Consider the following 42,647-nt stretch of genomic DNA (forward strand, 5'->3'; position numbering starts at 1 on the left):
CTCAACGCCTTCGATCTCGCCTTCGAAGGACGACTCACCGCAGCCCGTAACTGACCTTCAACAACATCGAGTTACACCGTTTTCTTGACACTCCCGGCGTCGGAGAGTCCTTCCTTACCAGCAGGAGCGGAGGAGCAGCGTCGGCGGCACCGCCATCTGCCTATCGCATGCAGTGCGCTAACGGCCATGAACACAACTGCAGGCAGGGCTAAATATGCCCAATGGCCGCCAAGCAGCAATGCGCCACTGAGCAGCACCAGGCCGATGCTCTCCGCCACCACCAGAGTGCCGGATGCGCCGTGGGAGTCATGGGTCTCCGTGCGGCCGGGCAGCAACAGGCCGATGCCCCGCCATAACCCAAGACATCCCATGAGAGACAGATCCAGCCCGTCACCGCTGCGAGCCAGTCAGGCATTTCTTCTCCTCCGCTCGCGCCGTGCTGTCGAGACGGGAGGACTGTAACGCGGGCGAACTGGACTGCATGTCGCCCGTCTGGCTCGAGCCGTGAGGCATTTCTTGAGCCGTGATCCGGTTCGTGGCCGCCTTACTCTCCTGCCGCGATCCGCTCGACACCGCACGTCGCGGCCGCTGCGCGCCGGCTGGTGTCCGCTCGTGCCGAGTTGAGTGCGTTGATGTGGCAGGTGATTCATGGGAGAGAATGAATTTGTGATCGTCCGGCCAGCTTTAGTGAACGACGCCGAGGCGCTCGCCGCGGTTCATGTCCGTACTTGGCGGGTGGCTTATCGAGGGAAGATGCGACAGGACTACCTCGACCAGCTCGATCCTTCCCCTCGGGTCCAGGGTTGGAGGCAGTGGATCCAGCAGGATCCGGCCACTGCGGGCATCCTCCTGCTGGAACACGCGGCCGACGGTGTGGTGGGCTTCATTACCGTCTCGCCGAGCCGAGACTCCGACACGGATCCGGAGGCCGTGGGCGAGGTCAAGGCTGTCTACCTTCTGCCGGAATACTGGGGCCGAGGGGCCGGCAGGCTGCTGATGGAGGCCGGCTTGCACAGGCTGAAGGCGGCCGGCTTCGAGGAAGTCGTACTGTGGGTGCTCGAGAGCAATTGGCGTGCTCGGCGGTTCTATGAAGCCGGCGGTTGGCGCGCCGATGGGTCAACGAAGACGGATGAGTCACGGGGATTCCCGTTGGCTGAGGTCCGCTACCGCTACAACAACGCCGAACCAGTGACCGAGCATCCGGCACGCTGATCTGCCGCCGATCGTGCGCTGCGCAGCATCACAGCTCTCGGAGTTGGTCGACGCGCTCGTGCCGATGAGCGGATGAGCGGATGAGAAAACTGGAAGCGTGATCTACCAAGCTGAGGTGCTTGGACTCGTATGATCTTGAGATGGAAAGCTCGTCTCAGGCATGGGCGCCCGGCGAGGTGACGGTGGATTTTGGGGCCGGTCCTGTCAGGCTTCCGCGTGGGCTCCGAGTCCTCAGCTTTCACGGTCCAAACATGGCCATACCGGCGGGGGCAGCCGTCGACTGGTCTCCATTGGACAGCCTGCCGAATGTGATAACCGTGGAGTGGTCGGGGTCCGATCGCGGTGTTGTAGCCGCTGCAGCCGCTCGAGGGGTGCGGTACCTGTATTGGTCGGAGGCGGACGGAGAGGTCGACCTGTCCGGTACCGCGGTCACTCACGTCAGGCTCGGCGGCGCTGGCCTGCGGCGGATCCTGTTACCTGCGTCGATCCAGCGGCTCCAACTCAATGATCCGCCGCTGCCGGAATTGCGGGTAGAGGCACCCGACGACGGCCGCGGCCTGCAACTGCAGCTGTTCTGGCGGACGGCCAACCGGGAGCAGATCCGTATCCCCGCCGGCCTGAGCCGGATCACTTCCTTGTGGCTTTGGCCTGACCGCGAGGTCACCTTGTCGGTACTGGCCGGTCTCGCCGACCTGCAGTCGTTGACGATCACGTTCGAGAACGCACCTGGCACCTTGACCGATCTGCCCGACCTGCGGTTGTTGCCCGCGTTGCGCAGCCTGCAGTTCAACTCCGCGTATGACTGGGATCCCGACGCCCTACCGGACCTACCCGCCCTCCAGGAAATCGTCCTGCACGGTGTCCGCCGGAGCACCACCGCAGCGGTGAAGAACAGGCTCAAAGGCAGCGGAGTGAAGGTCACCACCCGTGCCACCAAGACCGACACCTGGCTGGCGGCCCATATGTTCAACCCGTTTCGCGACTGGATCGAGGATTCCAAGGCATTCGGAACCGCCGCCTGCAAGGCTTACACCAAAGCACGAACCGCCGTCGACGCAACATCAGCCGGGTCGGAACGATCCCGAGCCCTGGAATCCGCCCTCCGAGGCCTGGTCGCCGACCTCAACGTCATCGACGCCCGTTACGGCCTTATCGACACGATCAACCGTGAACATGCCGCCGAGGTCTACCTGGCTTTAGCCCGTCACGCCGACATCGATACCACCATGGCCGCGCGATGGCTCGACGAAGACCGCGAATGGTGATGTACCAGCATCACCAGTGCCGGCCAAAGACAAGCTCAGCCAAGGGCATCACGCACATCCTCATTTGCCGCTAAGAAGGCGCGTTTGGCCTGGTCTCTGTCCGCGCCCGGAGGATCGGCCGGCACCCCCTGTAGCTGCCGTCGATGACGCAGCGAGCTGCTCCGCCGTGGCGCCGGGTGAGAGGTCCGAGGTTAAAGTACAGGCTTAACGGGGAGCGTTGTGCGGTACTCCGGCGTGTCCACCGTTGAGGTCGATCACGGTCTGCCGATGCTGATCAGTCCACGTAAAACCGGATGGATCCATGCTGACCCGGGCTGGCCCATCCCAGCGCAGCGTCTTGCACGCCCGTACCAGGTCATCACCGTGGTAGGCGGCATCGAACGGTTCGCTGCGAATGATCAGTTCGCCAGCAGCGGTGACGACCTCAACATGGACGTGGCCGAGCCCGTCGTCAGAGATGCTGGCCACGGCGCGAGCCCGGTGTCGTCGATCCGGCGCCGACTTCCACGGGCCTTCCGACCAGTAGCGGAGTCCCCTCGCCTCGACGTGGTGCAACGCGCCGGTGAGCACGACCGGATCCCAGCTAAGCGCCTGGGCCAGCTCCAGGACCCCGTGGTGCACGATGCGAAGGCTCAACTGGCGCGCTCGGTCGGTGGGCAGCTTAGCGAAACCGACCGGCACTGCGACCCATCCATTCTCCTGAGAGCCGAGAAACCGGGCGCTGACTTCCACCATGTCCGGGAGCGGGGCGTCCAGCGCCGGCCGCGGACGGGGCGACGCGTCCGGGTCGGCGTTCAGTCGCATTATGGACGCCCTTGCGACCAGCGCCAGGCCCGGCAGTGCCTGGCTGTACGCCTCGCAGATGCCGCGACTGACCCGGGAGAAGGCGTCCACGTCGGGGTCGTCGTCCCAGGGCCGCTCCGCAAAGCCGCTGTCCGGCCACACATGTACCTGGCGGAACTTCGGCATGCACGCACTCTAAGCGGCAACCCGCCCGGCTTGACGCCGTAATCCTGACCCCTGGCCGCGACTTACTCTCCTGCCGCGGGGCGGGCGTCTCCAGGTTCGCTGTCGGTGACACGATGCTCCAGTGGGAGTCTTGGACTCGACCGCGAACGCGGCGGAGCTCATCGAACTGGCCCGAGCGACGCTTCCACTGGCGGCGGCAGAGGCTTGGATCGGGCTGTTGAGGCCCGCGGTCGGGCTGCGGCGGGCTGACGCGGGTGAATCGACCGTCGGCCAGTTGGGTGGCACACCGGCGTTGCCGATCGGCGTGGAGTGGCCGCGCTCACGAGCGGGACAGCCGTTGGGCTTCATCGCGAGCATCGATCTGGGCCGGATCCCGGTCAGCGCCCTTGATGTCCCGCTGCCTGCCGACGGCACGCTGCTGTTGTTCTACCGCGATCCCTCAGAAGATCCGTATGAGGCATTCTGGATCGGAGATCCGGAGCCAGACGAGCAACCACCGGCGGGACATGTCGTCTTCGTGCCGGCGGGAACGGAGACGACCCCGCGCACCGAACCGGGTGCGACGGTCTATCCCGAGGTCCCCCTCGCCGGCGACCTGATCGCGACCGGGCCTCGCCGTGGACATCCAGCGCTGGACCAAGCGGTCGATGGCCTGCCGGAGCAGGATCGAAAATTCGTCACGCAGACGACACCTCGGGTCGAGTTCTGGGACGAACTCAGCCGCCGAAGCAGGATTCCCGGGCACCGTCTCGGCGGCTACGCCCATGCCTGGCAGGAGCCCGTCGAACTCGAGGCTACGTGGATGCGCTTGGGGAAGGCCCTGCCGAACTCCGATCCGGCGTTGCAGAGCGAGGCTCAGCACTGGACCTTATTGGTGCAGATCGACTCCGACAACGAGGCCGAGATGATGTGGTTCGGCAGCCTGTACTGGGCAATGCGGCGCGACGACATCGCCGCCACCCGCTTCGATGCCGCCACATTCATCTTCCAAGTCTCCTGAACTCCGCCTGCCTCGCCAGCCGGAGAGAGAACGAACTCTTCTAATAGGTTCCGTCAGCCTGTAGGTGCAGGATGGCTCCAGTAGCGGCCGGCGGGTCAGCACTCCCACTCTTCGGACCCTGTTGAGGTCTTGCGGCAGACCGTGCGCCCGCTGGTCGTGAGGAGATGAGACAGCTGATGAGATGACGTGCCCCACGGTCGTGGTGAGCACTTGACTATTAGATCGCTGGCGTCTCCTCCACGCTGCTACCAGGCAGTTTCCGGAGTCGGAGGTGCGAGATGATCTGGATAGGTGACGACTGGGCCGAAGACCACCACGACATCGAGATCCTCGATGAGGACGGCCGACGGCTGGCCCGGGCGAGGCTGCCCGAAGGGCTGGAGGGCATCACCCGGCTGCACACGTTGGTCGCCGAGCACATGCCGGATTCGTGGTCCGATCTGGACCCGGTGCAGGCGTCCGGCCGGGTGGGCATCGGGATCGAGACCGATCGCGGCACCTGGGTGCAGGCCCTGCTCGCCGCCGGTTACCAGGTCTATGCGATCAACCCGATGTCGTCGGCCCGGTACCGGGAACGGCATTCCACCTCGGGCGCGAAGTCCGACGCTGGTGACGCCCACGTGCTTGCTGAAATCGTGCGCCTGGACCACGACCATCACCGGCAGGTCGCCGGCGACAGCCCGGCTGCCGAAGCGGTGAAATTGCTGGCCAGAGCTCATCAGAGTCTGGTCTGGGACCGCACCCGTCAGGTCCTGCGACTGCGGTCGGTGTTGCGGGAGTTCTTCCCCGCCGCCCTGCAGGCCTTCGACGATCTGGCCGCCGGCGACGCCCTCGAACTGCTGGACCGGGCGCCGGACCCAAACCAGGCCGCCCGCCTTGCACGGTTGACCGTCGTCGCCGTGCTGCGCCGGGCCGGCCGTCGTAACCTCGACGGCCGAGCCACCACGATCCAGCAGATCTTCAAGACACAGCAGCTGCGCCAGCCGCGGCCGGCGCAGACGGCCTATGCCGCGATCGTGTCCAGCCAGGTCCAGCTGATCAACGTCTTGAACATCGAGATCAACGAGTTGGGCCGGGTGATGGCCGACCATTCTGGCCGGCACCGGGACGCTGAGCGCTACTTGAGCCTGCCCGGTCTCGGAGTCGTGCTCGGCGCCCGGATCCTCGGCGAGTTCGGCGACGACCCGGACCGCTACGCCGATGCGAAAGCGCGCCGCAACTATGCCGGTACCTCGCCGATCACCCGCGCTTCCGGGCGCCGTCGGGTGGTACTGGCCCGCAACCGGCGCCTCGCCGACGCCGTGCATCAGTGGGCGTTCTGCGCGATGCGCGGCTCACCCGGCGCCCGCGCCTACTACCAGGCACTACGCTCACGCGGCATCGGTCACCAAGCCGCTCTGCGCCAGCTCGGCAACCGCCTCGTCGGCATCCTGCACGGCTGCCTCAAGGCCAAGACCGCCTACGACGAAGCCACCGCCTGGGCCCATTTACAGCTCACCGCTTGACATCGAAAAACATGGGATGTCTGCCGCGAGTCGCGCTCGATTCCATTCGGTGTGCCGCCGAGCGTTCAGTGACTGTGCCGGCCTTTATGTGGACCGAGGCTAGGCTAGTCACGTGCTCAGTGCCCACCAGCCGAGCGGCACGTCGTCGATGATGTAGGCCATTCGGCCGTATGCGATCTGGGTGCCGGCGACTGTGTCAGGTGGGACGAGGAACATCAGTTCACCGGATGTCTCGTCGCCGGGGCCCAGGGTGACACTGGTCATCGACCGGTAGTCGTTGGACCTCACGGAGCCGAACACTGCGCCGTCCGCAGCGACGAAGGCGAAGTCGTGTGGGCCCGCGTCGATCTGACCCCGGACACCGACTGCCTTGATCTTCACGAACAGTCGCACCGAATTGGCGTCCCTGCCGGGCTGATGCCGTACGCCGTGCACTGTGTAGGCGACCGCCAGATCAAGGCCGGCGTAGGAGTAGGGCTCAACGGTCAGCGGCTCGCCGAACGCTGCGCCGGGCACGCCGTCAAGGGACACGGTCTCGTCGGCATCGACGGTCGGCTCCGCGTCGCGGATTTGGATCGGCGGCGCCTCGGCCGGGTCGCCGGGCGTGGCGGGCAGGCTCAGCACTGAGTAGGTGAGGCCACGCAGCATGCCGACCTCAATCGGCAGGCCGGTGACGTACTCCGCGAGGGCCAGCGCCCTCAGTTGTGCCTGTTCGTCGTAGTCGGGTTCGTCGGCCATGTCGAAACCGAGCCGTTCGAGCTCGGCAAGCAGCGCGTCCGGGTCGCAGCCCTCTCGCCAGCCAGCTGACCCAGGGTCGAACGACACCCGTACGTCGCCGTCTTGCACCCAGAGGAACGCTGGGTCGCTGTGCTCAGTCTCGTAGACCACTGCGACGCTGGTGCCCTGCGACAGTGGTCTGTTGGTGTCCTCGAACAGCGCTCGGCAACCTGCGACCTCAACGATCACTGCACCGCCGGGTAGATCAGCGACGAGCGCGGACGCGCGTCCGTCGCCGACTGCGGCCCGGTAACGCTTTTCGTGTTCCAAGCCGGTGATCCGGACGATCTCGGTGCCACCGAGCCGTTGAGCAACCTCGCTGGCGCTCAGGTCACGGACGAAGGTCAGGCAGTAGTCGAGCCCGAGCTCTTCTTCCCGCAGATCGAACCGGTCAAGATCCATAACCGCAGCGTACCGAGACGCTGCAGCCCTCGCGACACATCCGCATCTGGCCGCGGATCGTGCGCGGCATGCACCAAAGCGTCAAGCTTGGTAGGCGTCGCGCCGACGTAGTGGCCACTTCTGATGAGCGACCGGTCGACCGGGCAGGGGTGCCGGAAGTGGCGGTGATCGACTTTAGGATTGCGGCGTGCACACCACACCGCTCGGGCCGATCGACGTACCGCGTGAGTTTCCAGCCGTCGTACCGTATGCGCGGACGACGGTTCGGTTGCATCCCCGCGCCGGCGCCCCGACGTCCGACCAGAGTTCGATCGGCGGGCCGCTGCTCTGGCCGGCCGACGAGCCGTGGCCGACGTGCGACGGCCCGAGCGCCGATGATCATTATCGCGACGGCCCCGGTGAACCCGAGGCACCCCTCGTGCCCGTGGCTCAGTTGCTGGTCGAGGACGTACCCGAGCTGCCGTTTCCGGACGGGATGGATGTGCTGCAGGTGTTGTGGTGCCCATTCGATCACGAACCTTTCGACGTACCACGTCCGCAGCTGCGGTGGCGCCGGCGCGCCGACATCGGAGCGAGCCGGTCGCAGATGCCTGTGCCGGACGTGGAATCCGACCCGCGGCGGGTGCCAAAACCGTGTGTGATCGACCCTGAGCGCGTGATCGAGTACCCGGCCCATGACCTGCCGCGCTCGGTGTGGTTGCAGATCGGCGAGGCGGTACAGCGCGTCAAACGGGCCACCGGCTGGGACTATGAGGCAGATCTGGCGGTCGCGCCCGGAATCAAGGTCGGTGGCTATCCGGGCTGGACACAGGCGCCACAATGGCCCCAGTGCACATGCGGCATCACGATGGAGCATGTGCTGACCGTCGCCAGCTGGGAGTTCGACCGCCGCGACGCACAACGCTGGATTCCGGCTGAAGACCGCCCGGCCATGGCCGACTGGGGCTGGGAGACTCCCGACGATCATCCGTGGCGAGACTTGCAGAGCCCCACAGGCCTGATGCTCGGGGATGCCGGCGGGATTTACTTGTTCGTTTGCACTACGTGCCCGACCCGACCCATTGACTACCGATTCGACTGCGGATAGCACCATCACCTGCACGGGAACGAAGGCGGCTCACTCAGGCAGTCTTCCAACGGTTAGGTCGGTGGCCGCGATGCGGTTTAGCGGCCACCAACCTCACTGTTTCGGGAACGAATCAGCGATGTACTCTTCTGGCACCCCTCTGTGTCAAGAGGCTGTGAGAAGTGGTGTTCTATCGTGGTTGTCGGCGGGTCCGGGAAGTGACTTCTCCGAAGTGTCGATCTTGGGGTTTGGGTCGGCCGCGCTGGATTGCAGAGTCGCCCCCACATGTCCTCCCGGGCCCGTCCTGATGGCTGTGGCGTCGGCGACCATCCGGCGGTAGACGATGTCGGACAGGCGGCGTTTCAGCGCTCGCATCGCTTCCATCGCGGTCTTGCCGTCGGCGAGTCTGCGCCGGTAGTAGCGGCGCCCTTCGGTGTCACGGCGGAGTTGGACGACGGCCATGATGTGCAGGACCCGGTTGATGCGCCGGTTGCCGGCCCGCGACAGGGGGTGGCGGTTCTGGTCACCGGAGGACGCGTCGATGGGTGCGGTGCCGTTCCAGGACGCGAAGTGGCCACGGCTGGCGAAGCGGCTGATGTCACCGATGTCGCCGAGCAGACGGGCGGATCCGGACGGGCCGATCCCGGTGAGCTCCTGCAACGTGCTGCCGGTTGTCTTCACCAGCTCGGTCAGCTCGGCGTCCGCGATCTTGATTTTCTTGTCGAGGACGGCGAGTTCGTGGATCAACTCGGAGGCCAGCCAGCGGCGGGTCTTGCCCACCACATCGCGTGGGCGCACGGTGTTGAGCAGGGCGCGGGCCTGCTGTGTGCTCAGGAACTTCTTCGCTCCACCGGGCACCAGCTCGAGCAGCAGGTGGTGCAGACGGCTGACGGTCTCGGTGCGGGTCCGGCCGAGCAGTTCCCGGCGGTCGACGAGCAGCCGCAGTGCCACGGTGGTGTCGTCGAGGGTGACCCGCCGCAGGTTGTCGGTGCGCAGCGCGGCGACGGCGACGCTGTGGGCGTCGACCGGGTCGGTCTTGCGGCCCTGGCCGGTGGCGAACACCCGGGCCCGGGCGGACAGCTTCGCGGGCACGTCGAGGACGGTCTCGCCGTCGGCGACCAGGCGCTGGGCGACGTGCCGGCCGATGCCGCTGCAGCCCTCGACCGCCCAGACACGGTCGGTGTGCTGGCGGCCGGCGGCGAGCATCGCCTGGTAGCCGTCGCGGTCAGTGCCGAACCGGCCCTTGCCGACCGGCTTCTCCCGCTGGTTCATGATCTCGATGGTCGCGGACCGTTTGTGCGGGTCCACGCCGATGACGACTCGGGCCATGTCGTTTCCTTCCCGGTTCCGACGGATGCGTCGGCGGGAGGGCAACGCTACTTCGAGCTGGGCAGTCCCCTCTAATAGCTCTCGAACGGTCCGCCGCAGCACGGGACGCCTAACACGTTTCCGGTGTTCCGACGCCTCTGGTAAGACGGGTGCCGCAGTGGGCGGCGGGCCGCTCTCGGTGCCTTGCCTCGATCACCTAAGTCCCCTCCGGACGTCCAGTCCTCGCTCAAGACCGGGAGGGGCAAGGCACCCAGCAAAGTCCCGTTGACGGACAGACCGGATGCTGGCCGCCGAGCGAATCGGTCTATCTATTGTCGCGGTTCGAGCCCGCCAGCACGACGCAACCCCTCAATGATCAGGAGCCACCGAGCTCTGCACGAAGACCGGGGACGCGCTGGTCGCTGGGATCGCGACACGGCTAATCGGAGGGTAGGCCATGAGCCTCGCTATTAGGGCGCCGCGCGTTCCCGCCATGGGCACTGAAATGGGCCAACGCCAGTCTCGGGACACGGGAGGGAACTTTGGGAAAGGTGTTCTGCGGCATCGATTGGGCTGAACGGCACCACGACGTCGCGCTGGTCGACGAGCACGGCAAACTCATCGCGAAAAGGCGGATCCACGAGACACTGGAAGGCTGGCAGCAGCTGCTCGATCTGCTGGCCGCCGCCGGCGACAGCGCGGATGCCCCGATCCCGGTGGCGATCGAGACACCTCGTGGACTGCTGGTCGCGGCGATGCGAGCCACCGGCCGGCCGGTCTACGCCATCAACCCGATGGCGGTAGCTCGCTACCGCGACCGGCACACCGTCGCACGCAGCAAGTCCGACCACGCCGACGCGGTCGTGCTCGCCAATGTCCTTCGCACCGACGCCCACGTCCACCGCGCCTTGCCCGCCGACGCCGACCTCGCCCGCGCCATCGCGGTGCTCGCCCGCGCGCACCAGGACGCCACCTGGCGGCGCACCAAGGCCTCCAACGAGCTGCGCTCGCTGCTGCGCGAGTACTACCCAGCGTTCCTCGACGCCTTCACCAACCGCAAGGACTTCCTGGCCAGCACGGACGCCCACGCCGTCTTGGCGATCGCGCCGACCCCAGCAACGGCCGCCAAGCTGACCAAGACGGGAATCGCGGCTGCTCTGCGCCGCAGCGGCCGCAAACGCCGCATCGACAACCTCACCACCGAGCTTCACGCCGCGCTGCGAGTGCAACATCTGCGGCAGCAGCCCGTCGTCGAGGACGCCATGGGCACCGCTGCACTCGCGCTACTGGCCGCACTCGACACCGCCTGCACCAACGTCGACCAACTCGGTGAAGCCTGCGCCGCAGCATTCGCCCAGCACCCGGACTACGAGATCATCACCAGCTTCCCCGGACTCGGTGACCTCACCGGCGCCCGCGTGCTGGCCGAACTTGGCGACGACCGAAGCCGCTTCATCGACGCTCGTTCGGTCAAGGCATACGCCGGCTCGGCGCCGGTCACCCGAGCCTCCGGCCGCAGCATCTCGATCACCCATCGCCGCATCAAGAACGACCGGCTCGCCGCAGCCGGCTTTGTCTGGGCGTTCATCGCCACCAACAACTCGCCCGGCGCCCGAGCACACTACGACCGCCGCCGCCAAGACCACGGAGACCGCCACGCCGCCGCGCTGCGGAACCTGTTCAACCGGTTCCTCGGCTGCCTCCACCAGTGCCTGACCAGCGGCCAGACCTACAACGAAGCCAAGGCATTCCCTAACCCCATCGAGGCTGCTGCTTGACCTCTAAAGAGATCGGAGGTCTTGAGCCTCTCCGCGCCGCGGTGACCGGCAGACCGCACGCCAAAAGAGAGTCACACCAAACCGCGGTGGACAGCCGCAGACAGAGCGTTCCGCCGGTCACCTCGACCATGCCTGGCCGGGCAGCGGTCGTGCCACCAGTAGATAAGTAGCCGCCGACCGTGCGCGACTGCAATGCAGGCTGTCACTCCGGTGAGCTCCCGACTTAGCCCAGAGGCCGAGCACGCAACGACCCTGGGCGATCACTCTGTCCGTTCGCCGACTGTCCACCCAAGGGAAGCCAGCTCCGCCATGATCCTTGGTCGGCGGTAGGTCCAAAACACGGTGGCATCGTCCTGGTCGCTTACCTCGAATCTGAGGCCACGGCCGAGGACCGGAATCCAGTCGAACAGCGTGATGGAGATGATGTTCGCATGCGTAACCACGAGTGACTCGAGCAGAACGGAGGAGATCGTCAGCTGGTCCTTGGTCACACAAAGCTTGGCGGATGGCCAGGTGGCACTCACGGAGGGACGGGCAGAGCTGGACGACCAAGGCGTCCTGAGCCGACGCTCAAAAATCCATATGCCGCCTCGTGTGCTGAACCCTTCACCATCCATCCTCCGATCATGTACATCGTCGGCAAGGGGCCGGTGTGGGTATCCCGTCGCGCAAGCCCTCGCTTGGCCGAGCCGCGTCTGGCTGATCCGGGTGAAGCGCCCTATGGGCCACGTCGAGTGCGCTCATCTGCCGCAAGTCGCTCTCTACCCGTAGCGAGGATCTTCACATCGACTGTGGTCAGGGCTTGAGCCCGTGGTTGGCGACGAACTCAAGGAAGTCCTGGGCGACGAGCTCATCGTCGCCGGCGTCGTGGAAGTGGAACCAGACCTGCTCGCTGCAACGGCCGTCGATGACCGGGAAGCCCCAGTGGTCGCCGGTGCCGACTGGGGCAACTGCGACGAAGCTGCGGTCGGGAAACTCCCAATCGTTGAGGGTACGGAGGTCGTCAGTTCCCGCGGGCACAGGCGCGACCGGAAACAACTCCACAGAGCCGAAGACGCCTCCGCCGTAGCGCATCATGAACGCCTTGTACTTGTCCGGGAGAGCTACCGCCATTCCCCGCTCAACGCTCCTGATCTCGTCCGCAGTCACGGTGTGGCCTTCGACGAGGGCAAAGCCGTACATGGCTTGCTCCGCGACCGACTTTCGAAGTAGTGGTTCCGCCAGCGCCTCGAACTCCGCAAGATCCATGCGCGGATCTTAGGCATCGCGTGGCACGCCGCCGACTTACTCAACTGCCGCTGACCGTGCCTGCTACGCGGGACGGCGTGGATCGCGCGCAAGCATCGGAGATGCGATTCCGAGGTCCAGCGGGTTGATAACCGCGTCGACGTGAGTGAGCACCGGTTAGCGACCGGGCGTCAGGGCCCGAGGACCATCCGGGCAGGATCGCGGAGCCCAGCAGGTTCTCCGAAGATTTCCACCGGGCCCGTTCACCATGTCCATGGTGACGGTGCCGCCGTCGGCGTGAGCCACGACCCCAACCGACGCGTCGTATGCCGACACGGATAGTGAGAGTTCAGGCCTGGGATCATCTTCCCGCATTGCATGCCGTTGACGCTTCGATCCGCAGATGGTCGAGTGCAGTGCCGGGGCCCGACGGCCGCGAGGGTCTCGGTTGTGGGATGGCCGTTGAACACGGATGTAGGCATCGACCGTCGGACAGGATTCCGACCGGACCCATGGGTGCAGCGCCTTGTCCCGTCCGAGCGAATGAGACTAGACATCCCTTGGCCGTCCGGAGCCGAACTCCGTAGACGATGTCGTGCGCCGGTGACTCTCCGACGTACTTGGCCCACCGGACATCGGCCTCGGGATAGCCGAGGCGGAGCAGTGCGTCTCGGACCAGGGCTATATCCGACGTGGTGTTGGATGGCGGTACTGAACACGACGTGCGGTCCGGGCAAATTGCTGCTGTCACCCCACTGTTGATGGCCTCCGCCTCGGCTCTGGCCGGCAGCGTGGCCGAGAACTGACTGCGGTCCGGATCGTGAGCGGTCAGGTATTCACAGCTCTTCGCATCCTGACTCAGGATCGCCTCGTTCAAGGCGCGAGCGTCGACCGGCCCACCGTCGACGAAGATGCCCCGCAAGGTCACTGGGGTACAACTCGACGGATCAGGTGGAGCTTCGCTGGATGCGCTTACGGGTGCCGGGTGAGAATCCGGAAGCCACAACAAGGCCATGGCTACTACACCAGCGATCGCCAGCAGGGTTACTGCGGCGGAGAGACCGAACCTGCGAGACTGGCTGGCCTCATCGCCGAAGACGAACACACAGCCACGCTAGCCAGTTCGGGGTGCAGCAGCGGTTGCCGGCAGGTAGCGAGCCATGGCCTGCAAAGGCTCACTCCGCGATGTGCGGTGGGGATCTATTTCCAACAGGTTTGTACCCATCGCACTGGGGGACGAAGACCCGCCACTGCGCGATCGAAACGCCCCCTTCTGTCGCCGCTTCCTGAAGAGTGACCCCGTAGGGATCCCGAGAAGCCACAGAGGGTCATTTTTCAGAAAGCGCTGACACCTTCTGCCGCGATCCGCTCGACACCGCGCGTCACGGCGGCCCGAGGCACCGCCATCTCCCATCACGATCATCCCATATGCGAAGATCTCCTCTGGAAAAGCTGGAGGCCAGCAAAGCCATGAGCACCTGGGACGTCGAGCCGTTCGACAACGACGACGCCGCGGACTTCGCCATCGAACTGGAAAACGCTTCGGCAGAAGCATGTATCGAATTGGTCGGCAGCGTTCTGGAACGTGTCGCCAAGGCAACCGATGAAGATCCGCTGTTCTCGGACGCCCAACGAGCCGTCGCCGCCGCAGCTCTGATCGCCGCACAATGCCCAGGCGGCGTTGGCGTCCCATCAACCTACGGGCCAGGCCCGACCACGCCAATGCCGCAATTCCCGCCGTATCTCCATGATCTCGCGGTCGAGACCTTGGACCGTGTGATTAAGGCGCCATCGTGGCTACCCGAGTACTGGAAGGAGGTCTCCCAGGCGCCGGCATGGCGGCGGAGCATCTCCGACTTGCGCAGAATCCTTGACCCGCCGCAAAGGGAATCGCTCTTCGACCTCTGACCGACGTCCTCACATGCCGCGATTCGATTGGTGTGGATCAGAACAACGCGATCTGCCCCGGCAGTGGTTCGTCGGGCCGGGGCGGAGGTGCCACAGCTGCTGGAGGTTCTGGAGCCTCTGGATGCGCTGCTTCCTCGGCTTTCTCGAGCCAGGCCAGCATCGGGCGCAGTCGCATGCCCTGCTCGGTGAGTGGTCGATAGCGGAAGTCTGCGGCAGCCGCTTGCAGTGATCGTAGGAGCGCATCATCGACTGGAGGCAGTCCGAGGGCGCTGCGCAGGCGGTCGCGGTTCGCGTCGAGTTCCGGGTGGTCTTCGCGGATCTCAGCATCGGTGCAACCAAGGAAGTTGTGTAAGTCCCGCCCGTCGTTCTGATCTACAGCAATCGTGGTGGCGTCGTGCAGGCTGGAGGTTCCGACGACGAGGGCCAGTGCATCCCGGAGATTTCTCGCGATGAGGCCGCCCTCGCATTCCGAGCCGACATAGAGCACCGGCCGCGGATCTCCTGCACCGACCAGGAGAAAGCATCCGCCGGTACCGTCGCCGGCGATCGCTTCCAACGGCTCCCCGCTCGTCAGTGTCACTGACCCGATCGGTCCGTCGGCGGCTCGTGCCACCTCGAATTCGAACCAGGTAAGCAAGTCGGCGATCCACGGAGTGCCGTGGATCATGTCGAGCAGCCTTCGGTCCGTCACGCCATCTTGATACCAGACCTCGGCCGAGTAAGCCGCTGGTCAACGGACTCTCATGCCGCCGAGAAGGCGCGACTCGGGCTACGCGTGCCGCGACCGTGTCAGGAGCGCCGTTGTGCTGGTGACCTTTTCGCTTCGTGGGTGAGAGCGGGTGCCGCAGTTGGTGTAGCACCCGGCCGTCGAGATCGTATGGGTCGGCCGCACGTGACCGAGCTGCCGCTGACCGCCCACACCGCCGTCTCCACCGGCGACAGCCCGCCCCCGCCCCACCCACCACCCCATCCACGAGGCCCTGATCGGGCCTGCTCATGGTTGCCCAGGTGGTCCGGGAAGCACGGACGATGTCAGGCTTGGGCCTATCCGGCGAGGCCTACCTTGACGGCCAGATCGGCGGCTTGGCGGCGTAGGGCGGGAGGGCCGGTCAGCAGGTCGTAGGCGATCTGACGGGCGTAGGTGTTGAAGCGGATGGTCTCTGGTGCGGTGTGGTAGGCCCGGTTGAGTAGCCCGATGGTGGCCTCGTGCTGGTGGCCGAGGTGGTGGCCGCGGGCTACTTCGATCAGGTGCCGTGCGCGGCGTGGCCGGGAGGGGATGGCGTTGGCCTGCTCGGTGGTTGCCATCCGTACCGCCCGGTCACCTTTGTGTAGCTCGACCTCAAGGGTGACAGCGTGGGCGATCATCACGGGTCTCGAGAAGCTGGTGACGCGTTGGTAGTAGCCGGTGGGTAGGTTGCGCACCACCCGGTCGGCTTCGTCCCAGGCTCGCCATGCGGGGCCGGAGCGTCCGGAGCGTGCGGCGGTGAACGCCGCGGCGGCGTGCAACGCCCCGTACATGGCGAGCAGGTCGGTGTCGGCGTCCGGCAGGTGCGGTCCCAGTGCGGTGATGACCTGTTGGTTGATGCTCTGGGCGGTGTCCCAGTCGCCGGCGTCGCGGTGTACCTCGATAGCGAACCAGGCAGCCTGGGCCAGGGCGATGGGGTCGCCGGATTCCTGGGCGGCGAGCATGGCCCGGTCGACGACGCGCCACAGCAGGTCCGCGGCGTTCTGGTAGGCCAGGAACATCTGTGTCAGGCCGAGGACGTCGGCGAGCTGTGCATGCGCGGCGTTGCGGTCGGAGCCCTGGTAAGCGCGGATGGCCAGCTGGGTGTCTCGGATCAGGTCGGGCAGCAGCCGGCCGATCACGGTGCGGTGATCCGGGGATGCGTGCCGGACCCGCCACGCCACGTCGATGCGCGCTGCGATGTGCTCCAGTGAGGTGGGTGGCTCGTCGCGGGAGATTGGCCACTGGTTGAGCGCTTCCCGGACGGCAGGCAGGGCGGGGTGCGTGGTGCTGGTGGAGAGGACTATCTGTTCCTCCGCGGTGATCAGGGATTGCACTGGCACCTGCAGTACCCGGGCGATCTGGGCGAGGGTCGTGAGGCGGGGCGGCTGGATACGGCCGGTCTCGACGCTCTTGACCCAGTCGGGTGACTTGCCGACCAGTCCGGCGAGCACTGTGCGGGTCATGCCGGCCCGCTGGCGTAGCAGCTTGATGCGCTGCCCGGTCGTCATCGTGGGGAGCTCTTCGTGTCCCTGCACCGCGTGTACCTCCTGTCCGAGGCGTCATCGATCACCGTACGCGCGGGCGCTGCCTGTCGACACCCGTCCGTGCCGCGCCAATGTGTGTAGCGCCGTGACGGCAGGGCTGCCACACGAGGGGGGAGGATTCCTCCCCCTGAGTGCCCGCGCGGGTGCATACCGTTGCACCGCGTTACCAGCCGAGAGGCGCACAGCGACCGGTGGGCGTCGACCCGAGGCGTGCCGGTATCAGGGCGACGGCGGCCGGGAAGCTCCCCCGTGCTTCCGGCCGCCGTCAACTAAGGGGGATGGATGAGCGCGGTCGTGGTACCCATGATCACCCCGGGGATGACGTTGGCCGTCGAGCCGGGCGACTACTGCTACGGCACCGGGGTGGCGCTGCTGATCGTGCAGAGCATCACCGTTGACCAGCGGCTCCTGTCGTCGTTGGAGTGGGTCCGCCTCGACTGCGTGCGCTTGCGGCCCGAGGATGGCGCCGTCCTGGGCCCGTTCTCACCGCTGGTCCGGACGAAGGCGTTGCCGGCCGCCGTGCGACCTACCGGATGGCTGCCGTCGATCGGCAGTCGGCCCCACCGGGAGCACCACAGTGGGTGACCGGGTCTACCCGCCGCAGCCATGGATCCACGAGGCGGCCTGCCGGGACGCGCCGCCAGGACTGCCGGTCATCAAGGCACGGCAGCTTCCCACCATCTACCCGTACGCCCGCCCACACCTGCTTCGGCCGGAACACGGTCACCTTCAACCGCGACTGCGTGGCCGAGAGCGTCGACTACGAGGCGCACCCCTATGTGCGGTCCACGATTCAGCCCGCAGATGCGACCGGGCCGTTGTGCAGCACCTGCCGCGGAAGTCACCCGGAATCCGTCATCGAGGCCGGCAGAAGGCCCTCCGGTCCGGCAGTGGACGAGGCGACGTAGCGGCCACGGGGCTGGGCCCGGACGTCACCACACCGACTCGCTGCTGCGCGCCGGATCGCACTGTGCGCTGCACCTATCTGTCGCCGTGCCGTTGCGAGGCACGGTGTCGTTTCTCCAGGGGAGGAAGCACTTTGTCCAGGAAAACCGTGCGTCACCGGCTCGCCGTCACCGCGGCGGCCGTACTCGGCGCGGCCGCCTGTCTGGTCGCCAGTCCCGCACAGGCTGCATCCGGGTACCTGTACGTGGGGCCGTCGCCCTCCTACGGGTTCTACAACCAGAACGACTCCTCGAATCTGCTGCGAGTGCTGGCCAACCCGACCGGCGCCGTGCCCAGCGGCAAGTGCGTGGACATGTGGTACGACTGGAACCGCGAAGAGGTCGGCTCCGATCACTACGACGCGCGGATGGCGCGCTCCTGCCGACCGGCCTACAACCGCGACAGCGGCAACACGTACGAGTCCACGAACGTGGCCGGCCGTAACAAGCTGTTCAGCTGCTACGGCAACAACAACGCGACCACCAGCGGCACCTGCAACGTGACCGCCGGCGCGCCCTCCACGGTCAACCCCAGCATCCCGAACCCCTGCACACGGGCCTGGTGGCTGACCTCCACCGGCTCGTACCAGTACAACGCGGGCGGCTCGTCCACCTCCTGCACCTCCTGACCTGCACCTACTCGCAAGGGAGATCCCCGTCCGATGATCAACCGTCGCCATCGCATCGCCGGCGCGGCCGCTGTCGCCCTCACCGCGCTGACCGGCTGCGCGCAGGCCACCATGCCCGCGGCCGCACCCGCCGGCGTCGACGCCCCGACCGTGCTGGCCACCGTGCTCGACCGGGTGTACGGCACGCCGCAGCAGCGCCAGGCCGGTGAGGAACGGATGTGGCTCACCAGCCAGTCCGCGATCGCCGCCTGCGCGCTGACCAAGGGAGTCGTGTACGGCGTCACCCCGTATCAGCCGATGCTGCCCCCGACCGAACCCGCTCCCGGAGACCTGCTCGGCTTCGCACCCCAGCGCGACGACTTCGGGGTGGCCGCCCGCATCGAGATGCTGGCCAAACGCGGCGAGACACCGAACCCGGGCCTGCCCGCCGACGCGGCCGCCCAGGCCCGCTGGTTCACCGCCGTCGAGTCCTGCCAGGGCGCTGCCACCGCCGGGGAAGCACTGCGCGTCCCGGCCGGGCAGGAGAAGCTGGAGACCGATTTGGTGGACGTGCTCGCACAGGTCCAGCAGCGGGTGGCACCCGACCTGCCCGGCCAGTACGCCAGCTGCATGGCGAAAGCCGGGATCGACGCCGCAGACCTGTCCGAGGCGTACCTGAAAGTCGAGCAGAAGTTCCCGCCGGTGTCGTTCGAACGCCCGTCGGACCCAACCACGCTCCCGCAGTGGCCGGATGCCGTCGCATTCGAGAAGAAGGTCGCCGCCGCGGACTGGGCCTGCCGGGAACCGCAGGTCACCAAGGCCATTGAGGCCGCAGCCGCCGACCTGCAGCAGTTCACCGCCGACCAAGCCTCACAGCTCAGCCAAGTAGCCGCCAGCTGGGCCGCGATGCCCGGGCTCGCGCAAAACCTGCGCGCGACCGTCAAAACAACCGCGAAGTAGATCCCCGCTAGCGGCTGGCCTCACCTCGACGGTGGGGTCAGCCGCGCATCACAGCTCGCCTCTCTACTTCGAGATCGCCTACGACCGCTCAATAGCACTGGAAGATGAAAGCGGGCGCTTCGAACCGGCCCCGCGGTGGGGATTCTGGACTCGGCCGTGAACGTGGCGGAACTCGTTGAAGTGGCGCGCGCAACGCTTCCGTCGGCGGCGGCGGAAGCGTGGATTGGGCTGTTGCGGCCGGCGGTCGGGCTGCGGCGTGCCGTAACGGGTGAGCTCGCTGTCGGACAATTGGGTGGGGCGCCGGCGCTGCCGGTCGGCATGGAGTGGCCGCGAACGCGGGCGGGAAGGCCGTTGGGTTTCATCGCGAGTATCGATCTGGCCCGGGTGCCGATCCGCGATTTGGATGTGCCGTTGCCTACCGACGGCACGCTGCTGTTGTTCTACCGTGATCCGTCCGAGGATCCTTACGAGGTGTTCGGGATCAGTGATCCGGAGCCAGAAGATCAGCCACCGACGGGATACGTCGTCTTCGTGCCGGCGGGGACGCAGACGACGCCGTGGACTGAAGCCGGTGCGACGCTCTATCCCGAGGTTGGGCTAACCGGTGACCTGATCGCGACCGGACCACGCCGCGGGCATCCAGCGCTGGAACAGGCGCTGGCGGAGCTGTCCGACGCCGATCGGGAATTCGTCACGGGAACGACGCGACGCGTCGAGTTCTGGGACGAGCTCAGCCGCCGGAGCAGGCTCCCCGGGCACCTGCTCGGAGGCTACGCCCATGCCTGGCAGGAGCCCGTGGAGTTCGAAGCCGCGTGGATGCGTCTGGATGCGGCTTCACCGGACTCCGTTACCGCGGTGCTGGGCGAGGCACAGCACTGGACCTCGTTGGTTCAGCTCGACTCCGGCAACGACGCTGACATGATGTGGTTCGGCAGCCTGTACTGGATGATGCGCCGCGACGACATCGCCGCCGCCCGCTTCGACGCTGCCACGTCCATCTTCCAAGTCTCCTGAAAGGCGCCACATCACACGATGTAGGCGCTTGCCGGGTGCCCCGCCGCTCCTGATGTCTCCGGCACAACGTGAAGCGTCGATCTCTTCCAACAGCTTCGTCGGCCTGTAGGTGCAGGACGGCTCCAGTAGCGGCTGGCGGGTCAGGGTCTTCCCCGTATCTGACAGCGGGCGGACGTTGTGGGGTGTAAGCGGACGGGGCCACGTAGTTGGCCTGGGGCCGAGTGCGTCAGATCCGTGTCAGATCGCCGTCAGGTGGGCGAGTGTTCGCCAGAGCGCACAAAGCCTGTTTTGAGGGTGTCAGCGCATCACGGCGCGGCGCGGAGCCCACGACTTCATGAGCGACACGTCGCAGCATCACACCGACCCGTCCGCCTTCATCGACCCGGCCGCTCTCCAGGCGGCCACGACTGACCTGATTGCCGGCGACCCGCTGGTACCGATCACGGTCTGGCGCACCGCCCGTACCGAGGCCGACGCCGGCCGTAGCATCGGCGCCCGCCTCGCGGCCCGGCTTATCGCCGCCTACTCCCGCCCGGGGGAGGTAGTCATCGACCTCACCGACGGCCATGCTCTCACCGAGGCGTGTGCAACCGGCCAGCGTCGGCACCACCCGGGCTGGTTCACCGACGCCGCCAGCCTGATCATCGGCCCAGTCAACCCGGAACACCGCGCCGGCCCGGCACCGCAGGTGACTGACACGGGCAACGCCGAGGACGATGTGCCGGAGCTGAGTGCCTGGTTCGGTGACGACCTCACTGACCGCGTACTGCAGCCGGTCGGCGCTGCGGACGCCGAAGTCCCGGCTGACGGTTCTCTGCACGGGGTGACCGGTCTGGTGGTGGCCCGCTGGCCTCTCGACGCCACCGGCAAGGCCGCCAACCGGGTCCGCCTCGCCTGGCTGCTGACCGCCTGCGCGCAGCTGCTGCGCCCGGGTGGCTGCCTGATCCTTGTCGTAGCCGTCGCGCCGGGTGTTCCACCTGTGCCGGAGGACTTCTCCGGTGTCGTGCAGGCCGCCGCCGGCGTCGGCGTGGGGTATCTGCAGCACATCGTTGCGGTCGCGGCCGACACCGACGGCGACGCATTCGTCTATCACGTCACCGACGAGGAACTGCTCGCTCTGGCCGACACCAGTCGCTGGCAGGCCGCGCACCTACGGGTGAACGCTGATCTGCTTGTGTTCAGCCAGGTCAACCCGCCGTCGGCACGCGGCGAGCGCCGAGGTGGTGGTCGCCGTGGCTGAGTCGCGTCAGATCGCTATCGGGCAGGCCGGCGGCGCCGATCAGCAGTCGGGGCGGCACCGCGGGTACGACGGTCGGCATCGCAGCGTCGGACCGGATGGCCTGTCGGTGTGGGCGACTGCCCAGTCGACCGGGCCGGTGCAGCGTAAGGGCCGGTACGTGGCCGAGTCGGTCAGGCATCCCGCGCGGATGCTGCCGGCGATCGCCGCGCATGCCATCGCCCACTACACCAAGCCCGGCGATCTGGTGCTCGATCCGATGTGCGGGATCGGCACCACCCTGGTCGAGGCCGTACACGCCGGCCGCGACGCGTTCGGCGTCGAGTACGAGTCCCGCTGGTCCGACATCGCCGACGCCAACATCAGACACGCCCACGCTCAGGGCGCGACCGGTCGGGCCGCGGTGATCCGCGGCGACTCGACCGGGATCCTGTCGCTGGTCCCGGCCGTCCTGACCGGTCAGGTGGCGCTGGTGGTCACCAGTCCGCCGTACGGGCCGACCGTGCACGGCCTGGTCGAGCCCGGCGAAGGTGGCGTCCGCAAGTCCGACAACACCTACAACGACGGCACTGACAAGGGAAACCTCGCCTACCGCGACCTGACCGGTCTGGCCGACGGGTTCGCGCAGGTCCTAGCCGGATGCCGGATGCTGCTGCGCCCTGGCGGGGTGGTCGTGGTGACCGCCCGGCCGTGGCGCAAACACGGGCAGCTCGTCGACCTACCGTCCGCGGTCATCGGCGCAGGAGTACGAGCCGGGCTCGTCCCGGTGGATCGGTGTGTGGCCCTGCTCGCGGCAGTCCGTGACGACACGCTGGTCGCCCGGCCCAGCTTCTTCCAGTTGCAGGCGGTCCGTAAGGCACGCCGGGCCGGCACGCCGATGCACCTGATCGCACACGAGGACGTCCTGGTGTTCCAGACGCCGCCGAACGAGGGCAGGGTGGGTACATGACCCACCCCGTCGCCCGGTTCCTCTCCCTCGGCGCCGGCATCCAGAGCTCGGCTCTGCTACTGCTCGCCGTCCAGGGAAGAATCCCGACGTTCGACGCGGCGATCTTCTCCGACACGGGATGGGAGCCGGCAACGGTCTACACGCATCTACGGCGATTGGAACGGCTCGCCTCCGCGGCCGGGATACCGGTAGTGCGGGTCTGCTCCGGCAACATCCGCGACGACGCCCTCGACCCGCAGCACCGTTTCGCGTCCATGCCGCTGTTCACGCTCGGTCCGAACGGCGAGGAGGGCATGGCTCGCCGTCAATGCACATCCGAGTACAAAATCCGTCCCATCAAGGCCGAGGTGCGTCGGCGGCTCGGTCATCCGCACCCGATGCGCGTGCCGACCGGCGTCTACGCGCAGATGGCTATAGGCATCTCGGTCGATGAGGTGCACCGGGCGCGAGACGCGGACGTCGCTTATATGCGTAACACCTTCCCGCTGCTGGATCTCCAGTGGCGGCGCGAGGACTGCTCCGCCTTCTTGACCGAGCACGGGCTGGCAGATACCCCACGGTCGGCCTGTCTTGGATGCCCATTCCACACAGATCTTGAATGGGCTCGGCTTCGCGCGGAGGACCCGACGGGGTGGGCGGACGCGGTCGCGTTCGACGCCGCGATCCGCCACGGATCGGCGCGGGCGACCGTCGACGGGCATCCGCTCCGAGGGCAGTTCTTCCTGCACCGGCAGCGAGTGCCGCTCGACCAGGTGATGCTGCGACCTCGCGCTGTCGACCAGCAGGACACGCCGGGCTGCGGGCCATGGAGTTGCCCACACCCCGCCGAACAGGCACCCGATGGCCCCTCAGACACGGCTACGGACCAAGATCCGGACTACGGGAGGTGACCTGACCGGACTGCCGCACCCACCCCGCCGACTCCGGTCGGTCGCTCCGCACCCGAGGAGGTGGACTCGACCTCGCCGGCGAAGCGGCCCTCGAGTCGCCTCTACTGATACGCCTAACGCGACCGGCACGCCCAGAACGGCCTCGCCTCCTCCGAGGTCGGGCGTCGTCAACCTCGCGGACTCGGCCAACGCAGTCGCCTGATAACAAGCGGTACTGCGCTGCGAATATCGCCATGTTTCCGCTGGTAGAACCCTGACACCGTCGGCTCGTCGATCACCGGGCCGACGCCCGCACCCCGGTTCTCCGTTCAGGTTCATCGTGCCCGGCCGCCGAGGCGGCCGGGCACGACCGTCAGAAGGAGCCATCGACCCTATCGTGAAGCAACCCTCTTCTTCGGCACGTCCGCGCACCGCACTGTCCGCGGCGGCCGGCTGGTCGCCCGCAGGCATCCGCGCGCTCGGCCCGGTCACCGACGTACCCACCGCCGCCGCGATCTTCGGCATAGGCCGGTCCACCGCCTACGTCCTTCTCAAGATCGGCGAGTTCCCGATACCGGTGATACAGATCGGTTCCCGCTACCGGGTGCCCGTCGCGGCGATCCTCGCCGCCCTGCACCTACCCGTCGAATCCGACGAAGAACTACCGCCACCACCGACTTGATCAATGCCCGCGGTCGAGCGTGGATCGAGCACATGCAATCCGCAGCATCCCGCACCGGGGCTGCACCGACACGAACGCGCTGGAGGACCCACACATGGCGGAGGGTTCCGTCTTCAAACATTGCTCCTGCAAGAGCGCTGACGGACGGCGGCTCGGATCACGCTGCCCGAAGCTACGGCGCCCCAGCGGTGCATGGCATCCCACCCACGGCCGCTGGGCCTACCAGCTCGAACTACCCACAACGACCGATGGACGCCGACGCACGCTGCGCCGATACACGTTCGACACCCGCGACATCGCCGCCAAGGAACGCGACGACGCACTCAACCTGCTCGGCCTGGCCGCGGGCAACAAAGACCTGGCGATCGAGATCGGAGACTTGCTCCACCAGCTCAAACCCACCGAGCCCCTACCCGACCGGAACATGATCGCCCGCCGCGTCAAGGCCGGCATTCCCGCCACCACCGCCGTCCTACTCGGCGACTACCTCACCGAATGGCTCACCGGCCGCAGTATCGAGGCCAGCACGAAACGCTCCTACGACGGCCACATCCGCAACCACCTCGAACCGCACCTCGGCCACATTCCTATCGAGAAGCTACGCGTCGGCCACATCAAAGCCATGTTCAACGCCATCGCCGACCGCAACATCGCGATCGAAGCCGCGCGGGGCAGCGACGACCCCGACATTCGCGCATCCGTACGGCGGCAACGCACCACCGGCGCTGCGACGATGCACCGCATCCGGGGCACCTTGCGCAAGGCCCTCAACGACGCGATCCGCACCCACCGACTGATCGAGTTCAACCCGGCCGCCCACGTCGAACTACCCTCCGGCAAGCGCCCCAAGGCGCGTGTCTGGACCACGGCAGCCGTCAAGTACTGGCAGGCGACCGGTAAGCGGCCCAGCCCGGTGATGGTGTGGACCCCGCAGCAGGCGGGTCAGTTCCTCGACTACGCCGAAGACCACGACATCGTGCTCTACCCCCTGTACGCGCTGATGCTGTACCGAGGCCTCCGCCGTGGCGAAGCGATCGGTCTCCGCGATCTCGACCTCGACCTAGACGTCGGAGCTGCAGTCATCAGCCAGCAGATAACGACCGTCGGCTACCGGCCGGTCACCAAGAAGGTGAAGACCGATGCCGGGGACCGCACAATCACCCTCGACCAGGTCACGGTTGCCATCACCCGCTCGCACCTTGCGCGCCGCGCGACGTGGCAGCTGGTCAGCGGACCGGCGTGGCCCCGCACCGGCCTGATCTTCGTGCAACCCGACGGCACGGCATGGCACCCCGACACCGTCACTAAGCGTTTCGACGACCTCATCGAGAAGGCCGGACTACCCCCGATCCGGCTACACGACCTTCGGCACTGCGCCGCGACTTTCCTCAAAGCCTCCGGCGCCGACCTACAAGACATCAAGGAGATGCTCGGCCACTCCACCATCACCATCACGTCCGACACTTACACGTCGGTGATCCAGGAACTGGAGACAGAACGCGCCAAGGCGGAAGCCTCCGCCGCGCTGGTACCACGAACTCAACGCCGAGCCGGCTAGAACTGCACCCTAAGGTTGCTCCGCTGACTGCCCCACAGGAGCAACCTTAGGGTCTAAGTTAACGTGGATTCTTACGTTTTCCCAGCTCAAGCATGGTGGGCCGCCAGGGACTCGAACCCTGAACCTAAGGATTAAAAGTCCTCAGCTCTGCCATTGAGCTAGCAGCCCGCAGCCAACAGAGTACCGGCGTACGACCTTGAAGCCCATCGGGATACCCCGAACCACGTGTTCCTGCAGCTCAGGAGTCATTCGAGCGTGTCCCGGGCAGAGACTGAACCCGTGGTCTGTGAGCGTCTGGTGCACTGGTACAGCCATGAAGCGAGCGACCACGGAGCAACCTTGGAGCGACCGCGTGCCCGCCTGCTCAACGTGCACGCCTCCCGATACCTCATGGTGCTCCCCGCGCCGACCAACCTGCCCAGACAGAGTCGAGCAACCGGACCATCGCCTACCACCGTGGTCGGCGACAGAGGGTGTGGAAGCCGCTCGACCCCGTCAACAACAGAATCAAGATGCGTGTGCTGGTGGACCGAGGGCAGGTCGAGAGGCATTCGGCAACGACGGACGGCTGTCGTACACCGAGAACGCCGACTTCGACTCGGCGGCCGACAGTCTGGGCATCGCCACCTTCGCAGCCGGCGGCAGCGTCAGGTTGCTGTCACTGACGCTGCACCGTCTCGACAAACGCTAGGCCCCGGCCGGAGGGTCCGGTGAGATCCGTTGGGTCGGCGGAAGCAAATGCGTCGACATGGACTCCACGTGGCGCGGCGCGGATCACCGCAGCAACCGTCGTAGGTGACCCAGTCCGTCGAGAGCCAGCTGATCCTGTGAGCGGGCCAGCGGGCGCCAGATCGACGCGGCGGTCGCGATCGTGTCGTTGTCGCTGGTGAAGGACTCGATGCAGACCGCGCCGGGGTAGCCGGTGCCGTCGAGGACGGCGAAGAAGCGTGGCCAGTCGAAGTGGTCCGCTCCGGGAGCGCCGCGGTCGGTGCCGCTGACCTGGACGTGTTTGATATGTGGTCCGGCGACGGCCAGGGCGGCGTACGGGTTCGCCTCCTCGATGTTGAGATGGTAGGTGTCGATCATCAGGCCGACCACGGACGGCAGCCCCGTGATCATCTCCAGGGTCTGTTCCACCGTGTTGACGACGCTGGTCTCGTAGCGGTTGAGCGGCTCCACGCCGATCGACACTCCCCGTTCGCCGGCGTGGTCGGCGACCGGGACGATCGCCCGGCGGAAGTCCGCGTAACAGGCCGTGCGCTCCGCGGCGGTCATTCGCCATGTCCGGCCGACTGACGCGTAGACCGGTCCGCCGACGCAGGGTGCGCCGACCGCGGCGGCGCTGTCGATGCAGCCTTTCAGGTAGGCGACGGTCTCCTCGGCGACGGCCGCGGTGGTGGTGACGAGGTCCCGGCCGGGGGGCGTGACCGCGCAGACGGCGGCCGCGGTGAGGCCGTGTGCCGCCAGCAGGTCGCGGGTGCGGGTGGGGTCCCAGTCGCCGGGTTGTTCGACGGGCAGCTCGATCGCGTCGAAGCCGAACGCGGCGATCTGCGGGATGAGTACGGCCAGGGCCCGGTCGTCGACCGGCGACGACCACACCCAGGGGTTGACACCGACGGCGCGCACGGGGTCACTGCCAGCGCTGCGGGTAGCCGGGCAGGCCGGTGCAGCCGCACATCGCGTAGTGCAGCGGTGGCATGTCCGGGTCGAGGTAGTCGTCGAGGTTCTGCTGGGTGACGGTCGGTTGCGGCAGCTTCCACGGGTTGGCGACCGCCTGGCCGTCGAGGATGCGCAGGGCGGCGATGATCGGGGTGCGCCACTGATAGGTCGGGTAGGTGGGCGCGATGGCCGTGAGTTGCTGGGTTTTCCAGATTCGCAGGAAGTCGAGCTGGTCCTCACCGTTGATCGGGGGTACGGGCTTGCCCGCGTCCTGGAAGGCTTCGACCGCCGCGACGGCGACCGCGCCGGCGTCCATCCAAATGCCGTCGATCGTGCCGTACCGCTGGAGGTAGTCGTCCACGATCTTCTTCGTCTTCGCCGGGTCGCCGTCGGTGAACTCGACGCCCACCACGTCGATCTTCGCCTTGTCGAAGACCAGTTTCGCTGCCGACCATCGGGTCTCCAGCACGTCGACACCCGGGAGGATGCGCAACGCGAGCACCTTGCCACCGGGTTTCATCTTCTGCGCGACGAACTCCGCCCCGACGTGGCCGAAGCCGTATCCGCCGATCGGGTTGATGTACGTCACGGGGCATGTCGTGTCGACGCCGCGGTCGAAGACGATGACGGGGATTCTGGTGCGGCAGGCCGCCTCAACCGCCGGGGTCAGGGTGGCGGTGGTGTTGGGCGAGACGATGAGCGCGTCGCAGTCCTTGCCGAGCAGGTCGTTGATGTCGGCGATCTGCTTCTGGTCCTTGCCCTCGGCGTCGACGTGCACGAATTCGGAGATCTGGTCACGGTGTGTCTCGACCTCGGCTTGCATGGTCTTGAATCCGACCTGCCGCCAGGGGTTGTTCAGTCCCGCGTTCGAGAAGCAGATCTTGTGGGGTCCCGCCTTCCGGAAGGAGGCGGTGTCCACCGTGCTCGGGTTGAGTGCCTGCTCCCAGGGTTTGTCCGCCGGGCCGGTCGCGGTGGCCGCGAGCATCGCGAGTTCGGCTTCGTAGTCGGCTTGCACGAAGAACTTCGACTGTTCCCCGGTGCCCGTGCCGGCCGTGGACGGACCGCCGGATGGCCCGGTCACCGGCTCGTCGGTGGAGCATCCCGCGAGGGTGAGCACGATGGCAGCGGCCATCATTGCCATGGGACGACGCACGCTGTTCCCCTATCTGGACGGTGAGCGCGTTGCCATGACGGCAACGGCGAGCAGGATGATGGCGCCCTGTACGGCCGGCCGGACCGTGCCGGAGACACCGAAGAAGTTCATGAGGGCGAACAGCAGTTCGAGCGTCAGAGCGCCGAGCATCCCGCCGGCGACGGACCCGCGCCCGCCGCCCAGGGCGACGCCGCCGAGCACCACCGCGGTGATGGCGGAGAATTCCAGGCCGCTGCCCGCCTGGAACGACACACCGCTGTATCCGCCGAGCAGGATCGCTGCCACTGCGGCCGCGACGGCGCTCAGGACGAACGCGATCGTGCGGGATCGGCCGACGTGTACCCCGCTGAGTTCGGCGGCGCGGGGGTTGTCGCCGACGGCGATCAGGGTGTGCCCGAAGTCGGAACGCATCAGGATCACGGCGAGGACGGCAAGGACGAGTACGACGAGCAGCGCGTACGGCACCCGGCCGAGGACCGGGACGTCCTCGACGGCGCGTCGTCCGAGTAGCCGGAACTGTTCGGAGAGCGCGCCTTTCGGGGAGCCGTCGGACCAGAGGTACACGGCTCCGACGAGGATCAGCAGCATGCCCAGGGTGGTGATGAACGACGGCACTCGCAGCCACGTCGTGATCAGGCCGTTGACCAGTCCCACGAGGGCCGCGGAGACGAGGACGAGCGCGGCGACCGGCCAGGTGCGGTCGGGGTCGCCGTCGATGAGGCGGGCGGCGAGCACCACTTCGGCGGTGACCAGGGAGCCGACCGACAGGTCGAACTCGCCGGAGACGATGACGAAGTACTGTCCCGCGGCGAGCAGGATGATCGGGGCCGAGCGGCCGAGGAAGGACATCAGCGATGCCGGGGCGAGGAAGCCGGGTTGCCGGATCGCCGTGAGGATCAGCAGCACGCCGAGGATGGCGAGGATCGGCAGTGGGCTTCCAGAGCGAATTCGTGGCAGGCGGCGCGTCAGTGTGTCGTTCATGGTCAGGACCGGCCGTTCCGGGTTCGGCGGCGGGCGTAGACGGCGACCGCGGCGATGATGATCACGCCTCGGACGACCTGTTTGGCGAAGGCGTCTAGCTGGAGCTGGTTGAAGACGGCGTCGATGCTGGCGAGAAGGAGCACGCCGCCGACCGTGCCGATGACGCTGCCGCGTCCACCGGCGAGTGCGGTGCCGCCGATCACTACGGCGGCGATGGATTCCAGGTCGTAGATGCCTTCGGTGCCCACTCTGGGGCCGCCGGAGCCGAGTCGTGCGGCGAGGTAGACGCCGGCGAGTCCCGCGCACAGCGAGCAGAGGATGTGGGCGGTGACGAGGACGCGGTTGTTGCGGACGCCGGACAGCCGTGCGACCTCCGGATCACCGCCGACCGCGAGTAGGTGGTGGCCGAATCGGGTACGGCGGAGTGTCAGCCAGGCTGCCGCGGCGACGGCGATCAGGAGCAGGAAGGACATCGGCACCGGCCCGGCGCGCTGATAGCCGAGGGTCTGCACCAGCGCGGGTGAGGTGGCGCCGGCCGGGCCGTCGTAGCCGCTGTCCAGGTAGCCCTTGAGCAGCAATCCGACGCCGAGGGTCGCGATGAACGCGTCGATGCGGGTCCGCGCGATCAGCAGGCCGTTGAGGAGTCCGACGCCGGCGCTGACGGTCAGCGCCAGCACGATTCCCGGCAGCAGGGCGGTGTCGCTGCCGTTCATGGTCTCGGCGGCGACGAGGGTGCTGAGGCTGACCACGTAGGCCACCGACAGGTCCAGGGAGCCGCCGAGGATCACGAGGGTCTGGCCGATGGCGACGAGTCCCAGGCCGGCGGCGACGTGCAGCAGGCTCACGACTGTCGCCTGGGTGAACAGTGCGCCGCCGCGCAGTACGACGATCAGCCAGCCGATCGTGAGGGTGAGGGCCAGGGCCAGGTACACGCCGGGTACGGTCCGTCGCGCTGCGAGCAGTGGCAGGGAACTCATGGCGCCGTCACCGCGCCCATCGCGGTGGCGACGACATCGGCCTCGGGCGCGCCGGCGGGCAGTTCGCCGACGATGCGGCCGTCGCGCATGACGATGATCCGGTCGCTCATCCCGAGCAGTTCCGGCAGGTCGGACGAGATCATCAGGACTGCGGCGCCGTCGTGTGCGATTCTGCGGACGATGTCGTGGATGGCTGCTTTCGCGCCGACGTCGATGCCGCGGGTCGGCTCGTCGAAGATGATGACGCGCGGGTCGAGCGCGAGCCACCTGGCGAGGACGACCTTCTGCTGGTTGCCGCCGGACAGGTAGCGGATCTCCTGGTCGATGCCGGTGCTTCGCAGGTCGACCGCGTCGAGCACCTTGCGTGCCCGTGTGGCCCGGGCGGCGCGGCCGGTCCAGGGGCCGCCGAGGGCGCGGCCGGCGAGCAACGCGTTGTCGAGCACCGGCTGGCGGGCGATGATGCCCTCGCCCTTGCGGTCCTCGCTGACGTAGGCGATGCCGGCGCGTATCGCGGCGCGCGGCGAGTTCGGCCGGATCGGCGTGTCGTCCAGTTCGATCTCTCCGGTGGTGAACGGCGTGACGCCGAACAGGGCGCGTGCGAGCGCGGATCGTCCCGAGCCCTGCAGGCCGCCGACGCCGACGACCTCGCCGGCGCGTAGCCGCAGGTTGATGTCGCTGAGCTTGTGATTGCCGGCGCCGCGGACGGTGAGCCGGACCGGGCCCGGGTGGCCGAGGGCGGCGCGGTCGGGGTAGTAGCCGGTCAGGTCGCGGCCGACCATGTGCCGTACCAGCTGGGCCGGGGTGGTCTGCGCGGTCGGTGTCGTCGTCACGTTCCGGCCGTCCTTGAGGACGGTGATGCGGTCGGCGAGTTCGAAGACCTCGGCGAGGCGGTGCGAGACGTAGAGCACGCCGATCCCCTGGCGCCGCAGTCGTCGTACGAGGGTGTGGAGGATGTCGGCCTCGTGGTCGGCGAGCGCTGCGGTGGGCTCGTCCATGATGAGCAGCCGGGCGTCGAGGGCCAGGGCCTTGGCGATCTCGACGACCTGGCGCTGAGCGATTCCGAGCCGGACGACCGGGGCGTCGGCGGGGAGCGATCCCGCTCCGATCAGGGTGAGCAGCGCCGAGGTGCGGGCGAGCATCTCGTGCCGGTCGATCAGGCCCCGGCGCACCGGTTCGTGGCCCAGGTGGACGTTCTGCGCGATGGTGCGCTCCGGCAGCAGTGTGAGTTCTTGGTGGATCATGGCGATCCCGGCGTGCCTCGCCTCTCGTGGGCTGCGGAATTGTCGTGCTTCACCGGCGAACCGGATGAGGCCGTCGTCCGGCGCGTATCCGCCGGAGATGATCTTCATGAGGGTCGACTTGCCGGCACCGTTCTCCCCGACGACGGCATGGACCTCGCCGGGCGCGACGTCGAGGTCGACGGGTCGAGGACACGTACGCCAAGGAAGGACTTGGTGACGTTCCGGAGCGCGAGCAACGGCTCGCGCTTACTTTCAGTAGTCATGGGCGGATTCATGGCGTTGAGTGCAGCGGCCCTCAGCGCCCACCGTGGGCAATCCTTGACAGGCACGAAACATCACACGTATGAAGATAGATGTTCTCCGATGCTGAAGCAATAACACCAAGAACTCTTGATCAGGGACCTGCGGAGCTCGGCAGGCGAAGTCCCCAACGCCGTCATACCGAGGTACGGCGGCCCAAAGGCATCGAAGTACAGGAACAGGAGAGCAATCCCCCCGGCGCTCCACGCCGCAGAGAACGGCGCAGCGGTGCACTACGCTGCGCTACCTCAACGTGGAGCCGGCAGCCATCCCCAGGAGAGACGTATGCGCCGCTCAACACTGACCATCGGGGTGATCGCGGGCATACTGCTCTCGCTCGCCGCCGTCGCCCCGGCATCGGCCGCCCCGGCCTTCCGCGCCCTGCTCTTCACCAAGACCGCGGGTTACCGCCACGACTCGATTCCCGCCGGTATCTCGATGTTCCAGCAGCAGGCGGCGGCCGAGAATTTCGAGTTGGTGCACAGCGAGGACGCCGGCGTCTTCACTCCCGCCAACCTCGCCACCTTCGACGTGCTCATCATGTTCCAGACCTCGGGCATGGTGTGGACGTCGGCCGCCCAGCGGCAGGCCGTCGAGGGTTTCCTCGCCTCCGGCAAGGGCATCGTGGCCGTCCACAACGCCACGGACATGGGCATCGAGGGCGAGTACCCGTGGTGGGACCAGACGATCAACGCCGGTGCCCACATGCCGGAACACTCCCCCGGAGTTCTGCAGGGCACCGCCATCGTCGCGGACAAGAAGCACCCGTCGACGGCGAGCCTGCCGGACCGCTGGATCCGCAGCGAGGAGTGGTACAACTTCGACCGCAATCCCCGCGGTGACGTGCACGTGCTCGTGACCGCTGACGAGCGGACGTACAACCCGGGTTCTCGCGCGATGGGGCCCGATCACCCGATCTCCTGGTGCCGTAACGCCGCCGGTGGACGGGTGTGGGCCACGGGAATGGGTCATTCCGCCGCGTCCTACAGCGAGACCAACTTCCGCGACCACGTCCTGGGCGGGGTGAAGTGGGCCGCCGGAAACCAGCCGGGCGAGTGCGGCGGGACCGTGTGGAGCAACTTCCAGAAACGCACGCTGGACGACGACACCGTCGACCCGATGGCGCTGGCCGCCCTGCCGGACGGCCGGGTCATGTACGTCCAGCGGGGCGGACAGGTGAAGATCTTCAAACCCGCGTCCAACTCCACCGTCACGGCGGGCACTCTCAGCGTCTACACCGGGGGCGAGGACGGCCTCACCGGACTGGCCCTCGACCCGGACTTCGCCACCAACGGGAACGTCTACCTCTACCACTCCCCCGCGAGCAGCGCGACGGACGTCAACCGGGTCTCCCGCTTCACCCTCACCGGCGACACGCTGAACGTCTCCGGCGGCGTCACCGTCATCGACATCCCGGCGTACCGCGACCGGACCTTCCCCGAACCGGGACACACCGGCGGGTACATGGAGTTCGGACCGGACGGCAACCTCTACATCGGCACCGGCGACGACACCCCGCCGAACCTGGACCCCAACTGGCAGGGATACGCCCCACTGGACTGGCGCAACGGCAAGGCCAACCTCGACGCGGCCCGCACCGCCGGCAACACCAACGACCTGCGCGGCAAACTGCTGCGCATCCGGCCGCAGGCCGGGGGCGGCTACACCGTACCCGCGGGGAACCTCTATCCGGCGGGGACGGCGCAGACCCGGCCGGAGATCTACGCGATGGGTTTCCGCAACCCGTTCCGGTTCTCCATCGATCCGGCGAACGGCTGGGTCTACCTCGCCGACTACGGGCCCGATCGTAACCCGCCGACCACCAACCGCGGGCCGGAAGGTCTCGTCGAACTCAACGTCATCAAGGCACCGGGCAATTACGGCTGGCCGTTCTGCCACGGCAACAACCAGCCGTACGCTCCCTTCAACCCCGACACCGGCGTGGTCGGCGCCAAGTTCAACTGCTCCTCGCCGGTGAACAACTCCCCCAACAACACCGGGCTGACCAGCCTGCGACCGGTCGTCGCGCCGAACATGTGGTACGGGTACGGCAACTCGCCGACCTTCCCGGAGCTCGGCTCGGGAGGCTCCGCGCCGATGGGCGGACCGGTCTACCGATACGACGCGGCCAACCCATCCGACACGAAGTTCCCGGCCTACTACGACGGGGTCCACTTCTTCTACGAATGGTCGCGCAACTACATCAAGGAGGTGCACTTCGACGCGAACACCGCGGTGACCCGCACCAACCCGTTCCTGCCGGGCGGACGGTTCAACAAGCCGATGGACATGGAGTTCGGCCGCGACGGGTCGCTCTACCTGCTGGAGTGGGGCACCAACTTCGGCGGCGGCAACAGCGACTCCGGCCTCTACCGCATCGACTACATCCAGGGCGGACAGTCACCGCTGGCCAGGGCCTCCGCAACGCCGACCAGCGGCACGGCGCCGCTGACCGTCCAGTTCAGCAGCGCCGGCACGACCGACCCCGATCCCGGCAGCACCCTGCGCTATCAGTGGACCTTCGGCGACGGCGCGACCTCGACGGCGGCGAACCCGAGCCACGTCTACACCAGCAACGGCAACTACACCGCCCAGCTGAAGGTCACCGACGAGTCGGGCAAGTCCGGCTTCGCCAACATCGCCATCACGGTCGGCAACACCGCCCCGGTCGTCACCATCACCACCCCGCCCAGCGGCGGCATGGTCGACTTCGGCGACCGGGTCGCCTACACGGTCAGCGTGACCGACCCGGGCGGCGCCGCGATCGACTGTACGAAGGTTTTCGTCAACCCCGCCCTCGGGCACGACGACCACGCGCACGAGACGAGCGAATATCCGGGCTGCTCCGGCACGATACTCACCGAGCTGCTGGGCGGGCACCCGGACGGCGCCAACCTCTTCTACGTCCTCAACGCCCGATACACCGACAACGGCGGTTCGGGCGGTGCGGCGCCGCTGACCGGCCGGGCCCAGGCCATCCTGCAGCCCAAGCACAAACAGAGCGAGTACTACTCGAGCCAGTCCGGAACCCGGGTCGTCGAGCAGACCGGCGCGGAGAGCGGCAAACGGATCGGAGACATCTCCGCCGGCGACTGGGTGTCGTTCACCCCGATGAGCCTGTCCGGCATCTCGTCGGTCAGCTACCGGGTGTCGTCACCGTCGGGTGGCGGGTCGATCGAGCTGCGCAGCGGCTCCCCGACCGGCACCCTGCTGGCCACCACGACGGTGCCGAACACCGGGGGCTGGAACAACTACCAGTCCACGGCTCCGGTGAGCGTTGCCGGAACGGCCGGATCCCCGACGATCTACATGGTGTTCCGGGGTAGCGGGTTCGACCTGGACTCGCACACCTTCGGCGGGGCCGGTGTCGGCGTGCCGAATTCCACCGGCGTGGCCGGGAAGACCTGGACGCTCACCGCCCAGCACAGCGGCAAACTGATGGACGTGAACGCCGCCTCCACCGCCGACGGCGCCCAGATCAACCAGTGGGCACCGACCGGCGGCGCCAATCAGAGGTGGCAGGCGGTCGACGCCGGCGGTGGTGCCGTCACCCTGCGGGCCGGGCACAGCGGCAAGTGCGCGGAGGTGGCCGGCGGTTCCTCGGCTGCGGGCGCGTTCCTGCAACAGGCGACGTGTAGCAGCAGCACGCAGCAGAGGTTCACCGCCACGCCGACCGGCACGTCCGGTGTGTACACCCTGCGCAGTGCGGTCAGTGGCCTCTGCGTGGATGTCAACGGGGCCGCGACCAGCGACGGGGCGCGGATCCTGCAATGGACCTGTCAAGGCTCGCCGAACCAGCAATGGCGGTTCAGCCAGGTGTGACAGGCGGCGGACGGGCGGTTCCAGCCAAGGGCTCCTGGACCCGCCCGTCGGCTTCGGTCGTTATTCAGCCGTTACCGAACTTCGCGAACCCGGTCCCTGCTGGACGCATCGCACGGGAGGACAGCACCTCGAATCCGAAAGAGGCAACACGATGCGACGCACGATGGCGATTCTTGGCGCGTTCCTCGGCATGGCACTGCTCAGCGGCTACGGCACGGCCGCCCGTGCCGAGTCAGCGGCGACATCGACGGCAGCCGGTTCCAGCACGGTGATCCCGGCGGCGGCCGGTTCCGGCACAATGACCTCGGGGGCGGCGTCCACGCCGAAGAAGGGCAAGAAGCTGGTGCTGGGGCCGAACGGGCTGGGCGCCCTGAAGCTGGGCATGACCCGCCGCCAGGCTGAGAAGACCAAGCTGGTGAAGAAGCGCGCGGTGGAGGTCCGCAACAACGTCTGCAACGCCGACTACCGGATCAGGACCGCGAAGACCGACGCCCCGGTCTTCCTCTCGCGGAAGCTCGGCATCGCTTCGATCACCGCCTATCCGGGGGTGGCCACGCCGCAGGGCATCAAGCTCGGCAGCCCGGCCAAGGCGGTCAAGAAGGCATACCCGGGCTGGCGCAGTGTCACCGACACCGGCCTGAAGGGCCGGGGCCTGGTCAAGGTGCCCGGCAACCGCAAGGCCTACTACAACATCACGATCTCCCGCGGCAAGGTCACCAGCCTTCAGCTCGAGCTGCGTAACCAGAACTGCTACGAGTAGGAGGCGGCCGCACAGGGAGGCATGATGCGATCACGCGGTACGGGCGGCACGATGATGCGGCGAACCGTTCTGATGCTCACGGCGGCGGCAACCTTGGCGCCGGCCACCGGATGCGGCGCTGCGCCGGAGCGGGTGGGCGGCGCCGCCGAACCGGTCGGCGGTATCCGACCCACCGGAACCGTCGCCACGTCGACCGCCGCCACGGCGCGCCGGACGCTGGGACCGGCCGGTGTGGGTGCCCTCAAGCTCGGCATGAACAGGGCCGAGGCGGACGCGACGCAGCTGGCGGACTGGACCGGGGAGCGGCACGACAGCGGCTGCAACCCCGAATACCGGTTGACGTACGGCGGCCCGGACGCCGTCGTGTGGCTGTCCACAGATCTGGGCATCGCGTCGATCACTGCCTATCCGGGGCTGGCCACGCCGCAGGGCATCGAGCTCGGCAGCTCGACCGAGGCGGTCCAGGCGGCTTACCCGGACTGGCGCAACTTCACCGGGCCCGGGCCGGAGGGGCGCGGGCACGCCGCGGTGCCCGGCAACAGCAACGCCGTCTACAACATCACGGTCGACAACGGCGAGGTCGTCGCGCTGCAGCTCGAACTGCGCGCCCAGGACTGCTACGAGTGACCGCCGGCGCCGCAGCGGATCGCCAAGTCGGCCGGCTTCGCACGGGAGCCGGCCATCGACAGGTCGGCGGCTCAGCTGCCACTGGTCACGTATTCGCAGCCCACCGTCTGGTCGTTTGGCCACCGCAGGCAGGAGTCGCCGCCGGTGCCGTTGGCGCCGCCGTCGAGCAGGTCCTTGGTGCGGTTCGTGTTCCAGTCCTCGCCGGTCAGCCAGTCGTCGCCGGCTCCGCCGTACATCTTGTCAGTGCCCGGGCCGCCGTACAGGATGTCGTCGCCGCCGAGACCGTAGATGGTGTCGTTGCCGCCGACGCCCTCGAGCATGTTGGGGCCGGCGCTGCCGACGATCCGGTCGTTGCCGAACCCGCCGACGAGGTTCTCGATGTCGGTGGCGAGGTTGTCGCCCTCGCCCTTGCGACCGTCGTCGGCGACCCCGTCGGCGTCCAGGCTGACCGCCGAGTCGTAGCTGTAGTGCACGGTGTCGGAACCGGCACCGCCGAAGATGCGGTCGGCGTCGGCCACACTCGCCGGGTACTGGTTCATCGAGATCCGGTCTGCGCCGGCGTCTCCGTAGTACACGTCCTTGCCGCCGCCGCCGAAGATCTCGTCGTCGCCGTTGCCGCCTCGGACGAGGTCGCGGCCGTGGGTGTCCTCGATCCAGTCGGCGCCGTCACCGCCGTACAGCTTGTCGTTCTGCGGCGAACCGTAGATCCGGTCGTTGCCGCCGAGGCCCCAGATCTGGTCCCCGCCGAGGTCGCCATACAGGATGTCGCCGCGCGTACCGCCGGTGATCTTGTCGCTGCCGGTGCCGCCGATCGCCGTCATGGCCAGGCCTGTGCTGTTGACGATCGTGTCGTTGCGGTCGTACGTGCGAACGTGCACCCGGGTCGGCGCGGTCTTCAGGCTGCACCGCACCTTGGTCTTGTCGCCCTTGACCGCCTTGCAGCCCGTCCCGGCCTTGATCGCGACCCGGTCGTCGACCGTGATCGTGTTGCCGGAGCGGGAGAGCAGCACCCGGTTCTGGTGGCCGCTCCCGGCCTTGTACTGCACCTTGGTGCCGCCGTAGACGGAGACGACCCCGGTCCCGGCGGCCTGGGCGGGTGACGCCACCACGCCGACGGCGCCCATGACGAGCACTGCCATACCGGCGCGGGTCAGCCAGGTGGATCGTGACACGTGGAAGCTCCTACTTGGTGAAGGTCCGGGTGGTCGCCGCCAAGGCCGCGCATTGAAGTACGTCACATTGATCAGCGCATGGTCCGGCCCGTGCAGCCTATGCGAGCAGACGGTCCTTCTGATCAGCCGAACGGATGAACCGGTCCCGATTCGTCGCTACGCTTGCGGACCGACGCGGGCCGCCTGGTCACATTCCTGCGAGCAGGTACTCCCGGACATGACCGCGCGCCTGGTGGATACGGGATTTCACGGTGCCCTCCGGGATGCCCAGCTGCACGGCGATCTCCTTGTAGTCGAGCTGGCAGATGTCGCGCAGAACCATCGGCGCGACCAGGTCGGCCTTGGTCGTCTCCAGCTTCTCCAGTGCGTCGAGCAGGTCGAGCCGGGATCCGGCGATGACACTCGTCGTACGGGCGTCGGGCACATCGACCGGCATCTCCGCGTAGCCGCGCTCGGCAGCCCGTCGCTTGAGGGTCCGGTACGTCTGACGCGACCCGTTGGCGATGATCACGTGCAGCCAGGTGCTGAACTTCGATCGTCCCTCGAATCCACCGATGTTCCTGGCCACCTGCATCAGCACGTCCTGGCACGCCTCCTCGGCGTCCTGGTAGCAGGGCAGGAACCGCGCGCACCGGCGCAGCACTCCGGGCCGGATGCCGGCCAGCAGTGTCTCCAGTGCACCGTGGTCACCACCGGCCGCTTTCCGGGCCAGTTCTTCCTGTTCCTCGTCCCGCACGTTGTCCCCCGTTCTCGATCCAACGACGTTGATAATACGAACGTGCGGGTACCTTCCATGATCGGCCGATATCGAATCACCGAGCGCCTCGGATCAGGCGCGTTCGCCACCGTCTGGCTTGCCGAGGACGATGTGCTGGAGTCGCAGGTCGCCATCAAGGTGCTGGCCGAGAACTGGTCGCATCACCCGGATGTGCGGGCCCGGTTCGAGCAGGAGGCCCAGGTACTGCGCCGGGCCGACTCGGAGCGGCTCGTGCGCGTGCACGACTTCGGCGAACTGCCGGACGGCCGCCCCTACCAGGTGATGACGTACGCGGCCGGCGGCTCGCTGGCCGACCGGCTGGAACAGGGACCGATGGCGGTTCGTACGGCGTTGCGGACCGCGGCGGACATCGCGCACGCCGTGACGGTCCTGCACGACTCCGGGGTGCTGCACCGTGATCTGAAACCGTCGAACATCCTCTTCGACACGGTGCGCGGCACGGAACGCGTACTGGTGGCCGACCTTGGTCTGGCGAAGTCGATCGCGCAGGCGTCAGGGTTCACAGTGGTCGCCGGCACGCCCGGCTACATGGCGCCGGAACAGAGCCTGCCCGGTGGCGGCCTGGACGTCCGCGCCGACGTGCACGCGATCGGCGCGATGACGTACCAGATGCTGACCGGGCAGGCACCTCAGCCGGGACGTCCGAACGGCCGGTCCGCGCCGTCGAAACTGCGTCCCGGCATTCCGCGTCAGGTGGACCGGGTGGTGATGCGGGCACTGGACGCTGACCGGAACCGTCGCTGGCCGTCGCCGGCCGCGTTCGCCTCGGCGCTGGAGTCCTCGGTCAGCCAGGGCCGGGTGATGCGGTCGCTGCGGCATGTGACGGGCACGCTGCTGGCCCTGGTCCTGCTGGCCCTCACGGCGGGCGCGACAGTTCCCGGTGGAACTCCGAAGGGCTGGATGCGGGTGGCCGACACCGGCCGCACGTTCTCGGTGTCGGTGCCCGGCGAGTGGGCCCGCCAGTTGCGTGACTCCGGCTGGAACGCCTCGTCGCTCGGTCTGCCGTCCGGCACCGAGCCCGGCCTGCAGATCGGTGCCGACCTGCGGGACCTCGCCGGCCCGGCCCTGTTCGCCGGCTCGAGCCGCTGGCTGGTGCCGGGCGTGCCGGTGACGTGGCCGTCACATCCGGGTTGCCGACGGCAGCTGGACCGTGAGATCCGGGCCGCGGGCCTGAGCGGCCAGGCCCGCCGCTGCGCCACGGCCACCGTTTCGTACACCGACGTACTCTTGACCGGAATTGGGCACGAGGGCGTTTACATGCAGATTCGGCAGCCGGTCGGCACCGACCACACCGACACGGTGCTCCGGACGCTGCGGCTGGATCAGTCGTAGTGCTGCTGTGATCTTCGGTCGTCATGCTGGTCGTCCGAGCGGATGGATAACGGGGTATTCGGTGTTCAACAACCAGTCACCCCCCGGTCAGGTGGATCGGGAATCGTCACCGGTCATGCAACGGACTACCGGCATCGCCGCGCTCGTCGCCCTGACCACTCTCGCGGCCGGCATCCCGGCCTATGCGGCCGAGCGCCCGCTCCGGGAGATCAGAGCCACCGTCGAGACCCCGAGCCTCTTCGACGACGAGGCCGGCGGTGACGCCGACGCCGACGACCCCGCGATCTGGATCAACCCCGCCGACAAGGGCGGGAGCCTGGTCATCGGCACCGCCAAGAACGGCGGCCTGCGCGTCTACGACCTGAAGGGCCGCGAGGTCCAGTCGATCGCGACGCCCGAGGGTGGCCGCTTCAACAACGTCGACATCCTGACCGGCTTCAAGTTCGGCAAGAAGAAGGTCGACGTCGCCGTCGTCACCGACCGGGGCCTGGACAAGCTCCGCATCTACCGGATCGAGGCGAACGGACTCACCGACATCACGTCGGCCGACGCGCCGCTGCTGTTTTCGAAGGACCAGGCCGAGGTCGAGGAGCAGGCCACGGGTTACGGGGTAGCCGTCTACGACCGCTATGCGGTGGTCAGCCGCCGGCACAGCACCCGCCTCGGCATCTTCCGGCTCGAGGAGAAGAACGGCAAGGTCACCTACCGCACCACGGACACGCTCGACCTGCCTCGCGAGTTCCGCCTGCCGAACGGTGAGATCTGGACCCCGTGCCTCGAGCCCGGCGAGGACCCGCAGGTCGAGGGCATGGTCGTGGACACTGAGGCGGGCGTGCTCTACGCCGCCCAGGAGGACGTCGCTCTGTGGCGCATCAACCTGGCCGGCGGCACGTTCAGCAGCATCCCGCGGGTAGTCGAGCGCGTCCGCGAGTTCGGGCAGCCGGCCACCTACGACCCGGAGACGGAGGAGTGCACCGTCGACTACGTCAACGACTTCGGCGGCCGCATCACCGCCGACGTCGAGGGCGCCACCATCTACCCGACCGGCAAGCGCAGCGGCTACCTGATCGTTTCCAGCCAGGGCGACAGCCGTTTCTTCGTCTACGACCGCCGCACCAACCGGCCGCTGAACATCTTCTCGGTCACCGACGGCCGCAACGCCGACGGCGTCGAGCACTCCGACGGCGCCGCCGTCACCGCGGTGGCCCTTCCCGGCTACCCGAAGGGCCTGCTGGTCCTCCACGACGGCGAGAACACCCCCGACGACGGCCGCACCAGCACCAACTTCAAGTTTGTCGACTGGCGCTCCCTCGGGCTCCCGTCCTAGTCAGGCCAGTCAACCCCGCCGATGCGAATGGCCGGGAACTCCGTCATCTCACGGAGTTCCCGGCCATTTTCCGGTACGCGCCACAACCACCCGACCGCACCATTCCCGGTACCCGGCTTCGCCGCTGACGCCCGACCCCGTGATCGCCCCCGTGACGACACAGGCTCACCGGCAACGGCGCCCGGCGGCGGCTACTCGTAGCAGCCGTCATCCGTCGACTGGAGAGTGGAACCGGCGACCCTGTCGTCTCCGATCATGATCCGGTACCCGGCCCGACGGTTCCCCCGGCACTGACGCGAGGCGCCGCCCATCCAACGGGTCCGGGTCGCTGACTTCCCGGTGATCAGCCCGGCAGCCAGTGCCTCCTTGACCGACATGCCCGGGCGCAGCTCGCCCACACCGTCCGGCCCCAGAGTCAAGCTCCTGCCGGAACCGCCGGTCCTGGTGCTGGAGCCGTTGTCCTGGGAAGTCGCAGAGCTCTTGTCCGGAACCGCACCCACGGCAGAGGGGCTGCCTCCGGGCACACCAGCTGCACTCGACGTGCCAGTCGCGGCGGGGCCTGCACGGCACCGGCCGCTGCGGCCGCTCCGTCCAGTCGGTGAGGCTGGCTGTCGCATCCGGTCAGAATTGCCACACCGGCCATCGCAGCCACCTCAACCGCAAAACCTTACGCCGCATCGCCATTTCCTCTTCCGTGACACCGTCCGCGCCGCCCGCGTCCCGTCACTACATGCGATGCGCTCGCCGGCCCGTTGGTTCTGGCCGATCGGTAACGGACAGGTAACGTCGAGTCCAGTCGCGCTCCAGCCCAGGCCGGCCTGATCCCGGCCTGGCTCGAGCTCGACTGACCTGAGCCCGGCCCGGCCCGGCCCGCCCCCGCACAGATCCGGGACATCGCTCTGCGCGAGCCCGGAAATGCAGAAAGGCCCACCCGGTCACCCGGGTGGGCCTTTCGTAACGTTGAGTCCGGCGGCGTCCTACTCTCCCACACCCTCCCGAGTGCAGTACC

At 67.6% G+C, this 42,647-nt stretch carries 35 protein-coding genes, 1 tRNA gene and 1 pseudogene; 21 read left to right on the forward strand and 16 right to left on the reverse strand.

Annotated elements, in window-relative coordinates:
• Positions 1-648: 648 nt before the first annotated feature.
• Together AB0G04_RS42460 and AB0G04_RS42465 are read left to right on the forward strand one after the other, a co-directional pair.
• Entirely contained in the window at positions 649-1,212 is a 564-nt protein-coding gene (locus tag AB0G04_RS42460; RefSeq protein ID WP_360995871.1) for a GNAT family N-acetyltransferase, read from the forward strand.
• 251 nt (positions 1,213-1,463) lie between these two features.
• A complete protein-coding gene (locus AB0G04_RS42465) occupies positions 1,464-2,477 on the forward strand; it encodes a hypothetical protein (protein ID WP_360995873.1) in 1,014 nt (337 codons plus the stop codon).
• Between the two features lie 204 nt (positions 2,478-2,681).
• On the opposite strand, the gene AB0G04_RS42470 is transcribed toward AB0G04_RS42465, so the two are convergent.
• Positions 2,682-3,446, reverse strand: a complete 765-nt coding sequence (locus tag AB0G04_RS42470; protein WP_360995876.1) for a hypothetical protein — start codon at positions 3,444-3,446, stop codon at positions 2,682-2,684.
• A 130-nt stretch (positions 3,447-3,576) separates the two neighbouring features.
• On the opposite strand from AB0G04_RS42470, the gene AB0G04_RS42475 reads away from it, so the two are divergent.
• Positions 3,577-4,446, forward strand: a complete 870-nt coding sequence (locus AB0G04_RS42475; protein ID WP_360995878.1) for a YwqG family protein — start codon at positions 3,577-3,579, stop codon at positions 4,444-4,446.
• 278 nt (positions 4,447-4,724) lie between these two features.
• Positions 4,725-5,951, forward strand: a complete 1,227-nt coding sequence (locus AB0G04_RS42480) for an IS110 family transposase (RefSeq protein ID WP_360995881.1) — start codon at positions 4,725-4,727, stop codon at positions 5,949-5,951.
• 108 nt (positions 5,952-6,059) lie between these two features.
• Here AB0G04_RS42480 and AB0G04_RS42485 read toward each other — a convergent pair whose 3' ends face one another.
• Complete coding sequence (locus AB0G04_RS42485; protein WP_360995883.1) at positions 6,060-7,130, reverse strand: DUF6461 domain-containing protein; 1,071 nt, start codon at positions 7,128-7,130, stop codon at positions 6,060-6,062.
• Positions 7,131-7,317: 187 nt separating this feature from the next.
• Here AB0G04_RS42485 and AB0G04_RS42490 point away from each other — a divergent pair, with 187 nt between their 5' ends.
• Positions 7,318-8,217 carry a hypothetical protein gene (locus AB0G04_RS42490; protein WP_360995885.1) on the forward strand — a complete coding sequence of 300 codons (900 nt, stop codon included), beginning with the start codon at positions 7,318-7,320 and terminating at the stop codon, positions 8,215-8,217.
• A 144-nt stretch (positions 8,218-8,361) separates the two neighbouring features.
• On the opposite strand, the gene AB0G04_RS42495 is transcribed toward AB0G04_RS42490, so the two are convergent.
• Positions 8,362-9,525: an IS110 family transposase gene (locus AB0G04_RS42495; protein WP_360995887.1), complete on the reverse strand. Its 1,164-nt coding sequence runs from the start codon at positions 9,523-9,525 to the stop codon at positions 8,362-8,364.
• 521 nt (positions 9,526-10,046) lie between these two features.
• Here AB0G04_RS42495 and AB0G04_RS42500 point away from each other — a divergent pair.
• The gene (locus AB0G04_RS42500; protein WP_360995890.1) at positions 10,047-11,282 is read left to right on the forward strand and encodes an IS110 family transposase; all 1,236 of its coding nucleotides are present in this window, start codon (positions 10,047-10,049) and stop codon (positions 11,280-11,282) included.
• Positions 11,283-11,542: 260 nt separating this feature from the next.
• On the opposite strand, the gene AB0G04_RS42505 is transcribed toward AB0G04_RS42500, so the two are convergent.
• Positions 11,543-11,773, reverse strand: a complete 231-nt coding sequence (locus AB0G04_RS42505; protein ID WP_360995893.1) for a hypothetical protein — start codon at positions 11,771-11,773, stop codon at positions 11,543-11,545.
• Between the two features lie 304 nt (positions 11,774-12,077).
• Complete coding sequence (locus AB0G04_RS42510; protein ID WP_360995895.1) at positions 12,078-12,530, reverse strand: SMI1/KNR4 family protein; 453 nt, start codon at positions 12,528-12,530, stop codon at positions 12,078-12,080.
• 1,407 nt (positions 12,531-13,937) lie between these two features.
• On the opposite strand from AB0G04_RS42510, the gene AB0G04_RS42515 reads away from it, so the two are divergent.
• Positions 13,938-14,417 (forward strand): DUF4259 domain-containing protein, encoded by a 480-nt coding sequence (locus AB0G04_RS42515; RefSeq protein ID WP_360995898.1) that lies wholly within the window; start codon positions 13,938-13,940, stop codon positions 14,415-14,417.
• 37 nt (positions 14,418-14,454) lie between these two features.
• Here AB0G04_RS42515 and AB0G04_RS42520 read toward each other — a convergent pair whose 3' ends face one another.
• Both AB0G04_RS42520 and AB0G04_RS42525 read right to left on the reverse strand, forming a co-directional pair.
• Positions 14,455-15,108 (reverse strand): hypothetical protein, encoded by a 654-nt coding sequence (locus AB0G04_RS42520; RefSeq protein ID WP_360995899.1) that lies wholly within the window; start codon positions 15,106-15,108, stop codon positions 14,455-14,457.
• A 353-nt stretch (positions 15,109-15,461) separates the two neighbouring features.
• Positions 15,462-16,652: a helix-turn-helix transcriptional regulator gene (locus AB0G04_RS42525; RefSeq protein ID WP_360995949.1), complete on the reverse strand. Its 1,191-nt coding sequence runs from the start codon at positions 16,650-16,652 to the stop codon at positions 15,462-15,464.
• A 318-nt stretch (positions 16,653-16,970) separates the two neighbouring features.
• Between AB0G04_RS42525 and AB0G04_RS42530 the strand changes: the two genes are divergently transcribed.
• From AB0G04_RS42530 to AB0G04_RS42570, 9 genes are all read left to right on the forward strand, one after another.
• The gene (locus tag AB0G04_RS42530; RefSeq protein ID WP_360995902.1) at positions 16,971-17,273 is read left to right on the forward strand and encodes a hypothetical protein; all 303 of its coding nucleotides are present in this window, start codon (positions 16,971-16,973) and stop codon (positions 17,271-17,273) included.
• Positions 17,274-17,727: 454 nt separating this feature from the next.
• The gene (locus AB0G04_RS42535) at positions 17,728-18,261 is read left to right on the forward strand and encodes a hypothetical protein (RefSeq protein WP_360995904.1); all 534 of its coding nucleotides are present in this window, start codon (positions 17,728-17,730) and stop codon (positions 18,259-18,261) included.
• A 33-nt stretch (positions 18,262-18,294) separates the two neighbouring features.
• Complete coding sequence (locus tag AB0G04_RS42540; protein ID WP_360995907.1) at positions 18,295-19,200, forward strand: hypothetical protein; 906 nt, start codon at positions 18,295-18,297, stop codon at positions 19,198-19,200.
• 135 nt (positions 19,201-19,335) lie between these two features.
• Positions 19,336-20,214 carry a YwqG family protein gene (locus tag AB0G04_RS42545; RefSeq protein WP_360995910.1) on the forward strand — a complete coding sequence of 293 codons (879 nt, stop codon included), beginning with the start codon at positions 19,336-19,338 and terminating at the stop codon, positions 20,212-20,214.
• A gap of 334 nt (positions 20,215-20,548) precedes the next feature.
• A complete protein-coding gene (locus tag AB0G04_RS42550) occupies positions 20,549-21,454 on the forward strand; it encodes a hypothetical protein (RefSeq protein ID WP_360995912.1) in 906 nt (301 codons plus the stop codon).
• A gap of 16 nt (positions 21,455-21,470) precedes the next feature.
• Positions 21,471-22,400 carry a DNA methyltransferase gene (locus AB0G04_RS42555; RefSeq protein ID WP_360995952.1) on the forward strand — a complete coding sequence of 310 codons (930 nt, stop codon included), beginning with the start codon at positions 21,471-21,473 and terminating at the stop codon, positions 22,398-22,400.
• Entirely contained in the window at positions 22,397-23,290 is an 894-nt protein-coding gene (locus tag AB0G04_RS42560) for a hypothetical protein (protein ID WP_360995915.1), read from the forward strand. Before AB0G04_RS42555 ends, AB0G04_RS42560 begins: the two co-directional genes overlap by 4 nt.
• Before the next feature lie 376 nt (positions 23,291-23,666).
• Positions 23,667-23,951, forward strand: coding sequence for a helix-turn-helix domain-containing protein (locus AB0G04_RS42565; RefSeq protein WP_360995918.1), 285 nt, complete (start codon positions 23,667-23,669; stop codon positions 23,949-23,951).
• 94 nt (positions 23,952-24,045) lie between these two features.
• Positions 24,046-25,509 (forward strand): tyrosine-type recombinase/integrase, encoded by a 1,464-nt coding sequence (locus AB0G04_RS42570; RefSeq protein ID WP_360995920.1) that lies wholly within the window; start codon positions 24,046-24,048, stop codon positions 25,507-25,509.
• A gap of 93 nt (positions 25,510-25,602) precedes the next feature.
• Here the strand turns inward: AB0G04_RS42570 and AB0G04_RS42575 are convergent.
• The 7 genes and pseudogenes from AB0G04_RS42575 to AB0G04_RS42605 form a co-directional block, all read right to left on the reverse strand.
• Positions 25,603-25,677 (reverse strand) — tRNA-Lys (locus tag AB0G04_RS42575).
• Between the two features lie 606 nt (positions 25,678-26,283).
• Positions 26,284-27,135: a sugar phosphate isomerase/epimerase family protein gene (locus tag AB0G04_RS42580; protein ID WP_360995922.1), complete on the reverse strand. Its 852-nt coding sequence runs from the start codon at positions 27,133-27,135 to the stop codon at positions 26,284-26,286.
• A gap of 4 nt (positions 27,136-27,139) precedes the next feature.
• Positions 27,140-28,300 carry a substrate-binding domain-containing protein gene (locus tag AB0G04_RS42585; RefSeq protein ID WP_360995924.1) on the reverse strand — a complete coding sequence of 387 codons (1,161 nt, stop codon included), beginning with the start codon at positions 28,298-28,300 and terminating at the stop codon, positions 27,140-27,142.
• A gap of 30 nt (positions 28,301-28,330) precedes the next feature.
• Entirely contained in the window at positions 28,331-29,302 is a 972-nt protein-coding gene (locus AB0G04_RS42590; RefSeq protein WP_360995927.1) for an ABC transporter permease, read from the reverse strand.
• A gap of 2 nt (positions 29,303-29,304) precedes the next feature.
• A complete protein-coding gene (locus AB0G04_RS42595; protein WP_360995930.1) occupies positions 29,305-30,279 on the reverse strand; it encodes an ABC transporter permease in 975 nt (324 codons plus the stop codon).
• A complete protein-coding gene (locus AB0G04_RS42600) occupies positions 30,276-31,274 on the reverse strand; it encodes a sugar ABC transporter ATP-binding protein (RefSeq protein WP_360995955.1) in 999 nt (332 codons plus the stop codon). The genes AB0G04_RS42595 and AB0G04_RS42600 overlap by 4 nt, the downstream gene beginning before the upstream one ends.
• Before the next feature lie 42 nt (positions 31,275-31,316).
• Positions 31,317-31,643: pseudogene (locus tag AB0G04_RS42605) on the reverse strand (ATP-binding cassette domain-containing protein); the annotation flags it as partial.
• A 462-nt stretch (positions 31,644-32,105) separates the two neighbouring features.
• On the opposite strand from AB0G04_RS42605, the gene AB0G04_RS42610 reads away from it, so the two are divergent.
• From AB0G04_RS42610 to AB0G04_RS42620, 3 genes are all read left to right on the forward strand, one after another.
• The gene (locus AB0G04_RS42610; protein ID WP_360995932.1) at positions 32,106-35,642 is read left to right on the forward strand and encodes a ThuA domain-containing protein; all 3,537 of its coding nucleotides are present in this window, start codon (positions 32,106-32,108) and stop codon (positions 35,640-35,642) included.
• Positions 35,643-35,793: 151 nt separating this feature from the next.
• Positions 35,794-36,402, forward strand: coding sequence for a hypothetical protein (locus AB0G04_RS42615; RefSeq protein WP_360995935.1), 609 nt, complete (start codon positions 35,794-35,796; stop codon positions 36,400-36,402).
• A gap of 21 nt (positions 36,403-36,423) precedes the next feature.
• Positions 36,424-37,029, forward strand: coding sequence for a hypothetical protein (locus AB0G04_RS42620; protein WP_360995937.1), 606 nt, complete (start codon positions 36,424-36,426; stop codon positions 37,027-37,029).
• Positions 37,030-37,100: 71 nt separating this feature from the next.
• Here AB0G04_RS42620 and AB0G04_RS42625 read toward each other — a convergent pair whose 3' ends face one another.
• Together AB0G04_RS42625 and AB0G04_RS42630 are read right to left on the reverse strand one after the other, a co-directional pair.
• On the reverse strand, positions 37,101-38,201 hold the full coding sequence (locus AB0G04_RS42625; protein ID WP_360995939.1) for a calcium-binding protein: 1,101 nt from the start codon (positions 38,199-38,201) through the stop codon (positions 37,101-37,103).
• Between the two features lie 187 nt (positions 38,202-38,388).
• Positions 38,389-38,937, reverse strand: a complete 549-nt coding sequence (locus tag AB0G04_RS42630; RefSeq protein WP_360995941.1) for an RNA polymerase sigma factor — start codon at positions 38,935-38,937, stop codon at positions 38,389-38,391.
• A gap of 42 nt (positions 38,938-38,979) precedes the next feature.
• Here AB0G04_RS42630 and AB0G04_RS42635 point away from each other — a divergent pair, with 42 nt between their 5' ends.
• Complete coding sequence (locus tag AB0G04_RS42635) at positions 38,980-40,311, forward strand: serine/threonine-protein kinase (RefSeq protein WP_360995943.1); 1,332 nt, start codon at positions 38,980-38,982, stop codon at positions 40,309-40,311.
• Between the two features lie 115 nt (positions 40,312-40,426).
• On the forward strand, positions 40,427-41,638 hold the full coding sequence (locus AB0G04_RS42640) for a phytase (protein ID WP_360995946.1): 1,212 nt from the start codon (positions 40,427-40,429) through the stop codon (positions 41,636-41,638).
• Positions 41,639-42,647: the final 1,009 nt, after the last annotated feature.

The sequence above is a fragment of the Actinoplanes sp. NPDC023801 genome, from assembly GCF_040639655.1.
In the GTDB taxonomy this organism is placed as follows: domain Bacteria; phylum Actinomycetota; class Actinomycetes; order Mycobacteriales; family Micromonosporaceae; genus Actinoplanes.

Excerpts from the sequence above, each read along its gene's own strand:
- AB0G04_RS42460 (WP_360995871.1), top strand. The coding sequence starts at position 649 with ATGGGAGAGAATGAATTTGTGATCGTCCGGCCAGCTTTAGTGAACGAC.
- AB0G04_RS42465 (WP_360995873.1), top strand. The coding sequence starts at position 1,464 with ATGGCCATACCGGCGGGGGCAGCCGTCGACTGGTCTCCATTGGACAGC.
- AB0G04_RS42470 (WP_360995876.1), bottom strand. The coding sequence starts at position 3,446 with ATGCCGAAGTTCCGCCAGGTACATGTGTGGCCGGACAGCGGCTTTGCG.
- AB0G04_RS42480 (WP_360995881.1), top strand. The coding sequence starts at position 4,725 with ATGATCTGGATAGGTGACGACTGGGCCGAAGACCACCACGACATCGAG.
- AB0G04_RS42485 (WP_360995883.1), bottom strand. The coding sequence starts at position 7,130 with ATGGATCTTGACCGGTTCGATCTGCGGGAAGAAGAGCTCGGGCTCGAC.
- AB0G04_RS42495 (WP_360995887.1), bottom strand. The coding sequence starts at position 9,525 with ATGGCCCGAGTCGTCATCGGCGTGGACCCGCACAAACGGTCCGCGACC.
- AB0G04_RS42510 (WP_360995895.1), bottom strand. The coding sequence starts at position 12,530 with ATGGATCTTGCGGAGTTCGAGGCGCTGGCGGAACCACTACTTCGAAAG.
- AB0G04_RS42515 (WP_360995898.1), top strand. The coding sequence starts at position 13,938 with ATGCGAAGATCTCCTCTGGAAAAGCTGGAGGCCAGCAAAGCCATGAGC.
- AB0G04_RS42525 (WP_360995949.1), bottom strand. The coding sequence starts at position 16,652 with ATGACGACCGGGCAGCGCATCAAGCTGCTACGCCAGCGGGCCGGCATG.
- AB0G04_RS42530 (WP_360995902.1), top strand. The coding sequence starts at position 16,971 with ATGAGCGCGGTCGTGGTACCCATGATCACCCCGGGGATGACGTTGGCC.
- AB0G04_RS42540 (WP_360995907.1), top strand. The coding sequence starts at position 18,295 with ATGATCAACCGTCGCCATCGCATCGCCGGCGCGGCCGCTGTCGCCCTC.
- AB0G04_RS42550 (WP_360995912.1), top strand. The coding sequence starts at position 20,549 with ATGAGCGACACGTCGCAGCATCACACCGACCCGTCCGCCTTCATCGAC.
- AB0G04_RS42560 (WP_360995915.1), top strand. The coding sequence starts at position 22,397 with ATGACCCACCCCGTCGCCCGGTTCCTCTCCCTCGGCGCCGGCATCCAG.
- AB0G04_RS42570 (WP_360995920.1), top strand. The coding sequence starts at position 24,046 with ATGGCGGAGGGTTCCGTCTTCAAACATTGCTCCTGCAAGAGCGCTGAC.
- AB0G04_RS42585 (WP_360995924.1), bottom strand. The coding sequence starts at position 28,300 with ATGGCCGCTGCCATCGTGCTCACCCTCGCGGGATGCTCCACCGACGAG.
- AB0G04_RS42590 (WP_360995927.1), bottom strand. The coding sequence starts at position 29,302 with ATGAACGACACACTGACGCGCCGCCTGCCACGAATTCGCTCTGGAAGC.
- AB0G04_RS42595 (WP_360995930.1), bottom strand. The coding sequence starts at position 30,279 with ATGAGTTCCCTGCCACTGCTCGCAGCGCGACGGACCGTACCCGGCGTG.
- AB0G04_RS42600 (WP_360995955.1), bottom strand. The coding sequence starts at position 31,274 with ATGGACGAGCCCACCGCAGCGCTCGCCGACCACGAGGCCGACATCCTC.
- AB0G04_RS42610 (WP_360995932.1), top strand. The coding sequence starts at position 32,106 with ATGCGCCGCTCAACACTGACCATCGGGGTGATCGCGGGCATACTGCTC.
- AB0G04_RS42615 (WP_360995935.1), top strand. The coding sequence starts at position 35,794 with ATGCGACGCACGATGGCGATTCTTGGCGCGTTCCTCGGCATGGCACTG.
- AB0G04_RS42620 (WP_360995937.1), top strand. The coding sequence starts at position 36,424 with ATGATGCGATCACGCGGTACGGGCGGCACGATGATGCGGCGAACCGTT.
- AB0G04_RS42640 (WP_360995946.1), top strand. The coding sequence starts at position 40,427 with ATGCAACGGACTACCGGCATCGCCGCGCTCGTCGCCCTGACCACTCTC.